Source organism: Nonomuraea fastidiosa (assembly GCF_042751225.1).
GTDB lineage: Bacteria > Actinomycetota > Actinomycetes > Streptosporangiales > Streptosporangiaceae > Nonomuraea > Nonomuraea fastidiosa.
This window is the reverse complement of sequence record NZ_CP170570.1, coordinates 2,571,915-2,628,548: the sequence shown is the minus strand read 5'-3', so window position 1 is coordinate 2,628,548 and position 56,634 is coordinate 2,571,915. Positions and strand designations below refer to the sequence as shown.

Below are 56,634 nucleotides of genomic sequence, written 5' to 3'. Positions count from 1 at the left end.
GGATCAGGTTGTTGGAGCCCCAGTCGTAGTCGGGCACGTCGTACGGGATGCCGTACGGGTGCGCCCGCTGGATCGCCAGGTACTTCTCCGCGCCTTCGACCACCGACTGGCGCACCCGCTCGCGGTCCGGCAGCGCGTTCGGCACGGTCGCCAGCTCCAGGCGGCCGAGCTGGGCGGTGTTGCCCCAGTCGAAGCCCCGGTCGCGCCAGATGTCGCCCGTGTGGTGCGGCGACGCCAGCACGAAGTCCCTGAACTCCTTCTCACCGGTCGTGATGAACAGCTCCGCCGCCGCCCAGTAGAACTCGTCGGTCACATCGGAGTCGTTGTACGCGCCACCGCCGACGCCGTCGTTCGGGTCGGCGTACTTGTCCGGGTTCGTCTTGGCCGCCGCCCACGCCTTGCGCGCCGCCGCCAGGCTCTTCCCGGCGAACTCCGCGTCGTACGGCGCGAAGAGCCGGGCCGCCTGCGCCGCCGTCGCGGCCAGGTTCAGCGTGGCCGCGGTGGACGGCGGGTGCAGCTCGCGCGGCTGCGGGTCGAGGTGCGGCAGCAGCGGCAGGCCCGTCCACTCCCGGTCGTGGATCTTGTGGTGCGCCATGCCCTCGAACGGCTTGCCGTCCGGCACCTGCATGCTCAGCAGGAACTCAAGCTCCCAGCGGGCCTCGTCGAGGATGTCCGGGCGGCCGTTGCCGCTCTCCGGGATCTCGAGCTGGCCGTCGCCGAAGGCGGCCTTGTTCCGCTCGTACGCGGACATGAGCTGGTGCACCGAGATGCCGCCGTTGACGACGTACTTGCCGTGGTCGCCGGCGTCGTACCAGCCGCCCTTGACGTTCAGCGTGTAGTCGCAGACGCCGGGCTGGCACGGCACCTCCACGTCACCCTGGTTCGGGGCGACGCCCACGTGACCGGCCGGGCGGCCGTAGCCGGGCCTGAGGCTGTCGAGGATCTCGATGCCGCTGCGCTGCGGATAGTAGAACTTCAGCGCGTCCATCGGCAGCTCGTCGTACAGGTCCTCCTTGATGTCGAACGGGCGGCTGGTCTCGCCGTCCGCGCTCAACGTGTAGCCGGTGCCCTCCTTGCGGTAGGCGCCGAAGTCGAGGGTGTGCACGTTCTGGCCCGAGCTTGCGTCCACACCCCTGGGGACGGTCCTGCCGCGGGCCACGGTCTTGCCGTCGTCGTTCTTCAGCTCCCACTCCAGGGGCTGCGTCTCGGACGTCACCAGCGTCGCCTTCTTCGGGCCGCCGGGCAGGTAGCCGACCATGTTGACGCGGACCCGGGGGCCGGTGTCCGGCACGTACTCCTCGGGCTCCGCGCCGCCGCGCAGCGACACGTCGTCCATGCAGAACCTCCAGGGGTCGGCGCTGCCGCCCAGCTGGAAGACGACCTGGGCGTCCGGCAGCGACACGGGGGCGGTGAACGTGTAGGAGTATTCATTGCCCGAGACGCTCAGCTCGGGGTTGGCCGCGAAATACTGCGTCCACGGGTCCACCGGGAGCTGGATGAGCGCCTTGCCGACCTTGGCGGGGGTGCCGGAGCCGAAGAAGCGGAAGGCGTACGTCTCGCCGGCCACGAGCGGGATGTCGTTCTGGCCGATGATGACGTCCCAGGGGTTCGCGGTGCCGCCGGGGATGTCGGCGCACAGCCGGCCGTCGTCCACGGCGAGCGTGACGTTCTCGGTGCCCCACCAGGGAGCGGTGCCGTCGTCGAAGGTGCCGTTCACGATCTGCTCGGGTCCCTCGTCGGCCGCGTGGGCGGTGGTGGGGACGGCGGATAACGCGAGAGTGGTGAGGAGGGCCAGTAAGGCTGCTCGGCATCGGGTCATGGAGGTCCTTCTGCTCGTTTTGGGAGCGCTCCCAACGGAACGCCCCGATCCTCCTCAACCCCTGATGCGCCGTCAACGGCCCCGTGCCCGGCCGGGCGGCGCGCCACGGCCGGGCCCACGGTGCGCCCGTGGCAAGACGCTGAAACTTTCATCGCACGCGTCCCGGCTCATCGGCTCCCGCGTCGCTATCGCGCCGGTCCGTGTCGCCGGATCCGGCGTCGCTATCGCGCCGGTCCGTGTCGCCGGATCCCGCGCCGGTCCTGGCGCCGGTCTGCGTCGCCGGCCCCGCCCCTGACGGTGACGGGACCGGCGGCGGGCGGTCACAGGTCGGAGCTGACGGCGCCGGTGACGATGGTGGCGAAGTTCTGCATGCCGCGCGCGTTCGGGTGGAAGGGCGCGGCGGGGGAGGCGGGCACGTACGGCTCGATCCACCGCTGGCTCGACGAGGCGCACGGGGAGTGGTCGGCGCTCGGGGTCTGCAGGTCGATGAAGCCGGCACCGGCCGCGGCGGCCTGCTCGGCGAGCATCCGGTTGAAGTACATCAGCGTGGCCCTGATGTAGTTGGCGTCGGCGCGGATGATCGGGACGCGCGGGTAGCAGCCGTCCGGCGGCGCGTACGTGGCGTACCCGACCACGAAGATCCGCGCCTGCGGAGCGCGGGCGCGGATGTCGGAGATGACGCTGAGCAGCCGCGGGCGTAACGCGTCGGTCTCCACACGCCACTTGTCCTGGCCGTTCACCACGTAGTCGTCGTTGCAGGCGTCGCCGACGGGCGGGGGCAGCAGGTTGAGGCAGTCCTCGATGAAGTCGGTCAGGCCGAGGTCGTTGGCGCCGATCTGCAGCGTGACCAGCGTCGTGTCCTGGCCGAGCGCGTCGAACTGGGGCGGCACGTCGCCGAGGTCGGTGTTCTGGGACTCGTACAGGTCGTCGGTCTTGGCGCCCGAGCAGGTGGCGTCGCGCAGCTCGCGCGCGCCGATGGCCTGGGCGGTCAGGTGGGCGTAGTTGCGGTCGGAGCGCCAGCAGCCGTAGTGAGGGCCGATCTGGTTCGGGATGAGCGGGCCTGCGGCGGCCGAGTCGCCGAGCGCGACGTACACCTCTCCCTGGGCGGCCTGGGCGGGCGGCGCGAGGCTGAGCACGAGTAAGGCCGCGCCTAACGCGACGAGCATCCGTCGGACCATGAGGACTCCCTCCGGCAGGTGTTGGGGGGCGGCCACGACCGGCCGGGGGTGCTGGCCGGTGGCGTGGGCGATCACCCACACGATGAGCCATGGCCGCCGGTCTGTGAACCGCGCGGAGAGAGCGATGCTGAGGTGGTATGGATCAGTGCGTGCCGGGCCACCGGCCAGTGCGCGCCTGAGCCGATCATGGGCACCTCGCCCTGCTCGATGCCCTGCTCGACGCTGGTCAGGAAGCCGCCGGTCAGCACCCGGTGCCGCTGCCCGCGTTCGGGCACCAGGTAGGTCACGGAGCGCAGCCCGGCGGACGCGGTGGCGATGAGCTCGGCGGCCTTGGCCGCGTCGGCGGCGGTGGCGGTGCGGATGGCGGGCCGGAGGTTGAACAGCCGGCCGCCCGGCCTGCTTCCTGCACGTCCGCGGCTTCACCGCCCGTGACCGGCCCGGTCTCAGCCGTTAGGGCTTCGGCCGCTAAGAGCTGACGTGCCCCTTACGCGGTTGGGAGATCCACTTGTTCTGGCCTGGGGTATCGGTGCCCGAGATCACGATCAGGAGGCAGCGAGATGGCGGACTTCCCCATTGTTGTCGGGATAAATCGCACCCAGGATGGTTCCATCGCCGTCGCCCTCGGCGAGTCGGGCATGTACAGCCTGCAAAAGGAACGGATCAGCCGCAGGAAGCACCACTGGGGCCGGCTCGGCGACCTGTCCGACCGCTACCTGCCCGCCATGCCCCTGCTCAAGGAGCCGGTGGACCTCGTGGTCGAGGGCTACTCGTCGGACACCGAGATCGAGCACGCGGTCGCGTACCAGCAGGAGGTGCGCGAGACGCTCGGGCTCAAGGACGGCGCGCAGGTCGTGCTGGTCTCGCACCACCTCTCGCACATCTACAGCGCGTTCCACCCGTCGCCGTTCGAGGAGGCGGCCGGGCTGGTGATCGGTACGCGGGGCAGCCACGTGAGGGACTTCACCGAGCAGGTCGAGCTGCCGCCCGGCACCGGCGGCGACCTGATGGAGGTCGCCTCCTTCTACCGGTGCACGCGCGGACGCGTGGAGTGCCTGGCCAAGCAGCTCTGGGACGGCGACTGGGAGCGGCCGGCCGGGCTCGGGAGCTTCTACGCGCTGCTGACCGCGATGATCTGGCCGGAGAGCCAGGGCGATGAGAGCGACGAGGGCAAGGTGGCGGCGCTGGCCGCGTTCGGCGACCCCGACGCGCTCGGCCTGCCCGACCTCGACGTACGCGGCCACGAGGTGCACATCCCGCCCGCCTGGTGCGAGCTCTTCGCCCGCCGCGACGACTACGTCTACGAGCCGGGCGGCGAGGAGTTCCGCCGCGCCGCGAACCTGGCCGCCGCCGGTCAGCGCGCCTTCGAACGGGCGCTGATCCGCCTCGCCGCCTGGCTGCACGACAGGACCGGTCTGGACGCCCTGGCCTACGCGGGCGGCGCGGCGCTCAACTGCGCGGCCAACGCCAGGATCGTCCGCGAATCGCCGTTCCGCGAGGTGTTCATCCCGCCGAGCCCGCACACCGGCGGCACCGCGGTCGGCTGCGCCCTGTACGGACTGATCGAGCACCTGGAGGTCGAGAGCGGGTTCCGCTGGGGCGACGACTTCCTCGGCCCCGACCAGGACGACAACGCGATCGAGGCGGCCGTACGTGGCCTGCCCGCCGGCCTGTACGCCGAGCGCCCCGCCGACCTGGCCGCCGAGGTGGCCGGGCTGCTCGCGAGCGGCCGGGTGGTGGGCCTGCACCAGGGACGCAGTGAGTCCGGCCCGAGAGCGCTCGGCAACCGCAGCGTTCTCGCCGACCCGCGCAACCCGGTCATGCAGGACTACATCAACTTCGAGGTCAAGGGCCGCGAGTGGTTCCGCCCGCTGGCCTCGCTGGTGCCGGCCGAGCACGCCGGGCGCGTCTTCGAGGTGGACCGCCCGTCGCCGTTCGGCCAGTTCGTCGTCCCCGTACGTCCCGGCTACCGCGACCGGCTGCCCGGCATCACCCACGTGGACGGCACCGCGCGCCCGCAGACGGTGGAACGGTCGAGCACGCCCTTCCTGCACGCGCTGCTGACTGAGTGGAACGCGCTCACCGGCGTACCGGTGCTCATCAACACCTCGCTGCACGGCCCGGGAGAGCCGCTGGCCGAGACGCCGGAGCACTCGATCGAGGTGCTGCGGACGACCGGCCTGCACGCGCTCGCGCTGCCGCCGTACGTCATCCGCAAGCACGACGAGCCCTCGCTGCCGGGCGGTGAGCGATGAACAGCCCGGGTACGGCCCTCGGCATGCGTACCCGTACGGCCCTGCTGATCACGCTGATCACGCTGGTGGCGCCGGTCGGCCTGGTCGCCGGATGCGGGGGTGACGAGGCGGCGCCCGCCGTACGCGAGACCCCCGTCGCCGGTTCGCCCACCGCGACCGGAACACCCGGCTCGGGCCCGCTGGCGGGCAAGGTCGTGGTGATCGACCCCGGCCACAACGGCGGCAACGCCTCGCACCCTGAGGAGATCAACCGGCCGGTCGACATCATCACCGGACGCAAGCCGTGCAACACCACCGGCACCCAGACCGCCGCCGGCTACCAGGAGCACGCCTTCACCTGGGACGTGGCCACCCGGCTCCGGCCCATCCTGGAGAGCAAGGGCGCCAAGGTCGTGCTCACCCGGCCCAACGACAAGGGCGTCGGCCCCTGCATCACCGAGCGGGCCGCCATCGGCAACAAGGCCGAGGCCGACGCGGTGCTGTCCATCCACGGCGACGGCGCCGCGCCGAGCGGCCACGGCTTCCACGTGATCATGCCGGGGCTGATCAAGGGGCACAACGAGGCCGTCATCAAGCCGTCCCGTCGGCTCGGCCGCGACGTCCGCGACGCCTACCGCGAGGGCACCGGCATGCCGTACGCGAACTACACCGCGCGCAACGGCCTGCAGACCCGCACCGACCTCGGCGGGCTCAACCTGTCGACGCGGCCCGCGGTGTTCATCGAGTGCGGCAACATGCGCAACAAGGGCGACGCGGCCAAGATGTCCGACCCCGCGTTCCGCCAGCGCATGGCCGCCGCGATGGCGGACGGGATCGAACGCTTCCTGAAGGGCTGACCGGGCCGGGCGGCGTCACCTGCGGGTGGTCGGTCGTCCGCGGTCCGGTGCCGCCATCCGCGGGGTGGTCGGCCGTCCCCAGCCCGATGGTAACCCGTGGGGTGATCAGCCGTCGCGGCACAGCGGGTCGCCGCCCAGCACGCAGGCGATGTCGTCGAGCCGGCAGCTCAGCAAGGTGCCGTCCATGGCGAGCACGAGCACGAGGTCGCGCTGGGACGGATGCGCCAGCACCACCCTGCCGACGACGCCGTTGTCCAAGATCACGGTCGGGCGGCCTGTCGCGTTGTCCATGCCCTCGCGACTCCTCTCAGGTCCGGAACGAGCCCTCGCGCCGGACCCGTCCCCACCAGGATGCACAGGCTCATGCCCTCAGCGCATCGGTCATGAGGCGGTAATTCCGTACGCCGAGGACAGTACCTTCATGCCTGAGGCAGGCACACGCCGGGTATGGAAGCCGACCGCCGAGTAATATGACGGCCAAGCTGCCCGTGGCGAAGGAGACGGCCCTGTGACCGAGCTTGAGCGGGTACCACCCGGCGTCGACCCCAACGTCCCCAGCTCCGCGCGGGTCTACGACTACCTGCTCGGTGGCAAGGACAACCTGGCGGTGGACCGCCAGATGGCCGAACGCCTCCTCAAGGTCGCGCCCGACAGCCGCCTGGTCGCCAGGGCCAACAGGCAGTTCCAGGTCGAAGTGGTCAGGCATCTCGCCGAGCAGGGCATCCGCCAGTACATCGACCTCGGCACCGGCATCCCGACCTCGCCCAGCATCCACGAGACCGTACGCTCGGTGCACCCGGCCTGCCGGGTGATCTACGTCGACTACGACCCCGTCGTACGCCTGCACGCGCAGGTGCTGCTCGCCGACTCGCCCGGCGTCGCCGGCATCCAGGCCGACCTGCGCCGTCCCGGCGACATCCTCGCCGACCCCCACGTCACCGGCCTCATCGACTTCGACCAGCCGGTGTGCGTGCTCATGGTCGGCGTGCTGCACTTCATCATGGACGAGGAGGATCCGGCCGGCATCGTGGCCGCGTTCAAGAAGCGCATGGCGCCGGGCAGCCACCTGGTGATCTCCCACGCCATGGCCGAGAGCGACCCCGAGGCCATCGCCCAGCTCCAGGCCGGTGCGGCGGGCTCGCCCGTGCAGTCCAGGTTCCGCACCCGCGAGGAGGTGCTGGCGCTGTTCGAGGGATTCGAGCTCATCGGGCCTGGGCTCGTGCCCGTGCAGGACTGGCACATCGGCCCCGACGACACCCGCATCCCGCTGCTCGACGCGCCACCCCGGCTCCGCATCGACGGCGCGGTGGGCCGCGTCCCCGCCTGACGCCCCTGCGCCCGCCTCACGGGGCTCTTCCCCCGAGGGCCCCGCACCGGCCTTCTGGCGTTACCGCCCGAGGGCTCGCCCTCACCCGCCTTCGCGCTTTCTCTCCCGAAGGGTCCTCACGCGGCGGTCGGCGGGTACGTCTTGAGCTTGATGTCGGTGGCGAACTTGTCGGTCACCTTCAGCATCAGGCCGAGCAGGAAGCCGTACTTGAACGTCCAGTTGCGCATGAGCATCTTGGCCCGGCTGCCGGGTGCGAGGAACGGCCCGGCGTTGCCGCTCTTCGCGATCTTGGCGTAGGGGCGGAACCGGCGCTCGTACTCCGCGAAGGCCACCCGGTGATCGCCGCCCGCCGCAGCCAGCTCGCCCGCCAGCACGTACGCGCCCACCACGGCCAGCCCGGTGCCGAAGCCGCCCAGGGTGTTGCCGTAGGCCGCGTCGCCCAGCAGCACCACCCGGCCCTGGCTGTACCGGTCGATCCTGACCTGGCTGATCGAGTCGAAGTAGACCTCGCGCGCGCCGCGTACCGCTTCCATGATCTCGGGGACGCGCCAGCCCATCCCGGCGTACGCACGATCCAGCAGCTTCTTCTGCTGCTCCACGTCGTAGCGGTCGTACTGCAGCGGCTCCGACGCGAACACGAAGAACGCCGGCGCCTTCGTCCCGCCCACCGCCACCATGCGGCCAGGCTCGTTGTACATCTTGCCCGGCTCGCCGAAGTCCAGGCCGGTCTCCACTAGCGCGTAGTAATGGCCGAGGAAGCGGACGAACCGCTCCTCCGGCCCGAACACCAGCCTGCGCACGTTCGAGTGGATGCCGTCCGCGCCCACCACCAGGTCGAAGGTGCGGGGCGCCGAGCGTTCGAAGGTGACGTGCACGCCGTCCTTGGTCTCGGTGAGCGAGGTGATCGAGTCGCCGAAGACGTACTCGCAGGCGGGGGCGGTGCGCTCGTACAGCAGGCGGGACAGGTCACCACGGGTGATCTCGATGTCGCCGCCGCTGAACTCGCCGGGGATGACCGCCAGCGTGCGGCCCGCCGCGTCCACGATCTCCTGGTCGCTGCCGCCGGTCTGGTGGCGGCGCACGTCGTCCAGGATGCCCATGCGGCTCAGCACCGTACGGTGGGTCTCGCCCTTGAAGTCGACGGCCTGGCCGCCCAGGCGGAGCGACGGGGCGCGTTCGACGACGGTGACGGCGAAGCCGTACCGGATGAGCCAGTGTGCGAGTGCGGGTCCGGCGATGCTCGCGCCGGAGATGAGGACGGTGGTGTTCTTCATGCCCGCCAGCTTCGTAAGCCTCGCTGACAGCCGGGCGACGATCGGCTGACAGCCGCTCCCTGGGCTGTCAGCGCCCGCGCTTGAGCGCGGACAGGGCGTCGTCCGTGGTCATGGCGGCGCCTCTGGCGTCGCCCTTGGTCATGGCGGCGCCTCTGGCGTCGCCCTTGGTCATGGCGGCGCCTCTGGCGTACGCGGCGGCGAATTCCTCGGGGCCTAGGATCGTGGTGGCTCTCGCTGCGGTACGCGCCACGTCCCGATCACCGGCCACCGCCATCCCCCGCAACGCCACCGCCACCCCGAGCAACCACGCCGCCCTCTCCGCCGGGCCGCGATCCGGCGAACCGGCGGCCGTGACGCCGGCCAGGCCCTCGGTGGCGTCGGCGAGGTCGGCGGCCATGGGGGAGGTGAGTGCGGTGGCCAGGGCCTGGGCGTGCAGGCCGGCCGCTCGTTCGGTGTCGCCGCGCGCTTCGGCCAGCCGGCCCAGCGCCGTGAGCGCGTGCGAGCGCGTACCCGCCGAGGTGAACGCCCCGCTCTCCGACCCGGCCAGCGCCGCCGACAGCAGCCGCTCCGCCTCGTCAAGGTCACCTGCGTGCCGGGCGATCTCCCCGAGCTGGAGCCGCAGCGCGGCGGTCAGCTCGGGCCGTCCGAGCCGATGCTCCAGCTCGGCGACCCGCGCGCAGTCGGCGCGGGCGGCGGCGACGTCACCGGCCCGCCACAGGGCGGCGGCCCGCCGGATCAGCACGTCGGCCAGCTCGTCGAGGGCGCCCAGCTCCTCCAGCAGCCCGAGCGCCTCCCGCCACAGCCGCCGGGCCCGCGCCCAGTCGCCGCGCCAGCCCGCGATCACGGCGAGCCAGTCGAGCGCCTGCGCCGTGCCCCAGCGCTCGCCCAGCCGGGCGAAGGCGGCGCGGACGTGTTCCAGCTCGGGCTCCGCCTCGGCGGGCGCGCCATCGAGCACCTTCAGCAGGGCGGTGCCGAGGTCGCCGAGCGCCCGGCTCCACGGGTCCTGGCTGAGCGTCTCGCGTCGTACGCGCTCATCCTCGGCCTCGCCGGGCGGCCCCGCGATCATGCTCCACAGCGCCACACCGAACCGGTGGCGCATCGGCCGTCCCAGCGACGCGACGATCTCCCCGGCCCGCCGCCAGTGCGGCGAACCGGACTCGGGTACGGCGTGCAGCACGGTCATCACGTACTCCTCCGCCAGCCCGGCAGGCGGCTCGGTGCCGACGCGGTCGAGCAGGCGGGCGGCGTGCGGTGCGGCCTGGCCCCGCCGCCCGCTCAGCCACCAGTACATGGCCAGCGCCGCCGTCAGCCGCAGCCCCGTCGCCGGGTCGTGCTCGGCGCTCCACCGCAGGGCCGCCCGCAGGTTGGCGTCGTCGGCCGACAGCCGGGCCAGCCAGTCGAGCTGCTCTTCCCGGTAGAGGTGGTCGTCCGCTTGCCCGGCGAACTCCAGGAACCAGGCCGCGTGCGCCCGCCGTGCCGTCTCCTCCTCTCCGGCCGCCGCCAGGCGTTCGAGGCAGAACAGGCGGATGGTGTCGAGCATCTGGTACCGCTCGCCGTCGGTCTCCACCAGCGACTTGTCCACCAGCCCGGCCAGCACCTCCGCCCCTTCCTCCGGCCGGTCAGGCGTGCAGACGCGCTCGATGGCCTCCAGCGTCGCGCCGCCGGTGAAGACGGCCAGGCGGCGGGCCAGGGCCTGCTCGCCGGGGTCGAGCAGGCTCCAGCTCCACTCCACGACCGCGCGCAACGTCCGGTGCCGGGCCGCCGCCGTACGGTCGCCGCGCGACAGCAGGCTGAACCGGCCGTGCTCGGCCAGCCTCTCCGCGATCTCCGCCACCCCGAACGTTCGCACCCGCGCCGCCGCCAGCTCGATCGCCAGCGGCAACCCGTCGAGGTCGGCGCAGATCCGCGAGATGGCGGCGAGGGTGCGGCCTTTCGCGGTACGGGCGAAGCCGGGCCGTACTGCCGCCGCTCGCTCGGCGAACAGGCGGACGGCCGGGTAGGCCAGCGGGTCCTGCGGCGGTTCTTCGCCGGGTGGCGGCACGGGGAGCGGGGTGAGCGGGACGAGGTGCTCGCCGGTGAGCCCGAGGGGTTCCCGGCTGGTGGCGAGGATCCGCAGGCCGGGGCAGGCGGACAGCAGGCGGCGTACGAGGGCGGCGGCCTCGTCGATGACGTGTTCGCAGTTGTCCAGGATGAGCAGGAGTTCCTGCTCGGCCAGCGCGGAGACGAGCCGCCGCACGGGGTCGGGCCCGCCGGGGCCCGACGGGCGCAGCGCCGGTTCTCGCAGCCCGAGCGCCTGCCACACCACCCGTGCCACCGCCCCGTCCCCACCGGCCTCGGTGGCACGGTGGGCTTCGGCGGGCGGGGCGGGGTCCACGAGGGTCAGGTCGGTGAAGGCGGCCGGAGCGGCGGTGGCGGTGCGGAGGGTGTGTTCGATGGCCAGGCGGGTTTTGCCGGTGCCGCCGGGGCCGACGATGGTGATCAGGCGGGCGTCGTGGAGTGAGGCCAGGTGGGCCAGCTCGTCCTCGCGTCCGACGAAGCTGGTGAGCTGGGCCGGTGGGCGGGCCAAGGAGGTGCGTTCCTGAGGGCCGCGCAGGATCTCCAGGTGGAGGGCGGCAAGCTCGGGAGACGGGTCGGCGCCCAGCTCGTCGGCCAGCTGGCGGCGGCCCTCGTCGTACACGGTCAGCGCCTCCGCCTGGCGGCCGGCCGCGTGCAGGGCGCGCATGAGGAGGCCGCGCGTGCGCTCGCGGAACGGGTGGGCGGACAGCAGGTCGCGCAGCCCGGCCACGGGCGGGGCGGAGCCGGGGAGCGACAGTTCGGCCTCGTACAGGTCCTCGGTTGCGGCCAGGCGCAGCTCGTCGAGCCGGAGCGCCTGCGGGGCGGCGAATGGCGCGTCGGCGACGTCGGCGAACGCCGGGCCGCGCCACAGGTCGAGCGCCTCGCGGAGCACGGTCGCGGCGGCGGCGTGCCGTCCGGCGGTGAGCAGGGCGCGGCCGTCGCGGGCGAGGCGCTCGAAGCGGTGGACGTCCACGTCGTCCCGGTCGACGGCGAGGCGGTAACCGGACCCGTGGGACTCGATCAGCCCGCTCGGCAGGCGCCGTCGCAGCCGGGACACCTGCGCCTGTACGGCGTTGGCCGCGCCGGACGGGGGCCGCTCGCCGTACTGGCCGTCGATGAGACGTTCGAGGCTGACCAGTCGTCCGGCGTCGAGCAGCAGCAGGGCGAGCAGCGCGCGCGGGCGCGGACCGCCGACGGAGACGGGCTCGCCGGCATCGGTCCGCACGTCCAGCGGACCAAGGACGCGGAACTGCACCCTTCCGATTGTTCCTCAGCTTTTGCCGCCGAGGGCCCGCTCTTCGCTCCCGGGGCCTCGGATCTTGGAGGTCGCGGGGGCGGGGTCGTGCGTCCCGCACCCCTCGGTCTGGGTCCGCGCCGGAGGGGGCGGTGTGCGTTCCAAGATCCTTTTGGGGCAGAATGATCTTGTGCGAGCCCTGTCCGCAGCCGGGGCTCGCACGCCCCCCGGTAGGCTGACCACACTATGGACGCCACGCCCGGGCTGCGCGAACGCAAGAAGGCCGAGACTCGCCAGGCCGTGCACGAGGCGGCGCTGCGGCTGGTGGTCGAGCACGGCCTCGACGCGGTCACCGTCGAGTCCATCGCCGACGCCGCCAACATCTCGCGGCGCACGTTCTCCAACTACTTCTCCAGCAAGGAGGACGCGCTGCTCTACGGCGAGGAGCAGCGGATAAGAGCGCTGGTCGAGCGGGTGCGCGCGCAGCCGCCCGAGCTGAGCGCCTGGGAGGCGCTGCGCGTCTCGGTCGACGAGCTGCAGGACGAGCTGGGCGAGCCGCATCGCGAGTGGGCGGTGCGCACCCGGCTCGCCAAGAGGCATCCGTCGCTGCTGGCCCGGCAGCTCGCCAACCACGCGGGGCTCGAGCGGGATCTCGTCGAGGCCGTCGCCGACAGGAAGGCCGACGTGCCGCCGCGGGTGCTGGCGGCGGCGTTCCTGGTGGCGTTGCGGCTGGCGTCCCATCAGTGGACCGAAGAGGACGAGGCCCGTACGTTGCGCGAGGTCGTCAGCGAGACCCTCGACCAGATGGCCCGCCCCTTCAGGTGACCCCAGACCGAACGGGCCCCGCCCACAGGACAGGGCCCGGCGAGGTCACGGGGTCATGACCACTTCTGCGGGTACAGGCCGTCGCGCTCCCTGAGCTGCACCTTGGTGTGGTCGGCGGTGCCCTGCGCGCCGGCGTCCAGGCACTTGCCGCCGGGCCCGGTGATCTGGCGGGCCGGGCTGGGGAGCGTGCTGATGCCGTAGCGTACGGCGCACTGGTTGCCGGTGAGGTGGACGGCGGTCAGGTAGCGGAAGCCGGTCTGATCGTCCGCGAGAGCACGGCGGGCGAGCAGCCCGCCTGAGCGCGTGAGCGCGCACTGCGACGCCGACGGACCTGCGCCCGCTGGGCGCCTCGCCTACGACGGACAGCGCCTTCCGTGCGCTCTTGAGGGAACCGGTTAATCTCGCTATGCCAGCCGTTGACGGCCCTATGGCTCCCACGTAGAGTCGCGGGGGCTTACTCGGTTTAGTGAGAGCGGTATGGGAGAAACACGTGTTCCGTGCGCTGCACGACGGCTGGACCCTCCGCGCAGGCGGCGACGACAGGCGTGACCTGGCGGGCGTTCCGGCCGCTGTGCCGGGCAGCGTCCACACCGACCTGCTCGCCGCCGGCCTCATCGACGACCCCTACCGCGACGACAACGAGCGGCGGCTGACCTGGATCGGGCGTACGGACTGGATCTACGAGACCGCCTTCGACTGGCACGACGACGGCTCGGAGCGGACCGACCTCGTCTGCGAAGGGCTCGACACCGTGGCCACCGTGCTGCTCAACGGCCACGAGCTGGGCCGCACCGCCAACATGCACCGCACCTACCGCTTCGCCGCCCGCGACCTGCTTCAGGAGGGCCGCAACACGCTCGAAGTGCGCTTCCGCGCCCCCTACGCCTACGCCGAGGAGCAGCGGGAAAGGCTCGGTGACCGGCCGGCCGCCTACGACGAGCCGTACGCGTTCATCAGGAAGATGGCCTGCAACTTCGGCTGGGACTGGGGCCCCACGCTGGTGACCAGTGGCATCTGGCGGCCCATCGGGCTGCACTCCTGGTCGGGCGCCCGGCTGGCCGAGGTGCGGCCGCTGGTGCGCGGCGACGGCGTGGACGTCCACGTACGCGTCGAGCGTACCGGCGAGGCCCCCGTCACCGTCACCGCCGAGGTGGCCGGCGTGAGCGTGGAGGCCAAGCTGGGGCAGGGCCGCAGCGAGGCCGTGCTGCGCCTGGACGTGCCGCACGCCGAGCGGTGGTGGCCGCATGGCCACGGCGCGCAGCCGCTCTACCCGCTGACCGTGCGCGCCGGCTCCGACCAGTGGCGGCGCGAGATCGGCTTTCGCACGGTCGAGCTGGACACCGACGCGTTCCGGCTGATCGTGAACGGCCGGCCGGTGTTCGTCCGCGGCTTCAACTGGATCCCCGACGACTGCTTCCCCGCCCGCGTCACCCCGGAGCGGCTGGCCGAGCGCTTCGCGCAGGCGGTCGCCGCCGGTGCCAACACGCTGCGGGTGTGGGGCGGTGGCGTCTACGAGTCCGACGCCTTCTACGGCCTGGCCGACCGGCTCGGCCTGCTGGTGTGGCAGGACTTCCCGTTCGCCTGCTCGGCCTATCCGGAGGAGGAGCCGTTCCGCTCCGAGGTCGAGGCCGAGGCGCGCGAGAACGTCGCCAGGCTGTCCGCGCATCCGAGCCTGGTGCTGTGGTGCGGCAACAACGAGAACATCGAGGGACATCAGCACTGGGACTGGCGCGGCCGGCTCGGCGACAAGAGCTGGGGCGCCGGGTTCTACTACGACGTGCTGCCGTCGGTGGTGTCGGAGCTGGACCCGACCAGGCCGTACTGGCCGGGCAGCCCGTATTCGGGCAGTCCCGACCGGGACGTACGCGACCCCTCCACCGGCACCGTGCACATCTGGACGGTCTGGGGCGGCGGCCAGGACTACGTCCATTACGCCGACTACACGCCGCGCTTCGTCGCCGAGTTCGGCTACCAGGGGCCGCCGACGTACGCCACGCTGCGCGCCGCCTCATCCGACGAGCCGCTGACCCCCGGCTCCTCGCACCAGAAGGCCCCGGGCGGGCAGGAGAAGCTGATCGCCGGGCTGGGCGAGCACCTGCCGCGCCCCGAGACGTTCGACGACTGGCACTACTACACGCAGCTCAACCAGGCCCGCGCGATGGCGTTCGGCGTCGAGCGGTTCCGCGCGCTGATGCCGTACTGCATGGGCACGATCGTCTGGCAGCTCAACGACTGCTGGCCGGTGACCTCCTGGGCGGCCGTGGACGGCGCGGGCCGCAGGAAACCCCTGTGGTACGCGCTGCGCCGCGCCTTCGCCGACCGCCTGATCACCCGGCTCGGCGACGAGGTGGTGCTGGTCAACGACACCGACGCCGCCTGGGAGGGCACGCTCACCCTGGCCCTGCGCGACCTTTCGGGCCGGGCGCTGGCCGCGCAGAGCGAGCAGGTCACGGTGCCGGCCCGCGCCACCCTGCGCGTCGCCCCGCCGCAGGACCAGGCGGCCGCGCTGCTGACCGCCGAGCTGGACGGGCACCGGGCGCTGTTCCCCGCGGCCGAGGACCCGGCCATGGGCTACCCGCCGGCCGAGTTCACCGCCACCGTGGACCGCGAGCCCGGCGGATACGCGGTCACCGTCACGGCCGCCACGGTCGTGCGCGAGCTGGCGCTCTTCCCCGACCGGCTCGACCCGGCGGCGAGCGTGGACGAGCAGCTCGTCACGCTGCTGCCGGGCGAGAGCGTCACCTTCCACGTGGCCACGGAGGCCGAGCTGGACGCGGCGGCGCTCACGTCGTACCCGGTGCTGCGCTGCGTCAACGAGCTCAGGGGACCAGGGCGCGTTTGAGTATCTTGCCGGTGGGGCTCATCGGCAGCTCGTCCACGAACGTCAGGCGGCGCGGATACTTGTAGGCCGCCACCCGCTCGCGGACGAAGTCGCGCAGCTCGTGGTCGCTCACCGGGGCGCGCAGCGCCACCACGGCCGCGATCTCCTCGCCGAGCTCCGGGTGCGGCACCCCGACCACGGCGGCCTGGCGCACGGCCGGGTGCTCGTAGAGCACCTCCTCGATCTCGCGCGGGTAGACCGTGTAGCCGCCGCGGATGATCACGTCGCGGCGGCGGTCCACCAGGAAGAAGTAGCCGTCGTCGTCCACCCTGCCGAGGTCGCCGGTGTGGAACCAGCCGTCGCGGATGGCCTCGGCGGTGGCGGCGGGGTCGTTCCAGTAGCCCTTCATCACGTTGGGGCCGCGTACGACGATCTCGCCGATCTCGCCGCGCGGCACCTCGCGGCCCTCCTCGTCGACGACCTTCATCTCGACGTCCCTGATGGGCCAGCCGATCGAGCCGGGCCTGCGGTGCCGGCCGCCGCGGTTGGTCGCGGCGACGGGGGAGGTCTCGCTGAGCCCGTACCCCTCGATGATCTCGCAGCCGAAGCGGGTCTCGTACGCGCGCAGCACGTCGAGCGGCAGCGCAGCGCCGCCGGACGCGCAGACCCGCAGCATGGACATGTCGGAGGCGCCGGGATGGTCGAGCAGCGCGATGAACATGGTGGGCACGCCCTGGAACACCGTCACCCCGTCGCGCCTGATCACCTCAAGGGCCCGGCCAGGGTCGAAGCGGGGGAGCAGCGTCAGCCGGGCGCCGGCGTGCACGGTGGCGTTGAGCGAGCAGGTCTGGCCGAAGGTGTGGTAGAGCGGCAGCGCGCCGAGCACCACGTCGTCCACGCCGAGCGCGTGCATGCGGGCCACGGTGGCGGCGTTGCCGCCCAGGTTGCCGTGGGTCAGCTCGATGCCCTTGGGCCGGCCGGTCGTGCCCGAGGTGTAGTGGATGACGGCCGTGTCGTGCGCACCCGTGGGGGTGATCTCGCGCTCGGGGGTGACGCGGCGCAGCAGCCTGCGGAACTCGCCGGGCACCACGAAGAAGCAGTCGGCCTTCGTGCCCGCAGAGCCCGCCTCTGCCGTCTCGGCGAAGGCGTGCCAGGCGATGAGCAGCCGGGCCCCGCAGTCCCCCAGGTACGCGGCGATCTCCCGCCGCTTCAGCAGCGGATCGAGCGGCACCACCACCGCGCCGGTCCGCAGCACCCCGTAGTAGACGACGCCGAACTCCGGCACGTTCGGCAGCATGATCGCGACCCGGTCGCCGGGGCCGATACCGCGGCACCGCAGCAGGCCCGCGAGGCGGGCGCTCAGCTCCTCCAGCGCCCCGTACGTCAGCTCCGCCTCGTCCAGCGTGAGAACCGCCCGCCCGCCGAGCCGGTCGGCGGCGGTGTGGAGCCGGTCAGCGAGGTTCATGGATCGACCGTACGTCCGCTCTCCCACGCCCCTCATTGGTCACGGTGCCCAGTCTTTCCCGCCCGGCATTGGTGGGCAGCGCATCGTGCAGCGCGATCGCGACCAGCAGCTCCAAAAGATCGTTGATCGAGCGCAGGCTCCGCCCGGTGCGCTCCTGGATGCGGCGCAGCCGGTACTGGGCGGTGTTGGGGTGGATCTGCAGCCGTTCGGCGGCGGCCCGCAGGTTGAGGTCGGCCCCGGCGAACGCCCTGATCGTGGCCGTGAGCACGCCGCCGCGCGCCCGGTCCTCCGCAAGCAGCGCGGTGATGCGGCGGTCCACGAGGTGGCGCGCGGTGTCGTCGGCCTTCAGCGCGAGGTACTGGAACGCGGTGATCCTGGGCAGCGCCGCCACCCCTCCCTCCTCACCCACGAAGTCCAGCACCGCCCGAGCCTCCTGGTACGCCTGCGGGATCCGTTCGGTGCCGGTGACGACCGTGCTGATGCCCATGGCCAGCCTGATGCCCTCGGCGGCCAGGCTGTCGCGCACGCTCTGCAGGCGGTCGCACAGCTCCTCGGCGTCCGCTCCGGGGCCGAGCACGGGGATCGCGACGATCTCCGACTGGCGCACCACCGACAGCGTGCGGGTGCCGTTGCCGCCGGTACGCGCGATCGCCGCGCAGGCGGCGTGCCGGGCGTCGGCCCCCTGGTCGGGCCCGCTCGTCACGGAGGGGGGACCGGCCAGCACCGCGATCACCACGAGCAGCGGCGTGCGCGCGTCGGGGGCCAGGCCGTGCGCCTGCGCGGCGGCCAGCTCCCTGCCGCGCGTCGGCACCGAGCCGGCGAGCAGCGTCTCCAGCAGGTCGCGGCTCTCGCGCACCGCCTCGGCCGCCGCGTACTGCTGGAACTCCATGTACGCGTTGGCCGCGTGCGTGCTCGCGAAGTCGCAGTAGCGCATCAAGGGGCCCGCCAGCGTCAGCGCCGCCTCCCGCCCGGCGAACGCGGTGCCCGCCCGCTCGACCACGGCTTCCCAGAAGACCTGCTGGCCCACCCTGAACGCGTTGATGTAGTCGGCCAGCGCCACTCCCGCCCTGGCCCGGCGCATCGCCGCCCGCCTGGTGAAGGAGATGTCGTCCAGCGTGACCGTGCGGTCCTCCAGCAGCACGCCCAGCTTGGCGCGATAGTGCCTGACCACCTGGTCGCGAACGTCGGCGTGAAAGTCCGGGCCCTGGGCGTCGTAGGCGGGGATCTCCGCGCGCATCGTCGCCACGGCGATGTCGGCGAGGTGGGGCAGGTCGTCGAGCAGCTCGGAGAGTATGCGTGTGCGTTCCGCGCGTACGGCGGCTTCCACGGTGTGCGAACCGGTGGACATGCCGGGATGATCCATGGCCTGCGGCGGGCGGTCAACGGGTCGTAACCGTGATGAGACCCTCGCTGTGCTCAGAAGACAACTCGCCCGAAACATCTTGGGTCACCGTGCCCAATGCGGCTCGCGACGAGCGGCTCCTACGCTGAGGCCAACTTCAGAACATTGTTCTCCAGGAGGCCGGATGCTGGAGGTACACGATCTTACCGTTCGCTTCGGCGGCATCACCGCGCTGGACGGGGTGGGGTTCGGCGTCGCGGGCGGGGAGATGGTGGGGCTCATCGGGCCGAACGGCGCCGGCAAGACCACCCTGTTCAACTGCCTGACCCGGCGGTACGACCCCGACGCGGGCAGCGTCACGTACGAGGGCACCGACCTGACCACGCTGCCCCCGCACGCCATCGCCGGGCTCGGCATCGCGCGCACGTTTCAGAACCTCGGCCTGTTCCCGCGCCTGTCGGTCCGCGACAACGTGCTGGTCGGCGCGCACCACCGGGCCCGCGCCGGCTTCCTGTCCGCCGGGCTCCGGCTGCCCGGCGTGCGCCGCGAGGAGCGGGAGCTGCGCGCCGACGCCGACGCGGTGCTGGAGCGGCTGGACCTCGCCGGCGTGGCCGGGCACCCGGCGACCGGGCTGCCGTTCGGCACGCTGAAGCGGGTCGAGCTGGCCCGCGCGCTCATCGGCAGGCCCCGGCTGCTGCTGCTCGACGAGCCGGTCAACGGCCTCAACGCGGCCGAGGTGGAGGAGTTCGCCGGCACGCTCGGCGCGATCCGCGACGAGTACGACCTGACGGTGATCGTGGTCGAGCACCACATGGGCTTCGTCATGGGCACCTGTGACCGCATCGTCTGCCTCGACTTCGGCCGCAAGATCGCCGAAGGGCCGCCGGAGCAGGTGCAGCGCGATCCCGCCGTCATCGAGGCCTACCTGGGGACCGCCGGCGAGGAGGCGGGCGCATGAGCGATCTCGTGGTGGACGGCCTGGTCGCCGGTTACGGCGACGCACAGGTGCTGCACGGCGTGCGCTTCACCGTACGGCAGGGCGAGGTCTGCGCGATTCTCGGGCCCAACGGCGCCGGCAAGACCACCCTGCTCAGAGCCCTGTCGGGAATGGTCAAGGCCCGTGGCACGATCACGCTCGGCGGCACCGACCTGACCGGGCGGCCGCCCGACGCCGTGGCCAGGCTCGGCGTCGCCCACGTGCCCGAGGGACGCGGCACGTTCATGCCGCTGACCGTCGAGGAGAACCTGCGGCTCGGCGCGTTCGTCCGCCGCGACCGCGCCGCCGTGGCGCGCGACCTCGACCGCATCTACACCTACTTCCCGGTGCTGAAGACCCGGCTCAAGCAGGCCGCGGGCAGCCTGAGCGGGGGCGAGCAGCAGATGCTGGCCATCGGCAGGGCGCTCATGCTGCGCCCCAAGGTGCTGCTGCTGGACGAGCCGTCGCTCGGCCTGGCCCCGCTGGTCACCCGGGAGCTGTTCCGCATCGTGCAGGCCATCAACGCAGAGGAGCAGACCACCGTGGTCGTCGTCGAGCAGAACGCCCACCTCGCTCTCGGCATAGCCCAGCAGGCCCACGTCCTGGAGACCGGGCGGATCGTGCTGTCCGGCACGGCCGCGGAGATCCGGGCCGACGAGCAGGTCGCACAGTCCTACCTCGGATACCGGGTGTAGGCGATGGCCGGATTCCTGCAGCAGATCGTCGAGGGGCTCGGCGCGGGCGCCATCTACGCCAGCCTGGCGCTGGCCCTGGTGCTGATCTACCAGTTCACCGGCATCGTGAACTTCGCCCAGGGCGAGCTGGCCATGTTCTCCACCTACATCGCCTGGCAGTGCATGGCGGCCGGGCTGCCGTTCTGGGTCGCGCTGCCGCTGACGCTGGTGGTGTCGTTCGCGGGCGGCATGCTCATCGAGCGGATCATCATCAGGCCGGTCGAGGGCGCGCCCGAGCTGACCATCGTCATCGTCACCGTCGGGCTGTTCATCTTCGTCAACGCGGCGGCCGGGTGGATCTGGACGTTCCTCATCAAGGACTTCCCCAACCCGTTCCCCGGCGGCGCACTGGAGGCGGCCGGGATCAGCGTCTCCTTCTCCACCCTGGGCGTGCTCGGCGTGGTGGCGCTGGTCATGGGCCTGCTCTACCTGCTCTTCCGGCACACAAAGATCGGGCTCGGCATGCGCGCGGTGGCGGCCAACCCGGCATCGGCGCGGCTCGTCGGCATAAGGGTCGGCTGGACGCTCGCGCTCGGCTGGGGCCTGGCCGCCACCGTAGGCGCGGTGTCCGGGGTGCTGGTCGCGCCGCTGCTGTTCCTGGAGCCGAACATGATGGGCGGCGTCCTCATCTACGCGTTCGCCGCGGCCACGCTCGGCGGGTTCGACAGCCCGCTCGGCGCGGTGGCCGGGGGGCTGATCGTGGGCGTCGCGGAGACGCTCGCCGGCGCGTACATCGGCGTCATCGGATCCGACCTCAAGGTGGGGGTGCCGCTGGTGATCATCCTCGGCGTCCTGCTGCTGCGGCCCCAGGGCCTGTTCGGGCGAGCGGTGGTGGAACGCGCATGATCCACGTGAAACATGCGGAAAAGGCCACGCGGGCGCCCGTGCAGGCGCGGCGCGCATCCGACCCGCGCTGGCGGTGGGCCACCCTGGCGCTGCTGCTGGCCGCCGCCGTCTACGCGCCCTTCCAGCTCGCGCCTTTCCACGTCTTCCAGCTCACGATGGTGCTGATCTACAGCGTGGCGCTGCTCGGGCTCAACCTGCTCGTCGGGCACGCCGGGCAGATCTCGCTCGGGCACGGCGCGTTCTTCGCGGTCGGCGCGTACACGGGGGCCATCCTGCTCGACCGGTACGACCTGCCGTACCCGCTGACCCTGCCCGCCGCCGCGGCCGTGGCGTTCGTGCTCGGCCTCGCGCTCGGCGTGCCGGCGATGCGGCTGCGCGGCCTGTACCTCGCGCTCGTCACGCTCGCCATCGCGATCTTCCTGGTCCCGCTGCTCAAGCGCTTCGAGGAGCTGACCGGCGGCTCCATGGGCCTGACGCTGGCCAAGCCGGCGCCGCCCGCCTGGAGCGGTCTGGCCGAGGACCAGTGGCTGTACTTCATCACGCTCGCCTTCGCCGCCGTCGCCTTCCTGGTGGCCGCGGGGCTGCTGCGCTCGCGGGTCGGCCGGGCGCTGCACGCCATCCGCGACAACGAGACGGCGGCCGAGGTGATGGGGGTGCGGCTGTCGTCGTACAAGACGCTCGCCTTCGCCTGGAGCGCCATGTACGCCGGGGCCGCCGGATGCGTCTACACCTGGGTGATCGGCTTCGTCTCGCCCGACTCGTTCACCGTGAACCTGTCGATCACCCTGCTGGCCGGCCTGGTCGTCGGGGGACTCGGCTCGCTGCCAGGACCCGTGCTCGGCGGGCTGTTCGTGATGTTCGTGCCGAGCATCTCGCAGGACGTCAACGACGCCGCGCCCGGCGTCATCTTCGGCCTGCTGATCATCGCCGTCATGTACGTGGCCCCGACGGGGCTCGCGGGTCTGGCCGGGCGGCTGCTTCAGAAGATTCCCGGAAGGAGTAAGAGGGATGCGACGAGTATCTGCGATCGGCGGTGCGGCGCTGCTCCTGCTCGCCGTCGCCGCCTGCGGGGGGCGTGACAGCGGCGGCGGCACCACCGGCACGGCGGCCACCGGCCAGTGCCAGGGGCAGCAGACCACCGGCATCACCGACACCAGCATCAAGCTGGGCGGCATCTACCCGCTGTCCGGCCCCGCCTCCGCCTACGGCGACATCCCCAAGGGCATCAAGGCGTACTTCGACTACATCAACGCCGAGAAGAACGGCATCAACGGGCGCAAGGTCGAGTTCATCGTCCGCGACGACGGCTACCAGCCGCCCAAGGCCGTGGAGGAGGCCCGCAGGCTGGTCGAGCAGGAGCAGGTGTTCGCCCTGTTCCAGACCCTCGGCACCCCCTCGACCGCGGCCACCTGGGACTACGCCAACCAGCGCAAGGTCCCGCAGATCTTCGTCGCCACCGGCGCCTCCCAGTGGGGCACCGACACCGCCCACCCGTGGACGATCGGCTGGCAGCCCAACTACATCTCCGAGGCCCGCGTCTACGCCGCGTACCTGAAGAGGGAGAAGCCGCAGGCCAAGGTCGCCGTGCTCTACCAGAACGACGACTTCGGCAAGGACCTGCTCGGCGGGTTCAAGCGGGCCATCGAGGGCACGCAGGTGCAGGTCGTCGCCGAGCAGAGCTACGAGGTGACCGACCCCAGCGTGGACCCGCAGATGCGCAACCTGGCCGAGTCGAAGGCCGATGTGTTCCTCAACGTCACCACGCCCAAGTTCGGCTCGCAGGCGCTGGCCGCCGACGCCAAGAACACCAAGTGGAACCCGCTGCACATCGTCAACAACGTCGCCGCCTCGATCACCGTGCTCAAGCCGGTCGGCTTCGACAACGTGCAGGGCGTCGTGTCGTCCGCCTACTACAAGGACCCCAACGACCCCACCTGGGCCGACGACCCCGAGATGCGGCTCTACAAGGAGAAGATGAAGCAGTACGCGCCCGAAGCCGACGTGAACGTGCCGTACCACACGTTCGGCTGGGCCGTGGCGGCCAGCTTCCACAAGGCGATGGAGGCCGCCGCCTGCCCCACCCGCGAGGGGCTGCGCGACTCCGTGCGCAACCTCAAGGGCGTCAAGGTCGACATGCTGCTGCCCGGCGTCACGATGGACACCGGGCCCGACGACGGGTTCCCCATCGAGTCGATGCAGCTCATGCGGTTCAAGGGCGAGCGGTGGGAGCTGTTCGGCGACGTGATCGACACCCGCGCCGAGTTCGGCCCGCTGACCGGCTGAGCGTCACTTACGGCTTGATCGTCGTTACGGCTTGATCGTCCCCGCGCGCACCAGCCAATCGACCGCCTCGGCGATCGCCTCCAGCGAGGTGTAGCGGGGACGGTGGCCGAGCAGCCGCTCGGCCTTGGCCATGCTGCAGTGGGGGCTGTGGGCGATGTGGTCGTACGTCAGCGTGGCGTCCTCCTCCGAGACCGTCTTGCGCCACTGCTCCCACGGCAGGAACGACAGCCGCGCCTCCTTGCCGAACCAGCCCGCCACCGCCTCGGCGTAGCCGCGCAGCGTCAGGGCGGTGGTGGACACCGAATGGAAGCTCTCGCCGATCGCCGCCGCCCGGTTGTTGATGGCGTCCACGAACAGCCTGGCCACGTCGTCGGCGTGCACGTGCTGGACGGTCTCCAGGCCCAGATTCGGCAGCGCCAGCTCCGAGCCCTCGGCCAGCTTCTGGAACACCTCCGGGTTGACGTTGCCCGCCGGGTTGACCGGCACCCATCCCGGCCCGGTGATGTGGCCGGGATGGATGATCGTGGCCGGGAAGCCGTCGCGCTGCGCCCGCTCCAGCAGCATCGCCTCGATGGCCGCCTTGCGCACGCCGTACTCGCCGAAGGGCGTGCGCTTGGCGTCCTCCGTCGTCGGCACTTGGGCGCTCGGCCCGTGCACCCAGATCGTGCCGCAGTGCAGGAAGTGCCGCACCTTGCCGGCCAGCGCGTCGGCCAGCAGCGCCGCGCTGCTCTCGGTGAAGCAGATCAGGTCGATGACGACGTCGGGCTCCAGCTTCGCGATGCGCCGCCCGAACGTGTGATCGGCCTCGTCCACCTTCCTGTCGGCGGTGACCGTGGTCACCTTCCGCCACGCGCCGTGCGGGGTGTAGGGCTCGCGCGTGCCCCTGCTCACGTTGATCACCTCGTGCCCGGCACTCACCAGACGCGGGATGAGGTACGTACCGATGTGCCCAGAACCGCCGATCACCACAACGCGCATGCGAACAGCGTAGACCCGCCCGCTACCAGGCCACCTCCAGGGAGGCGAGGCCGTAGACGATGCTGAACGTGCGGAACTGCGGCTCGTTGTCCGTCAGGCGCAGCCCCGGGAAGCGGTCGAGCAGGGCGGGGAAGGCGATGCGCAGCTCCATGCGGGCCAGCGGGGCGCCCAGGCAGTGGTGCACGCCGTGCCCGAACGCGAGGTGGCCGGGAGCGCCGCGGCGCAGGTCGAAGGTGTCGGCGTCGGGTAGGAACGACGGGTCCCTGTTGGCGGTGGGCAGTGAGCACAGCACCAGGTCGCCCTCCGCGATCCGCTGCCCGCCCACCTCGGTGTCCCTGGTGGCGACCTTCGTGGTGCCGGAGTTGACGATGCTGAGGTAGCGCAGCAGCTCCTCCACCGTCGCGTCGATGCGCTCGGGCTCGCGGCGCAGCAGCTCGAGCTGCTCGGGGTGGCGCAGCAGCGCGAGCGTGCCGAGCGAGAGCATGTTGGAGGTGGTCTCGTGCCCGGCGAACAGCAGCAGCCCGCCGATGCCGATCAGCTCGTCGGTGGTCAGGTCGTCGCCGTGCTCGCGCACGAGCATGCCGAGCAGCTCCTCGCCCGGGTCGGCCTGGATGCGCGCGACCAGGCTCTCCATGTAGGCGCGCTGCTCGAACTGGAGCCTCATGCGCTCCTCGCCCGGCACGGTCATGTCGAGCATCCGGTTCGTCCGCTGCTGGAACTCGTCGCGGTCCGCGTACGGGACGCCGAGCAGCTCGCAGATCACCAGCGACGGGATCGGTAACGCGAACGACGGCACGAGGTCGGCGGGCGAGCCGGCGGCCTCGATCGCGTCGAGGTGCTCGTCGACGATGCGCTTGATCCGGGGTTCGAGCCGCTGCATGCGGCGGATGGTGAACTCGGGCGTCAGCATCCTGCGCAGCCGCGTGTGCTCGGGCGGGTCCACGCCGAGCAGGTTGCCCGCGCGGACCTTGGCGAGCTGCTCCTCGGTCATCGGCGGCGCTCCGGGCAGGCGGGCGATCGTCTGCGGCGCCACCTTGAACGTCTCCGCGTCGCCCAGCACTTCGCGGACGTCCGCGTGCCTGGTCACGAGCCACGCCTCAGAACCGAACGCGGTCGTGATCTTCTTGATACCTTCCTTGTCCCTGAGCGCCGCCAGCTCCGGCGCGGGATCGAACGCCACCCGCCGCATGTGCAGCGGCATCGCCGAGGTTTCGCTCATGCAATCCCCTGAGATGGTTCCGTTACTTGCACAGCACCGTACTGATCCCGGTGATCGCTTCACTAGAAGCGATCATCAATCGTTGCGGGGTCGTACCAAAACCTCGGCCGCATCGCGGCTGCAGGGCGGCCGGCGGGTTGACGCGCGCTCGGCGGCGCAGGAAACATGCCCCCGCTCATCATGATGAAGAGGACGGCCCATGGATTTGGTACGGCAAGTTCCCGGCTCTGTGCCCGTGCTGGTGGCCGGAGGCGGGCCCGTCGGCCTGTCGACCGCGGTCGAGCTGGCCTATCACGGCATCGAATGCCTGGTGGTCGAGCCGCGCGAGACGGTGTCCTGGCTGCGCCCGCGGGCGAAGACCACCTCGGCCCGCTCGATGGAGATCCTGCGCAGATGGGGTCTGGCCGACACCTTACGCGCGCGTGCGCCGCTCGCGGTGTCCTGGTCGGACGAGGCGGTGTTCGTGAGCAGCCTGCTCGGCCGGGAGATCGCGCGAATCGACCGCTGTTTCGGCCTCGACCTCGTCGGCTCCGACCTGGCCGCCGAGCCCGGCCAGCAGGTGCCGCAGCCGCTGGTCGAGGAGGTGCTACGCGAGGCCGTCGGCGACGCGCTGCTCACCGGCTGGAAGGTGACCGGCCTCGAAGAGGACGCGGACGGCGTGACCGTGCGCATCGCGAACGCCGAGGGCGCCGAGCGTGAGATCCGCGCCCAGTACGTGGTGGGCTGCGACGGCTCCCGCAGCGTCACCAGGGACGCCATCGGCGCCCGCTACGAGGGCCGCCAGGACGCCCGCCCCAACTTCAACATCACCTTCCGCGCCCCCGACCTCGCCGACCGGGTGCCGCACGGTCCCGCCGTCCACTACTGGGTGCTCAACCCGGCACAGCCCGGCATCGTCGGCCGCCTCGACCTCAAGGACACCTGGTGGTGCATCGCCCAGGGGGTGCGCGCCGAGGACGCCGACCCCGTACGGCTGGTGCGCAACCTCGCCGGCGCCGACATCGACGTGGAGATCCTCGCCACCGACCCGTGGACGGCGCGGATGCTGCTGGCCGACAGGTACGCGGGCGAGCGCGTCTTCCTGGCCGGCGACGCCGCGCACCAGAACCCGCCCTACGGCGGCCACGGCTTCAACACCGGGGTCGGCGACGCGGTCAACATCGGCTGGAAGCTGGCCGCCGTACTGCGCGGGTGGGCGCCGCCGGCGTTGCTGCAGACGTACGAGAGCGAGCGCAGGCCCATCGCGGCCGACACCATCGAGGCCGCCGCGGCGAACATGGCGACGCTCGCCCCCGAGCTCGCCGACCCGGCGCTGATGGGCAGCGATGAGGAGTTCGCGCGGGTGCGCCCGGCCGTCGCCGAGGCGATCTTCCGTACCAAGGACAGCGAGTTCCACAGCCTCGACCTGGTGCTCGGCTACACCTACACCGGCTCGCCGATCGTCGCGCCCGGCACCGGCGAGCGCCTGCCGCACCGCTGGCTCGCGCCCGGCGAGTCGCTGTACGACCGGCTCGGCCGCGGCTTCAGCCTGGTCGGCGACCTCGGCTCGCCGCAGGCCGCCTCGCTGATCGACCAGGCGCGCGAGATGGGCGTGCCCCTGGAGGAGGTGCACCTGCCCGGGGAGCCGCTGGCGCTGGTGCGCCCCGACCAGCACGTGGCCTGGCGCGACGGCGACCCGGCGGGCGCGCTCCGCATGGCTTTGGGGCACCTGAGGTAGCCGGTCGCCGGTTGTCCCCATGGACGCCGATCCGTGGGGACAACGGGGTGAGCGCCCGGGGTTGCGGCGAGTTTACCGGGATCAAGACCGTCATAGAGTAATCAAAACGCTACTCCTGGTTACGATGGCGCAGTTCGCACCTATCACTCCAGGGGGCTGGATATGACTGACGAGACCCGGGCCGGCAAGGCGACGATCGACGCGGAAGACGGCGTGCTCGGCGGCGAGGCCGCCCTGCTGCACGCCCAGGACGACCCCGCGGCCTCCGCCGCCGTGGACGCGGCCGTCGAGGCCGAGCTGCTGGAGGACGCGCCGGCCCGCGAGGCGGTCGAGGCCAGGCGCGAGAGCGAACGCCAGATCGCCGACCTCGCCGCCCAGGACCAGCAGCGCATGCGCGACATCCAGCGCGAGCTGCGCACGATGGGCGCCGACGTCTGGCCGATCTCCCGCTGGTGGGGCTTCGAGATCCACCTCAACGAGTCGGCCGCGCTGCTCGCCGCCGACATCCCGCAGCTCATCGGGCAGGCCGCGGCGACCGTCGTGGGCTCCTGGCTGGCTCCGCTCATCGAGCGCGCCGTACGGAGCAAGGCCGGCTGGATCGCCTCCATCGCCAGGCCGTACGGGGTCAAGCTGGTCTCGCCGTGGACCGCGCCCGGCATGCTCGTCCCCGCCAGGCAGGACGGCAGGCCCGCGGGCGGCGCCGGCCTGTACTGGGCGGTCCACGAGCCCGACGAGGGGTGGAGCGCGGACCAGCGGTTCATCGACCACTTCAGCGTGACCGGCCCGGCGCTCGGCCAGTTCCAGGACCGGCTGTTCCTGGCGCACCGGGGCCGCGACGGCGACCAGAGCCTGTGGTGGGCGGTCTACGACGCCGAGGAGGGCTGGAGCGACGACCAGCGCTTCCCGCAGCACCTCAGCCAGGCCGCGCCCGCGCTGGCGGCGTGGGACGGGCGGCTTTACTGCGTGCACCGGGGTGCGGGGGACGACGCGGCGCTGTGGTGGACGCGCTGGGACGGCTCGCAGTGGACTCCCGACGAGCGGCTGCCCCGGCACTTCAGCGAGACCGCCCCGGCGCTGGCGGCGTACGACGGGCGGCTTTACTGCGTGCACCGGGGTGCGGGGGACGACGCGGCGCTGTGGTGGACCCGCTGGGACGGCTCGCAGTGGAGCCCCGACGAGCGGCTGCCCGCCCACGCCACCGGCGCGAACCCGGCGCTGGCCGTCTACCGCGGCCACCTCTACTGCGTGCACCGCGGCGCGGGCGACGACACCGCGCTGTGGTGGACGCGCTGGGACGGCTCTACCTGGAGCCCCGACCAGCGGCTGCCCGGTCACCACGCGGCCGAGGGGCCCACGCTGACCGTCTATAAGGACCGCCTCTTCTGCGTGCACCGCGGCACCGCCGACCAGAGCCTGTGGTGGAGCAGCTTCAACGGCGCCTCATGGAGCGCCGACGAGCGGCTGCCCGGCCACTTCAGCGGCGAGGGCCCCGCCGTCATCGCCTACCGCGACAGGAACGCCACCCGCGACCAGCTCCTGTGCGTGCACAGGGGAGTCCGCTGAGTCAAGGTCCGTGAGACGGGCGCCGGTCTTCGCGGCCGGCGCTCGTTCTCTTGGTCGGCGCGCTCTTGACAGGCGGGCTCTTGGTCGGCGGGCCTCAGTAGGCGGGCTCTTGACAGGCGGGCTCTTGGTAGGCGGGCTCTGGTAAGCGGGCTTTTGGTAGACGGGGCGGCCACGGGGCAGGGGGCGCGGAGGAGCGTTCTTCGCAACGTGACCGATCGCGCGAGGTGAGGCACGATGCCCGAACGACGTGAGGATGACGAGTTCTTCGCCCCCGTGCTGAGAGAGCCGCCGCCCGGCGAGGACGCCAGCGACACCGGCGTGCCGCACGTGCACGGGGCCGGACACGGGAACTGGGCGCGCAGGCCCGCGCCGTCCAACGCGGTCAGCCTGTGCCTGCTCGCGGCCGCCCTGCTGGTGCTCGGCGGCGTGGTGCTGGCCGTGCTCGCCGTGCTCGCGGGCAACGCGCCGCTGGCCGTGCCGCCCGCGCTGGTGGCCCTGGCCGCCGCCGTCTACCTGGTGCTGTTCGGGGTGCGCAGAGCCCGCCAGAACGGCGGCCCGCCCACCTTCGGCTGACCCCGCGCCGGGTTTCACCGCTTCTCACCGGGTAAACGGCCTGCTGGGAGGGCCTGATCGGAGGAGTGGTGCGATGTCCGCGACGTCACTGATCGACAGGGAATGCGTGCGCCGGCTGCTGGACTCCCGGCACCCGGACGCCACGCTGGTGTTCATCCGCGGGGGCTGCGAGGTCCTGCCCGCCTCGGAGATCGACGACGCGCACAAGGGCCTGGTGATCGCCAGCCGCGACGAGCTCATGGCCAGGTTCGCCGGCGGCACACCGTCGGACCGGGAGCTCGACGAGCTGGCGCACCGCCTCGACAACATCGTCCGCGACCTGGGCTCATAGCGCCCTCGCGCGTCACGCGCGCCGGTGGCCGCTCTCCAGATACTGCAGGACGGCGGCCACCCGCCGGTCGGTCCTGTCGGTGGGCGCGAGGTCGAGCTTGGCGAAGATGTTGCGGATGTGCTTGTGCACCGCGCCGTCGGTGACGACCAGCCGCTCGGCGATCGCCGCGTTCCCGAGCCCCTCCGCCATCAGCGCCAGCACGTCGCGCTCGCGCGGGCTGAGCCGGTCGAGCCGGTTGTCCGGCCTGGTGCGGGTGAGGAGCTGCGCGACCACCTCGGGGTCGATGGCGGTGCCGCCCTCGGCCACCCGGTGCAGCGCCGTCAGGAACTCCTGCACCCGGCCCACCCGCTCCTTCAGCAGGTAGCCCAGCCTGGCGCTGCCGTGCGACAGCAGCTCGGTGGCGAACGCCTGCTCCACGTACGCCGACAGCACCAGCACCGCAAGACCGGGCAGCCGGTGCCTGGCCTCGACCGCGGCCCTGATGCCCTCGTCGGTGTGGGTGGGCGGCATGCGCACGTCCACGATGGCCACGTCCGGCTCGTACTCGTCGATCGCCTTCAGGAAGCCGTCCGGCTCCGAAGCGGTGGCGACCACGTCGAGCCCTTCGGCGCGCAGCAGCAGCGCGAGACCCTCGCGCAGCAACGGGTCGTCCTCGGCGATCACAATCCGCATGGAAGGCTCACAATCATGGTGGTCGGTCCGCCGACGGGGCTGGTCAGCTCGAACGTGCCGTCGTGCGCCTCGGTCCTGCGGCGGATGCCGCTCAGCCCGGACCCTCCGGACTCGGCCGCGCCGCCGCGCCCGTCGTCGGTGATCTCGATGCGCAGCCAGGAGTCGGTACGCCGGACCGTGACCCGGGCCCGCGTCGCCTGGCTGTGCTTGGCGATGTTGGTCAGTGCCTCGGCCACCACGAAGTAGGCGGTGGCCTCGACGGAGGCGGGACACCGTCCCGGCACGTCGGCGTCGATCTGGCACGGCACGGGGCTGCCCGCGGCCAGGCCGGTCAGCGCGTCCGGCAGGCTGCGGTCGGCCAGCACCGGCGGCAGGATGCTCCGTACGACGCCGCGCAGCTCCGCCAGCGCCTGCTCGGCCGCGTTCTGCGCGCTTTCGAGCACGGCGTCCGCGGTGGCCGGATCGCGTTCCAGCGCCCGCCGGGCCGCGCCCAGCAGCATGGTGACGGCCACGATGCGGTTCTGCGTGCCGTCGTGCAGCGAACGCTCGATCCTGCGCAGCTCGGCGGCGTGCGCGTCGAGCGCGGCCGCCCGCGTGGCGGTGAGCTGGGCGACGCGCAGCGCCAGGTCGGTGGTGGGGTCGGCGGACAGTAGCTTCCGCCCCGGCCACGCCTGAAGCCTCGCCATCGGCGGCACCAGGATCAAGGTCAGCGCCAGCCAGAACAGGCTGAGCGCGCTCACCGCGAACGCGCTGCCGACGGTGTCGCCGTCCCAGATGAACAGCCCTGCCCCGACCGTCTCGCCCGGCGGCAGCAGCCGCCAGTAGAGCGGGTAGAGCAGGTCGCGTACCGCGCTGAACGGCAGCGTCAGCCCCACGAAGCCGATGAGCAGGCCGATCGTCGCGTGCGGCACCACCCAGGCCAGCTCTCTGCGGCTCGCGGGCCGCGCGATGGCCTCCCGCCACCCGTCGGGCACCGGATCCGGGCTGATCAGCTCGTCCGGGCCCCAGCGGGACAGCCGCGCCCGCTCCCTGTCGGCCACCGCGCGCAACGCGCGCAGCGCCGTCGGCAGCAGCGGCAGGCCCACGCCCACCAGGCAGGCGACCCCCACGAGGATGAGGCCGACCAGCGCCAGCAGCGCCAGCGCGCCGGTCCCGATGCCGCCGACGAGGTGCTCGATCCCGTCGAGCGTCGTCCTGGCGCGGGCGGACAGGCCCCGCGCACGGGCACGCCTTCGCCCGTCCGCCATGTCGTGACCTGTCATCCGCACCTCCTCGCCACCTGAATGTAGGTCACGAGCAGGCACCGACGTCAGGGGCGGGCCGGAAGAGTACAGCAGGCTGTACCACTCGTCCGATCGTCGGATTGTGAGCGTGCCGGCGTGGTCACGGGGCGCGTGAGTGACCGGGGGCGTGCGCCTCGCCGGTTCGCGGGTGTGCGTCGTGCGGGGACCGGTGGCAGAGCGGCAGGGCGCCTGTTTCACCAGCTCACGGGCTGTGTGGTGCCCTCAGGGGGTGGCCGGCGAGTACAGCAGCCTGTACGCGGGTTGTCGCGTTGACGGGATCGATGGGGCACCGGGGTGATTCGTAGCGTTTTCGGTGTCAGCGAGTCGAGCACCGCAACGGCAAAGGAGTTACGCCATGACCCAGCACACCACCGAGATCCGTCCCGTCGCCCGCCACCGTGTCAGCCGCCCCCTGCTGTGGGCGCTGCTCGCGGTCTTCGCGGTCGCCAACGTGGTCACGTCGGTGTCGACCCTGCCGGTGTACGTGGGCGTCGGCTTCGGCCTGGCCGCCCTCGCCTGCGCCGCCACCCTGATCCACCAGCACTACGCCACCCGCCGCCACTGACCCCCGCCGCCCGCCCGCCTTGCGCCCCCGCCGCGGTCCGGCGGGGGAGGGGTTCGGACGTCCGGCCGAGGGGGTTCGCGTCCGGCAGGGAGGGGGTTCCGCCTCGGCCCCTGGGGAGGGGTTGCGCGTCCGGCCGGGGTCCCGCGTCCTGCCCTCGCGTCCGGCTCTGGGGAGGGGTTGCGCGTCTGGCTGGTGGTCCCGCGTCCTGCCCTCGCGTCCGGCTCTGCGGAAGAGGTTGCGCGTCCGGTCGGCACGTTCGTGTGTGGCGGCGTTGCCGTACGGGGGCGGTGGGTGGGAATCTCTCCCTCAGCGAGCCACGCCGCTTGTCAGCCGGCGGTGGGTAGGATTTCCCCTTCCAAGGATGAAAGGGGATATTTGTGGAAAAAGCCTCGGAAAATCGTCCTGATCAGGAAGCGTACGTACGCAAGGAGCTGCAGCGGCTCCGCGACAGCATCGACAACCTCGACGCCGCCCTCGTCCACCTGCTGGCCGAGCGGTTCAAGTGTACGCAGGAGGTCGGCCGCCTCAAGGCGGAGTACGAGCTTCCCCGGCGGACCCCGAGCGGGAGGCCGCGCAGATCCGCCGCCTGCGCGCCCTGGCCGAGCAGTCGAAGCTCGATCCCGTTTTCGCCGAGCGTTTTCTGAATTTCATCATCGCCGAGGTCGTCAGGCACCACGAGCTCATCGCCAGCAACCGGGCGGCCGCCCGCGCTACCTGATTTCGCCGAGGAAATCGAGCACCCGCTCGGTGAGCAGCCCGGCGGCGGCCCGATCGTAAGAAGGCAGACCCGGGTCGGCGAAGTTGTGCCGGTCGCCGGGATAGAGGAACAGCTCCGCGTGTGCGGCCGACCCCACAAGGGCCCGCGCCGCGTCGAGGTCGCCCTCACCGGCGAAGATCTCGTCGGCCTCCATCCCGTGCACCTGCACCGGCACCCCCTGCGGCCACGCGTCGCCGAACTCCGTGACGGGCACGCACGCGTCGATCAGCACCGCGCCCTTCGCGCCCGCGCGCGTCTGCGCGAGGCTCTGGGCCGGCAGCACCCCCAGCGAGAACCCCACGTAGACCAGCTCGGCAGGCAGGTCGAGCGCGGCGGTCCTGCCACGCTCGACGATCGTGCCGAAGCCCGCCTTCTGCGCGTACGCCACGCCGTCCTGCAGCGCGTCGAAGACCTGCCCTTCGTACAGGTCGGGCGTGTGGACGGTGTGACCCGCCGCCCGCAGTGTGGCGGCGAACTCGCGTACGCCCTCCGTCAGTCCGTGCGCGTGATGGAACAGCAGCACCTCGGCCACGCCGGCCCTCCAATCCTCGATCAGGTTTTCGAGTATCGCAGGCTGTGTGCGGCGGCGCCACCGGATCAGACCAGAGCCACCTTGACCTGGCGGGGGTCGTCGACGCCCAGCGGGATGGCGAAGACGGCCGTGCGGTCGCGGGCCCCGTACACCACGAAGCGGATGCCGTCCTCGTCCCACGTCTCCTGGACGTCCGAGGTGAGCTGGGCGGACGCCGAGCAGAACGCGGGGCTGCGGCGCAGCAGGTGCAGGGACGCCTCAAGCGGCACCCCGTCCGGGGGCGGCGCGGCCACCAGGCGGACCAGGCGGCGGCGCAGCGGCGTGAGCCAGTAGCCGTCGAGCTCCGACGACAGCGCGAGGAGCGCCAGCACCTCCACGACGACGACCACGGCGACGACGGCTGCGGGAAGCGTGCCCTCGGGCGCGAGCGCCGCGAGCACGGCGGCGAGCAGCAGCAGCGCGGCGCGGGCGAAGGAGCGCACGTCCACGGGGCGCGAGTGCGTACCGAGGCAGCCGCAGGACGCGGTCGGCGCGGCGACGTGCGCGTACCCGAGGTAGGCGAGGAACCCGGCCGAGAGCAGCGCCGCCGCCCCCGCGTTCCACGGGTGGGCGGACGGCACCAGCAGCCCGGCCGCCACCGCCAGCTCGACCAGACCGACCAGCCGCAGCGCGGGGACCGCGCGCGCCGGGCCGGTGAGCCGGGCCAGGGCCGTGCGCCCGGCCTGTGCCCGCATCCGCCGGCTGAGCAGCTTCAGCAGACCTGCCCAGAGGAGGAAGGTAGCGATCACATACGGCTGCGACGCGGCGATCCCGTTCACGAACTGCCTCCTAGTGCGGGGAGAAGACCGTGGCGATGTCCACTTCGTTGGTATCCGGACGCCATGCGCCCAGGATCTGCACGTGCTGGCTGACGCGCAGCAGCGACAGGTCCGTGGTCGGCGGCCCGTCGGAGCGGATGGCGACGGACGTGCCGGCCACGACGTGGCAGAGCACTTCCTGCCCGTTGTGATCGAGGTGGAGCGTCTGGTCCTTGATGTTCGTGATGTGGCCCTTGATGTTGACGATGTTCAGCCACACCGACTCGGCGGCCAGTACGCCGTCCGGCATGCGGACGCCTCTGGCGTACAGGCCGTCGCCCGGCTTGGCCGCGTCGAACCCGACCGGGCCGAGCTTCCACAGGCTGGTGCCGTTCACCACCCTGATCGTGTGCAGGACCATGTTCGAGCCCAGGACGAGCATGGTGTCGTCCTTGATCGAACGGATCCTGCCCTCGGCGAAGTCGGGGTCGGGCGCGCCCGGCTCGACCTTCTGCTTGGTGGGGGCGGTGGCGGCGAAGGCCGCCTCGGGGCCGAGCGAGCCCATCGCGGTCGCGGCGACGACGCTCGCGCCGCCACCGAGCACGGCCGACTTGAGCAGGTCTCTTCTGCTGCGCATGAGTACCCCGCCCTTCAGGCCGTCGAGATCTCGACCGGCCGCAGGCCGGAGGAGAGGCTGGCGATCTGGCTGTAGGCGGCGGGCGTGAGGTCGATGAGCCGGTTGCTGGCGCAGGTCGAGCCGCAGCAGCTCCGCTCGCCGCAGAACAGGTCGGTCTGCGGGCCGCAGTCGGCGATCGCGGTGACGACGCTGCCGCCGCCGCACAGCGAGGTGATGCGGTGGCGGAAGCCGCACGTCCGGCGCGACAGGCTGACGCCGCAGCGGTCGGGACGGGTGATGGACCAGCACGCGTCGGAGGCGTTCGGCCAGGCGTGCTGCAGGTTTCCTGAGTTGCAGGTGCCGCAGGCCCCCTTGCCGGTGCTGCTGCACGGGCCCCAGGCGGTGCCGCAGCAGAACCAGGAGACCTCTCCTTGGACGGGGCCGAGTAAGTCGGCGGGCGGGTCGGTGGCCTTGCTTCGCGCCATGCGCGTCCTCCTTGGGTGCGCTCGTTGACGATCTCTGCGGGGGGTTGAAGGTTTCCGACTCGATCTATGAGTACCATGTAAGGATTTTTCGTCAATGCCCTGTTTTTCGGATATTTTTGAGGCTTGTGGGATTTAAGTGACTGGTGTGACTACGTGACGATCCTGGGTGTGACATGACGCGACGGTGACGCCCGCCCCGAGCGCGCGCGTCACCGTCACCGCCCCAGGAGCACGACCACCGTCCCAGGAGCACGACCACCGTCCCAGGAACAGGACCGCCGTCCCAGGCCGCCGTCCTTGTCCGCTTTCGGTCAGGGCCGCCGGTCAGACCGCGTCGGCGCTCTCGGCGGCCCGGTAGACGGCCATCGCCTCGTCTCCGAAGAAGGGTCCGAACATGAAGCCCGGCGCGAAGTTATAGGTGAAGCTGTTCACCGAGTTGAGCGAGCCGAGCCCGGTGGCGGGGTCGAAGTTCAGGAACCAGGGCCCGCCGCTCGACCCGCCGGTCATGTTGCAGCGCAGCCCCTGATCCTGCGTCATGACCGTGTCGTTGAACACGCGCCCGCTGCAGTAGATCAACCGTGCCCCGTCGAACGGCTCCGCCGCCGGGTACCCGAAGGAGAACATCTGCTGCCTCCTGGCCTGGTTGAACGCCACGCCCTGCCCGCCGACGACGTCGGTCAGCGTCTGCCCGTTGAGCGGCGCCACCACGACGGCGGCCACGTCGAAGTTGATGTCCTCGCGGGCGTTCCACTGCTGGGTGGTGAACATCCTGGTGCCCACCCACGTGCCGAACGGCCGCCGGCCGTTCTCGAAGGCGGGCACGAAGACCCAGTTGCGGTGGGCGGCGCCGTTCAGCTTGACGCAGTGGCCCGCGGTGATGACGACGCTCTCGTTCGCGCTGGTCACGGCCGTGCCGGAGCAGGAGGAGTTGCGTCCGTCCGCGGTGGTGAAGAAGACCCGGCCGGTGGTGCGGACGACGGCGCCGCCGTCGGTCCACCGCAGGCCGGGGCTGTTGTTGACGGCGCTGCGCTGCTGGTTGCCGTTCCCCTGACCGCCCGTGCCCTGGCCACCGTTGCCCTGATTGCCCTGGCCGCCGCTGCCTTGACCGCCGTTGCCCTGGTTGCCCTGGCCTCCCGTGCCCGGGTTGCCGGTGCCGCGGTTGCCCGTGCCCTGGCCGCCGTTGCCGTAGTGGCCCGTCCCCTGTTGGGCCGACCAGGTCGTACGGCTCCCGGCCGAGCCCCGCGTGGGCCGCGCGGACCAGGGGTTGCCCCGCGACGGCCCGCGCCACTGGTTGCGCCGGGGGGCGGGGGCGTTGAGCGGCTTGGCCGCGAGCATGCGGTTGGCGGTCCAGTACTGCGAGACGGTCCTGCGCTCCGACCAGGAATCCGTGGCGGTCCACGTGGCGGGCCGCCGGAAGTCCGGCCCGCCGGCGGCGTTCGCGGTGCCCATGGGGGCCAGGGCGCCCGCGAGGGCGAGCGCGGCGGCGGAGAGCAGGGCGACTCTGCGGTGCATTACGTACCTCCCGAAACCCGGTAACTGCCGTAGGGAGGTACGTACGGTGCGAACGATGTTCCTCAACGCCTGCCCAAATGGATATACCGACATCACGGGACGAAGGCGACACATCGCGCAGGGTGTCATATGGCACGCATAGGCCGAGGCGCTAATTTTTCTTTACTGAAAGCCATTCGCAGTTGGTGCTTTTCACCGATTCTTTCCGGGTGCGGGATATTCGGCTGCGGCGTGGCGTTGTCATTCGGCTCGCGGCAACTGTAAGCATCGTACCGGTCTGGCGACCATGGGTCGTATTCCGAAAGGAACGGTAAATGCTCACCCCAATGAGAAAAATGGCGAGGCCGGCGGTGCACGGGCTGCTCGCGGTGGCGCTTGCGGTCACCATGGCACCTGCGGCGAGCGCGGATAACCGCGACGACCACCATCTGCGCAAGTTCAAGGGCATCCACAGCGACAGGGGCTTCCACACCGGCAGGAAGGACGAGGACGGCGGCCGTAACTGCAGGCCGCACACGTTCTGGCGGATCCACAAGCTCTCGCCGCGCAACTTCTTCGTGCCCCGCACCCGCTTCATCGACGGCCCTGGCGGCTCGATGACGGTGTCGGTCACGCGCGAGCACGAGGTCCTCGCCTTCCTCGAAGCCGAGAACGAGAAGACCAAGACGCTGGAGAAGACCTTTACGCATGACGACGAGGACGGCACCCCCGACACCAAGTCGGTGGTGGAGAGCCTGCGCCGGCTCGGCCTGCCGCACCTCGAAGAGCGGCACATGGTCTTCACCGGGCACGAATACACCCGGGAAATCAGCCCGGGCAAGTACGGCAACATGTGGTACCGCGTTTTCGGTTACCGCATCGGCTGGTCGGCCTGGAACGTGCTCGGCACCTGCGAGCGCCACAGGGTCGCCACCGGCATCGCGAACGTGCCTTCCCGCGTGGAGGGCTGGCGTTACTGGGAGACCAAGCACCCGACGTTCAAGGGCCGCAAGCTCTCCAACAAGTAACCGGATTTCGCAGGTCAGGGTACTGGCCGAGCGTGGCGGGTATGGGGGCTTCAGTCCGGCACCGCCGGACGCGCAGCCGTCCGGTGTGCCGAACCCCACGGCTTCCACGAGGGGGAACGATGGCCATACAGCGTTATCTCGGACTCAGAGCCTTCCGCCTGCCGTTCGCGCCCGAGCCCACGCCGGGCAACGGGGGCGACACCTACGGACGGGCCCGACGGCGCCGACGGCGCCGCCGCTGATACGCCGAGGGACCGTCAGGAGATGTGAGGGTGTCGAGAACCCTCACATCTCATCTCTTTTTCCGGGCGGATTCTTCCGGGCCCGCGGCTTGCCACCAGCGGTGATAAGGCCGGTATCAGGGGGTGCGAACGCGCGCGATCCCCTGCTTAGCCGGTGTTTACGGATCAGCGCGCACGCTTGTGTCATCGGGACCTGAGGAGATGACATGAGCGCGAACGAGCCGAGCGAGCCTCGCACCGACGGCTGGAGCCAGTTCGGTGCGACCCCACCGTCCGCCGGAGGGTTCACCCGGCCGATCCCTTCGATGCCGCCGCCGCCACCGCCCGCGCGCAAGCACGCGTTCACGTTGACCCGCAAGGCGATCGCCGGGCTGGCGCTGGCCGCCGTCGCGGCGCTGGGAGCCGCCGCGGTGGGCGGCGGGGCCGTGGGGGCGGCCCTGGCCGGAGGCGGCACCCCGGTGCCGGCGGCGACCGCCACGCCGAACACGCCGAGCCCGGTCTTCCGCACCGCCTCGGACCAGTACACGGTGGCCGAGGTGGCGGCGAAGGTGCAGCCGTCGGTGGTCATGATCCAGGGCCGTACGAGCGAGGGCTCCGGCGTGATCCTGTCGGCCGACGGGCTGATCCTCACCAACAACCACGTGGTGTCCGGGCAGGACAGCGGACTGACGGTGAAGTTCAACGACGGCAAAATGGCCAAAGCCACGGTCGTCGGCACCGACCCGGCCACCGACCTCGCCGTGATCAGGGCGCAGGACGTCTCGGGCCTCGCCGCGGTGGCATTGGGCGACAGCGACCAGCTCAAGGTGGGCGACGACGTGCTGGCCATCGGCAGCCCGCTGGGCCTGGACGGCACGGTGACCGCGGGCATCGTCAGCGCGCTCGACCGTACGGTGACGGCCGGCAGCGGCCCGCGCGACCAGCAGCTCCCGCCGGGCTGGGGCGGGCGAGGGCAGGCCGAGGAGGTCACCACGCTCGGCGGCATGATCCAGACCGACGCCGCCATCAACCCGGGCAACTCCGGCGGCGCGCTGGTCAACGCGGCAGGCGAGCTGGTCGGCATCAACAGCGCGATCGCTCCTGAAGGCGTCAACCTGGGCTTCGCGATCCCGGTGAACACCGCCAAGCACGTCTCGGAGCAGCTCGTCAAGAACGGCAAGGTGACCCACGTCTACCTGGGCGTGAGCGTGACCGACGCGACCGGCGACGTGCCCGGCGCGCTCATCCGCGACGTGACCAAGGGCAGCCCGGCCGACAAGGCGGGGCTGAAGGAGGGCGACCTCATCACCAAGATCGGCGAAACGCCGGTGCAGGGCGGTGACACGGTGGTCGGCCAGGTGCGCGGGTTCAAGGTCGGCCAGCAGGTGCAGATCACGTACCAGCGCGACGGCAAGGAGTCCACGGTGACCGTCACCATGGAGGAGCAGAAGAACTGACGTTATAGACGATCCCGATCGCCCCTTGCTCCGGCAGGGGCGATCGCGTTGTCGTACGCCTTTCTCACTTAGTGCGATCGGGGGCGGGAGATACGCGGGCGGGCGTGAATTAGGCCCTCCTCGATCGGCGTAACTCGGGTTACATTCACGTTAATTTGCCCTCTCTTATCCACCCGAGTAGACCGAAGGAGAGAGGCGTGAGAGCGAGAACCATGATCGCGGTGCTGTCCGCCGCGGCGATGATCGTGCCGTTCGGCGCGCAGTCCGCGGCGCACGCCGAGACGGCGGCCCCACCGCCGGACGACCAGTTCCAGAAGGTGACGCTCAACGACCATCCGGGCGAGCCCATGGACCTCGCGGTCTTACCCGACAACCGGGTGCTGCACACGACCAGGCGCGGCGAGGTCTGGTTACACGACCCGAAGACCGGGCTCAACACCCTCGCCGCCAAGCTCGACGTGTACCAGCACGACGAGGAGGGGTTGCAGAGCATCGCGCTCAGCCCGGGCTTCGGGAAAGGCTCCAAGAAGGACGACTGGGTCTACCTCTACTACTCGCCTCCGCTCGACACCCCCGTCGACGATCCCGCCACCCCTGACGTCAACGAGGGCGACGCACCCGTCACCGGCACCCCCGCCGACTTCGCCCCGTTCAAGGGCCTGATCAGGCTGTCACGCTTCCGCTTCACCGGATCCACCATCGACCTGCGCTCCGAGCAGCGCATCCTGGACGTGCCGGTGGACCGCGGCATCTGCTGCCACGTCGGCGGCGACATCGTCTTCGACGCCGCGGGCAACCTTTACCTGTCCACCGGCGACGACACCAACCCGTTCTCCTCCGACGGCTTCACGCCGATCGACGAGCGGCCGGACCGCAACCCCGCGTTCGACGCCCAGCGCAGCTCGGGCAACACCAACGACCTGCGCGGCAAGATCCTGCGCATCAAGCCCAAGGAGAACGGCGGCGGCTACACCATCCCCAAGGGCAACCTGTTCCGGCCCGGCACGAAGGGCACCAGGCCCGAGATCTACGCGATGGGGCTGCGTAACCCGTTCAGAATCGAGCTGAACAAGAGGACCGGCGAGCTGTATGTCGGCGACTACTCGCCCGACCAGCAGCAGGCGGACCCGAAGCGCGGCCCGGCGGGCACCGGCAAGTGGACGATCGTCCGCAAGCCCGGCAACTACGGCTGGCCGTACTGCGCGACGGCTGAGCTGCCGTACGTGGACTACGACTTCGCCACCGGCGAGTCGGGTGAGACGTTCGACTGCAAGGCGCCGATCAACGAGTCGCCGCACAACACCGGCCTGCGCGAGCTGCCGCCGGTCACCCAGCCCGACGTGTGGTACTCGTACGGGCTGTCGCCGGAGTTCCCCGAGCTGGGCACCGGCGGTATCGGGCCGATGGGCGGGCCGGCGTACGACATCCGCACGGCCGACACCAAGGGCCGCGACTCGGTGGCCTGGCCGAGCTACTACGACGGCGTGCCGCTGCTGTACGAGTGGACCCGCGACTACGTCAAGGCGATGCACCCGGACGGCCGCATCGAGAGCGTGCTGCCGTCGATCGTCTTCGACAACCCGATGGACATGGAGTTCGGCCCGGACGGCGCGCTGTACGTGCTGGAATACGGCGACGGCTACTTCAGCGAGAACCCGGAGGCGCAGCTCTCCCGCATCGACTACATCGGCCGCACCGGCAACCACTCGCCGATCCCGGTGGCCGCCGCGTCGGTGACGGACGGGCTCGCGCCGCTCACCGTCGACTTCACCAGCACGGGCACCAGCGACCCCGACGGCGACCGGCTCAGCTACGCCTGGGACTTCAACGCCGACGGCAAGGTGGACTCGCGCAGCCCGTCGGCGTCGTACACGTTCAAGGAGAACGGCCTGTACAACGCCACGCTCAAGGTCACCGACCCGAAGGGGCGGTCGGCCTCGACGTCCGTGCGGATCGTGGTGGGCAACGCGGCCCCGGTGGTCGAGCTGGTCAAGCCGGTGGACGGCGACCGGTTCAGCTTCGGCGACGTGGTCGAGTTCGAGGTCCGCGTCACCGACGACCAGCCCGTCGACTGCGCCAACGTGACCGTGGACTACATCCTCGGCCACGACGACCACGGCCACCCGCAGACCACGGCCCGCGGCTGCACGGGGTCGATCCAGACCACCGAGCCGAGCGGGCACGACCCGGAGAACGACAACCTCACCGGTGTCTTCGTGGCCACCTACACCGACCCGGGTACCGGCGGCCTGCCGCCGTTGACCGGCAGCGCCCAGGTCGTGCTCCAGCCCACAGCGCCGGCCACGAATTAGGCGGACTCAGGAGGACCACTATGTGTTACGGCTACGGCCCCAGCAGGCGTTCCCTGCTCGCCGCCGGGTTAGGGCTGGGTGCGGCGGCGGTGGCCGCCGCGTCGCCCGCCGCCGCGGCGGCGGTGCACCCGCCCCGCCATCACGGCGAGCGGGTGCCGCCCGGCAAGATCAGCATCCAGCTCTACACGCTCCGCGACGACCTGAGCAAGGACTACGACGCCACGCTCCGCTACGTGGCCAGGGCCGGATACCCGAAGGTCGAGCTGGCGCTCGGCTACTTCGGCCGCACCGCGCGCGAGCTGCGCCGCTTCCTCGACGGGCTCGGCCTGCGCGCCAGCTCCAGCCACGAGGACATCAGCTCCGACGCCGCCGGGCTCGAAACGAAGATCGAGAACGCGCTGACGCTGGGCCAGAAGTACATGGTCGTGCCCTATCTGGCATCCGACAGCCTGGACCAGTGGAAGGCGTGGGCCGAGCGGATGAACGTCGAGGCCGAGGCCGCCCGCAAGGCCGGGCTGCGCTACGGCTACCACAACCACGCCCACGAGTTCACCACCGACCTCGGCAACGGGGTCACCCCGTGGGACGTGCTCACCTCCGAGCTGGACCCGCGCCTGGTCCACCTGGAGATCGACATCTACTGGGCGGTCACCGGCGGCGTGGGCCGCGGGGAACGCGACCCGGTGAAGTTCGCGATCGACGTGATCCGCAGGGCGCCGCAGCGCGTGCTGCAGTACCACGTCAAGGACCGGCACCTCGACGGCGACATGGCCGACCTGGGGACGGGGACGATCGACTTCCGCCGGGTGTTCCGCGCGCACCGAGTGGAGGAGTACATCGTGGAGAACGACACCCCGGACGTGACGCCGCAGCGTACGGCGGAGGTCGGCTACCGGTACCTGCGCGAGCTGCGCTACTGACCGCGTGACCGCGTGACCGCGTGACCGCGACGGGCGCTCCGGCGTGCGGGCGCCCGTCGTGGTCGTGCAACCTGCGGCCTGCGGGCGCCCGTCGCGGTCGTGCAACCTGCGGCCTGCGGGCGCCTGTCATGGTCTTGCGGCCGGCGTCCTGCGGGTGCCTGTCGCGGTCTTGTAGCCGTCGCCTGCGGGCGCTTGTCGCGGTCGTGCGGCCGGCGGTCGGCCGGAAGGCGCGCGGTCAAAAGTTCGTACGGATCTTTGCGACACGCGCGGAGGAAACGGTCATTCCCCCCTTAGTGGGAATCTCTCTGGCACAGCAATACCGGGGGGAGTGACCATGTATCGCTTTCTCGGCGTTCTCGCCGTTTCAACCGTGGCGGGCCTTGGCGTCGTGCCGGGCCCCGCCGCCGTCGCCGCGCCCGTCGTGCCGCCCCACGTGGACACCATCGCCCACCGGGGCGGCATGGCGAAGGCACCGGAGAACACGATCGCGGCCTGCGCCCTGGCCAGGAGGCAGGGTGCGGACGTGTGCGAGTTCGACGTCCAGCAGACCAAGGACGGCAAACTCGTGCTGATGCACGACGAGACGCTCGACCGGACCACGAACGTCGAGAAGCTCTTCCCGGAGCGGGCGCCGTGGCGGGTCTCGGACTTCACGCTGGAGGAGATCCAGCGGCTCGACGCCGGCTCCTGGTTCTCCCCCGCTTCCGGGGTGAGGGCGTGCCGACGCTCGCGCAGGCCCTGCGCTCGGTACGCGGCACCGGCACCCGGCTGCTGCTGGAGATCAAGCACCCGCCGGACCGGCCGGACATCGACCGCAGGGTGGCCGCCGAGCTGCTGGAGACGCGTGACCTGTGGGGCGACGGGCGGCTCGCCGTGCAGGCGTTCGGCTGGCAGTCGATGCGGGTGCTGCGCGCCATGGTGCCGGGACTGCCGATCGCGCTGCTCGGCCGGCCGCACGAGGCCCGCCTGAGCGAGCTGGCCCGCTACGCCGACGGGCTCACGCTGGCGCACAAGCAGCTCACCCCTCGGTACGTCGAGAAGGTGCACAGGCGCGGCATGCGGGTCTACACCTGGACGGCGGAGAAGCCCGCCGTGCTGCGCAAGCTGATCTCGTACGGGGTGGACGGCATCATGACCAACCACCCCAGGCGGCTCACGACCGTCAAGCGCGCGCTGCGCTGAGCCCCGCCGTCGTCCGCCGGCCGGTCGCCGGCGAGCCCGCCAGCACGCTACAGCGCCTTCACGCCTGGCAGGACGCGCGGCACTCGGTGGGGCTGGCGCCGTAGAAGCGCTTGAACGCCGTGCTGAACCCGAACGCGTCGGCGTACCCCACCCGGGGGCGACCGCGGCGACGGTCGAGGCGGGCTCGCCCAGCAGGTCGGCGGCCAGCGCCATCCGCCACTCCTTCAGATACGTCAGCGGCGGCATCGCCGAGGTCGCCGCGGTGGCGCTCACCGAGGACGGCCACCACGAGCAGGTCTACACGCTGTCCGGGCCGCGCGGGCTGACGTTCGGCGAGGCGGTGGCGGCCATCGCCAAGGCGTCGGGGCGGTCCATCACGTACGAGACGGTGACCCCTGAGCAGTACCGCGAGGAGCTGCTGGCGGAGGGCGCGTCGCAAGAGGCGGCGGAGGAGCTGAACGCGTTGTACGCGAAGATGCGCGGGCCTGTTCGTCGAGCCGCGCGACGGGGTGCGGCGGGCGCTCGGCCGCGATCCGATCGACTTCGGCGACTACGTCGCCCGTACGGTGTCCGCCTGGCGCTGACGGGCGCGTTTTCAGGCGGAGGGTCAGGTGGCCGGTGGACCCGGACGTCGTTGGCCGGGTCGGCCGGAAAGAAGAAGGCCGGTTGGATCAGGCCCGTCAGATCAGGCCCATCAGATCAGGCCCGTCAGATCAGGCCGAGGGCGAGCATGGCGTCCGCGACGCGGCGGAAGCCGTCGATGTTCGCGCCGGCCACGTAGTTGCCCGGCATGCCGTACTCGTCGGCGGTGGCCAGGCAGCGGTCGTGGATGTCGCGCATGATCTCCTGCAGCCGCTGCTCGGAGAACTCGAACGTCCAGGAGTCGCGGCTGGCGTTCTGCTGCATCTCCAGGGCGCTGGTCGCGACGCCGCCCGCGTTGGCCGCCTTGCCGGGCCCGTACGCGATGCCCGCCTCCTGGAACACCTTGATGCCCTCGGGCGTGGTCGGCATGTTGGCGCCCTCGCCGACCGCGATCAGGCCGTTGGCGACCATGGTGGCGGCGTCGTGGCCGGTGATCTCGTTCTGAGTGGCCGACGGCATCGCCACCTCGCCGGGCACCTCCCAGACGCTGCGCCCCGGCACGAACGTGGCGTGGGGGCGGCGCTGGGCGTACACGTCGAGCCTGGCTCGCTCCACCTGCTTGATCTGCTTGAGCAGGTCGAGGTCGATGCCCTTCTCGTCGAGCACGTAGCCGGAGGAGTCGGAGCAGGCCACGACGACGCCGCCGAGCTGCTCGACCTTCTCGATGGTGTAGATGGCGACGTTGCCCGAGCCGGACACCACGACCCGCTTGCCGTCGAACGACGTGCCGCGCGCCTTCAGCATCTCCTGCACGAAGAAGCTGCAACCGTAGCCGGTGGCCTCGGTGCGCACCTGGGCGCCGCCGTAGACCAGGCCCTTGCCGGTGATGACGCCGGACTCGTAGCGGTTGGTGATGCGCTTGTACTGGCCGAACAGGTAGCCGATCTCGCGGCCGCCGACACCGGTGTCACCGGCGGGCACGTCGGTGTACTCGCCGATGTGCCGGTAGAGCTCGGTCATGAAGCTCTGGCAGAACCGCATGACCTCGCCGTCGGAGCGGCCCTTGGGGTCGAAGTCGGAGCCGCCCTTGCCGCCCCCGATGGGCAGTCCGGTCAGGCTGTTCTTGAAGATCTGCTCGAAGCCCAGGAACTTGACGATCCCGAGGTAGACCGACGGGTGGAAGCGCAGGCCGCCCTTGTAGGGGCCGAGCGCGCTGTTGAACTCCACCCGGAAGCCCCGGTTGATGTGCACCTCGCCCTTGTCGTCCGTCCATGGGACGCGGAAGATGATCTGCCGCTCGGGCTCGCAGATCCGCTCGATGATCTTCGATTCGGCGTACTCGGGGTGCTTGCCGAGCACTGGGCCGATGCTTTCGAGGACTTCGCGCACCGCCTGGTGGAACTCGATCTCGCCAGGGTTGCGGCGCAGGACGTTGTCATAGATCGCCGACAACTTCTCGTGCAACACGTACTCCAAGCTCACAGGGGTTGTGGCGGACACCTCACTGTACGGGGAAGTGAGTTGTGAGGAGCACGCGGGGCCGTCGAGTTCAGGCCGCGGCGATCGACGGCCCCGCACAGCACCCGGGCGGCCTCACAGGCTGACCTGGTAGCGGTACATCCAGGCCAGCGACTCCTGGCCGGCGCTCTTCTTGAGGAAGAACGGCATCATCAGGTCGCGGATGACCCGCACGATCGGCCCCGCGGCCTTGCTGTTGCTGATCGTCCTGGAGTACGCCACCACGCGCTCCGCCCGCGGCCGCCGTTCGGACTCGAAGCGCTTGAACGCCTCCTCGTGGTCGCCGCTCTCGCGCAGGCAGCGGGCCAGCACGATCGCGTCCTCGATCGCCAGCGAGGCGCCCTGGCCGGAGCTGGGCGAGGTGGCGTGCGCGGAGTCGCCGGTGAGTAGCACCCGGCCCCGGTGCCAGGTCGGCAGCTCGGGCAGGTCGTAGATGGGCAGCCCAGGGCCGACGTCGCTGCGCCTGATGAGGTCGGCGGAGGCGTTCGCGTCCCGCTTGAAGGCGTCGACCAGCACCGGCTTCCAGTCGGCCGGCACGTCGCCGAGCTTGCGCGGCAGGTTCGCGAACCACCAGGTTTCGCCGGACGCCGCCACCGTGTAGCCGAAGAAGGCGCGCTTGCCGAACACCATGTGGTACGTGCCGGGCTCCCCGGCGAGGCCGGACTCGGCGACGATGCCGCCGAAGCCGTACAGGCCGCTGTAGCGCGGGGACGGGGCCTGCGGGTCGAGCACCGTGCGGGTGCGCGAGTGCACGCCGTCGCAGGCGATGAGCAGGTCACCGGTGGCGCGGCTGCCGTCCTTGAACACCGCCGTCACCGCGTCCGGCTTCTCGTCGTAGAAGGTGAGGCGCTTGCCGTACGTGATGGGGATGCCGCGCCGCTCGGCCTCGTCGCGCACGATCCGGTAGAGGTCGGAGCGCAAGATCGTGTGGCTGACCGTGCCGTCGTCCAGCTCCAGCCCGTTGGCCACCTCGCCCAGCCGCTTGCCGGTGCCGCTCCACATCACCATGCGCGGCGTGGGGATGCCGGCTTTGAGCACTTCGTGGTGGGCGTCGAGCACGCGCAGCGCGGCCAGGCCGTTGGAGGCCACGTTGAGGAAGGATCCGACGTCGTCGGCGCCGCGCGCGTACGCCTCGTAGATCTCGGCGTCGATGCCCACCTCGCGCAGCGCCATCGCGGTCACGGGTCCTGCGATGCCACAACCTATGATCAGAGCCTTCATGGTGATAACCTTTCGTTCGGACGAACGAAATAATAGGCAAGGGTGGCGAACGGTGTCGAGAGATATTTCGGAGCGACGAAAGAGTCTGCTGGAGGCGCTCACCACGGCCGGGCGCGAGCAGAGCAACGCGGCGGTGATGTACCACAGCGCGCTCGGCGAGCGGCTCGGGCTCGGCATGACCGAGGAGAAGACGCTCGACCTGCTGCAGCGCCTCGGGCCGCTCACCGCGGGGGAGATCGGCCAGCACACCGGCCTCGCGCCCGCCACGGTCAGCGGGCTCATCGACCGGCTGGAGGCCAAGCAGCTCGCCCGGCGCGTACGCGACACCAAGGACCGCCGCCGGGTCATCGTGGAGATCGACCACGCCCGGCTGGCCGGCTTCGCCGAGCTGTTCGAGCCGTTCGTGACCAGGCTCGCCGAGCTTTACGACCGGTACACCGACGACGAGCTGGAGCTCATCCTCGACTGGGTCACCCGCGCCACCGCCGCCCAGCGCGCCGCCATCCAGGAACTGACGGAGGAGTGATGCGCGCCGGGGGTGCGTTGTCCGCGCCCCTGCGGCAACTCGCGTATTCGCCATACCCCCTGCGCGCCGGCTCGCCCCCTGCCCCGTGAGCGCCGGCCGCGACCCCGCCGCCGGGTCTCGGGCTCAGGAGGTGGGGAGGGCGGAGGCCAGGCCGGCGGCGCCGCTCGGCCGCCAGCGCCGCGTACGTGTCCTTCGCCTCCTGATCCCCGCCGGGCGTGGCCGTCAGGCGGGCCGCGTCGTCCTCGGCGGGCTCCGTAGCGGTCAGCAGGTCACCGCCCGAGTAGCCGGCGAGCCGGTGCGGCGCCCGCACGTCGAACCAGTACGCCCCATTGCGCACCCACCCGATCCCGGGCCGGCCGACGTTGACGACGTCCATGCGCACCGCCGTGTCGGGCACGCCGGACGGTGGCGGGTAGGCGACGGGCCCGGTCGTGGGCGTCTGTCGTCCCCAGGGCAGCGGCGGCAGGGCCGGGGGCTGTGTGCCGGTGACCGGCTGCGCCGCTTCTGCGCCCGCGTACAGCGCGTGGCCCCGTACACACGGAACGAGGCGCGTGCCCGCCGCAAGCCCCTGAGAGCGGCGGGGCACGCGCCCCGGTCTGGCAGCGCGCCCGATCTGGTGGCGCGCCCGGTCTGTGGTCCGGCCGCTACGGGCCGATCGGATGTGGCCGGTTCGGACCGGCTGGTCAGGGATGGCCGTCAGGACAGGCAGGTCGGGGACGGCCGTCCAGGACCGGCTGGTGAGGGACGGCCGGTCAGGATCGGCCGGTCGGGGATGGCCGGTCAGGATCGGCCGGTCGGGGCAAATTCGGGTGGAGCAGACCCGGCTGGTCAGGACTGGCCTCCGGCGGCCTGCCCGGCGACCCGCTCGATGGACTCGACGGCGAGCTCGGGCTGGTCGACGTAGATGTAGTGCTCGCTCTTGTCGGCCACGATCAGCTTGCTGTTGCTGGACAGGCCGAGCCACTTGCGCTGGCCGGCGGTCCAGGCCTGCTCCAGCTTCTGCCCGTACTGGGGGATCGCCGCGAGGTACTCCTTGCCGTGCTTGAGCACCTCGACCGGGATGTCACCGGCGGAGCCGACCGGGCCGTCGGGCATGCTCAGCAGCTCCGGGTTCTGCCCCTTGAAGACCGCGAGGTTCTGGGCGCGGAGCTGGCCGGCCGGGCCCTTGGCGTTCGCGGGGATCGACTTCTCCATGTCGCTGAGCATGGTGGGCGGGGTGGCGTCCATGAGGACGACGCCCTTGACCCTGTCGGTGTGCTCGGGGGCGTACCGGCCGGCGAGCAGGCCGCCGAGCGAGTGGCCGGCCAGCACCACCGGGTGGTCGCCCGCGGCCTTGTCGAGCACCGCGGTCAGCACCTCGCCCGCGCTGTCGAAGGTCTGCGGGCCCTTGGGCTTGTCGCTGGCGCCCTCGCCGGGGCGGTCGTAGGAGCAGACCCGGTGCTTGGCGCTCAGCGTCTTCTGCAGGGAGGCCAGCTTGTCCAGGCCGTCACCCGCACCGGCCATCAGCATGATCACCGGCTTGTCCTTCTCGGCCTCGCCGGTGCAGGACACGTTCACCTTCACGCCCGCCACGTCGATCTTCTGGGTCCCGGTGAACAGCTTCTCTGCGGGCTCCGAGGACGTGGTCACCAGGGAGTCGAGCTTGTCCAGCTTGTCCAACTCGTCAAGCTTGTCGAGCTCATCGGGGTTGCAACCGGCGGCCGCCATGCCGAGCAGGGCGACGGCGACGGCGGTCAGGGCGGTCTTCTTGAAGGTGCGGAACATGGTGTCCTCCAGGGGCTTAAAGGAACGTCCTCGGCGTTACGTCCGTTACGCTACGGAATCGAGCACCCCTGAAGCGTCACCACACAGTGGACAATCGCCAGTAGCTCGCAAGGGGGACAAGCCGCCACGACTTCGCTCCGAATTGGGCATACCACCCCGCGCAACCGCTAGGCTCGCCGGGTGATGGATCTTCGACGCATCGGGGAGGTCTGGCGGCGGAGCGACGTCACAGTACGGGACCTCCCCCTGGCGCTCCTGCTGGTCGTCCTCTCGCTGGTGCCCGAGTTCCACGGCAGCGGCACCTCGCTCGGCCTGCTGCCCAACCGCCCCTTCGACGTCTTCGCGCTCGTGGTGATCGCGCTGGAGGCCCTGCCGCTCATTGTGCGGCGGCGGCGCCCGGGCCTGTGCGTCACGCTGGTGGTCATCGGCTTCTCGCTCGACCAGGTCATGGCCTACCACGCGGTGAGCAGCATGGCGCTGCCGCTCGCGCTCATCAACACCGGCGCCCACCTCGAACGCCGCAGGAAGCTCACCGCCGTCCTGCTCACGCTGGCGTACCTGGTGCTGATCTCCTGGCTCGAGATGCTGGGCTCGAAGGAGACGCCGTCGGACCTGGTGGTGTTCTACGTGGCGCTCGTGGTCCTGTGGGGAGTCGGCTCCTGGGTGCGCTCCACCCGCGCCGCCGAGGCCGAACGCCGCCGACGCATCGCCGAGGCCACCCGCACCGCCGAGCGCACCCGCATCGCCCGCGAGCTGCACGACGTCGTGACCCACCACGTCACCGCCATGGTCGTGCAGGCCGAGGCGGCGCGCTACCTCACCGCGGCCCCCGAGCGCCTCGACAGCGCGCTCGCCTCCGTCACCGAGACGGGCCGGCGGGCCATCTCCGACCTGCGCCACCTGCTCGACGTGCTCAACCCCGAGCACGAGGCGGACTTCACCGTGCCGTCGGCGAGCGACATCGGCGACCTGATCGAGCAGACCCGGCAGGCCGGACAGCCGGTCGAGTTCGACGAAGAGGGCAAACCATCCGAATCGGCGGGCAGTGCCGAGTTCGTCACCTATAGAGTCGTCCAGGAAGCTCTGACGAACGCCCTCAAGTACGCGCACGGCAGCCACACCGTTGTCCAGGTGCGCTATGGCGAGGAGGAGATCAGCGTGGCGGTCACCACCGACGGCTCCGGCTCCCGTGCCGCGGCCGTGGGAGGCAGCGGGCGCGGCCTGACCGGGCTCCGCGAACGCGTCGAAGCCCTCGGCGGTGAGTTCACCGCCGAACCGCAGGCCGGCGGCGGCTTCGCCGTACGCGCCGTCATCCCCACGGGGAGCGGGTCGTGACCGCGCCGATCCGGGTGCTGGTCTGCGACGACCAGGCGCTCATCCGCACCGGGTTCGCCACCATCATCGACGCGCAACCCGACATGGAGGTCATCGGCGAGTGCGGTGACGGCCGCACCGCGGTCGAGATGGCCCGCAAGCTCGGCCCCGACCTCGTCGTGATGGACATCCGCATGCCCGTGCTCGACGGCATCGAGGCCACTCGCCGGCTCGCCGGGGCCGGCGTCGAGGATCCCATCAAGGTGCTCGTCGTCACCACCTTCAACCTCGACGAGTACGTCTACGAGGCGCTCCGCGCGGGTGCCAGCGGCTTCCTGCTCAAGGACGCCCCGCCTGCCCAGCTCCTGCACGGCATCCGTACGGTCGCCACCGGCGCCGCGCTGATCGACCCGGAGGTGACCAGGCAGCTCGTCGGCAAGTTCGCCGCCCGCATCCGCCCCGCCGACGTCCAGGCCACCGAGCCCGCCCTGACGCCGCGCGAGCTGGAGGTGCTGCGCCTCATCGCCGACGGCCAGTCCAACAGCGAGATCGCCGCCACCCTGGTGATCAGCCAGGAGACCGTCAAGACGTACGTCTCCCGCATCCTCACCAAGCTCGACCTGCGCGACCGCGTCCAGGCCGTCGTCTACGCCTACCGCCACGGCCTCGCCTCCTGACGCCCGCCCGCCCGCCGGTGACCGAGCCGGGTGATGAGCTGGGAAAGCGCGTGTCTATAGTGCTTCCTGCCCTTTTCGCGACTCCTGCTGGGAGCGGCACTGAGAGGTCACCGCCGCATGCTCGTCTACCGCAACGCCGCCATCCGCACCGGTGTCGCCGGCGCTCCCGCCGCTTCGGCCATGGCCGTGGACGGCGAGCGGATCGTGGCCGTGGGCACCGAGGACGAGGTGCGCGCGGCGGCGGGCCCGGCGGCGGAGCCGGTGGACCTCGACGGAGCCGCCGTCCTGCCCGGCTTCTACGACGCCCACATCCACACCGCCCAGTACGCCAACAGCCTCACCGGCGTCGACCTGCGCGACGCGCGTTCCCTGGACGAGGCGCTGGCCAGGATCGCCGCGCACGCGGCCAGGCTGCGTCCCGGCGGGTGGCTGTTCGGCGGCCGGTGGGACAGCAACACCTGGGACCCGCCCGTCCAGCCCGACCGCCGCGCGCTCGACTCGGTCTGCCCCGACCTGCCCGTGGCGCTGCCGAACGCCGACACCCACACCGTCTGGGCCAACACCGCCGCACTGCGGCTGGCCGGCATCGACGCGAGCACCCCCGACCCGGTGGGCGGCGAGATCGTCAGGGACGCGGACGGCGAGCCCACCGGCATCCTGCGGGAAGCGGCGGCGGCCCCGCTGCGCGCCCTGATGGTCTCCGGCGACCTGCGCGACCGCCTGCGCGCCGGCCAGGAGGAGCTGCTCGCGCTGGGCGTGACCAGCGTGCACGACATCGACGGCGAGGACTGCCGCGCCGCCTACCTGGAGCTGCGCGAGGCGGGCGAGCTGAAGATCCGGGTGCACAAGGCGATCCCGCTCGACCACCTGGAGGCGGCCATCGCCGAAGGGCGCAGGACCGGGGACGGCGACGACTGGATCCGGACGGGGCCGGTCAAGGTGTTCAGCGACGGCGCGCTCGGCTCGCACACCTGCCACATGCACCGGCCGTTCGCCGGCGAGGACGGCAACACCGGCATCGCGGTCACCCCGTACGAGGACCTCGTCCGCATCTTCCGCACCGCGGCGGCGGCCGGGATCGCGGTGGCCACGCACGCCATCGGCGACCGGGCCAACCGGCTGGTGCTGGACGCGTACGAGGAGATCGGACCGACCCCGGGCCTGCGGCACCGCATCGAGCACGCCCAGCACCTGAGGCCGCAGGACCTGGCGCGGATGGCCAGGCTGGGGGTCGTCGCCTCGATGCAGCCGGTGCACTGCACCAGCGACATCTCCCTGGTGGACGCGCTGCTCGGCGGGCACGACCTCGCCTCGTACGCCTGGCGCGGCATGCTGGACGCCGGCGTCGCGCTCGCGTTCGGCTCCGACGCGCCCGTGGAGAGCCCCGACCCGTTCGCCGCCCTGTACGCCGCGGTCACCCGCACCAGGCAGGACGGCACCCCCGAGGGCGGCTGGCAGCCCGAGCAGCGGCTCACCATGGCCGAGGCGATCACCGCCCACACGCTGGGCGCCGCGTACGCGGCCGGCGAGCAGGACCGCAAGGGCGTGCTCGCGCCCGGCATGCTGGCCGACTTCATCGCGGTGGACACCGACCCCTACCTGGAGGCGCCGGCGGCGGTGCTGCGCACCCGGGTGCTCACCACCGTCGTCGGCGGCGAGATCCGCTGGCGGCGATCCTGACAAGGAGTGCTTTCGACCGTTGTCGCGTATCCCCCAAGGCGGAGCCTGGCTGCTCGCCTACTTCCTCCTCAGCAGCGTCGCCGAGGCGCTGCAAGCGGTCGCCATCCTCTGGGCGTCGTACGAGCTGACCCACAACGCCACCGTCACCGGCGTGGTCAACGCCGCCGCGTACGTGCCGGGCATCGTGCTCGGGCTCGTGCTGCGCAAGCGGGTGGACGGCGGGCACGCCTCGCGGCAGCTCGCCCTCACCAACTGGGCACTGGCCGGCGGCTCGGCCGCCCTCGCCCTGGTGTACGCCGCCGGGTCGTCTCATGACGTGGTGCTGGGCGCGTTCATCGTCGCCCAGTGCGTGCTGAGCGTGGTCAAGGCGCTGAACAAGGCGTACGTCGGCCGCGTGATCAGGCAGCGGTTCCCGTCGCCCGCGGGCATCAGGCTGCGCGAGCAGGTGACCTCGCTCGGGCTGGTCGGCGGGCTGGTCGGCGGTGGCGCGGCGGGCCTGGTGCTGGAGACAGGTGCCGCCGGGTGGTGTTTCGGCGGTGCGGCCCTGCTGTACGTGCTGAGCCTGGCCTCGGCCTGGCGGGTCGGTTCCCGGCCGGACGCCGATACCCGCCCGGCCGCCGCGAACGGCCCCGGCGACGAGGGCTCGTCCGGCGAGGAAAACCCCGCCGGCGAGCGATCCGCCGCCGAGGCCCCCGCCGGGGCCGAGGTGGAGGCCGATCCCGTGCCGGAGCCGGAGCAGCCGCGCGGATCCGGTCCCGCGACGGGGCCGGGGCGCGGGACCGGCTCCGCGCCGGACGCGGGCGCGGCGGGGCGGCTTCGGCTGATCCTGTTGTACTCGGTGCCGAGCAGCGGCTCGCTGCCGTTCATCTCGACGCTCACCGTCCCGCTGGCGCAGGCCGTCGCGCCCGGTTCGAGCACCCTGTACTCGATCCTCACCGTGGCGAGCACCTGCGGCGGCTTCCTGGCCGGGGCCGCGCTGTCCAGCGGCCGCATGTCCTCGCGCACGTTCCTGAACGCCGCGCTCGTCGCGGGCGGCGTGCTGTCGGCGGCGGTGGCCGCGACGCTGTGGCCGCCCGCCGTCGTGCTGGTCATGCTGGTGCTGAACATGGTGATGACCGGCCACGTCATGGCGATGCAGGTGCTGACCAACCAGGCGCCGCCCGAGGATCAGGTGGGCAGGTTCGCGGTGGTGCGCAACGCGGTCGCGGGCACGGCCAAGGCGGGCTTCTCGCTGCTCGCGGGCTGGCTGGTCGAGGCGGCGGGACTCACCGTGGCCTGGCTCTTCCTGGCGGTGGTGCTCGGCGTGTTCGGCGCGGCCTGGTGGACCGTGCGGCAGCGTACGGCGATCCTCCGCCTGGTCACCGTCACCTAGCCGGCCCAACCAGCGGGCTCGGTAGCATGCCCGCATGGGGGGAGGCATCTCGCCGGGGCGCGTCACGCTGGACGACGAGTCGGCCGAGTGGGTGCGCGCGCTGCGCGGCTCCGCGCCGGAGCGTCAGCAGGCCGTCGACCGGCTGCACGCGCTGCTGCTGCGCATCGCCAGGAAAGAGGTGGCCAGGCGCGCTGCGCGGCTCGGCGTGACCGGGCCCGAGCTCGACGACCTCGCCCAGCAGGCCACCTCCGACGCGCTGCTCGCCATCACCCGCAAGATCGGCGATTTCCGTGGTGAGAGCCGGTTCACGACCTGGGCGTACAAGTTCGTCGTGCTGGAGGTGGCGGGGAAGGTCGCGCGGCACTTCTGGCGCGACCCCGGCGTGCCGATGGAGGGCGAGCAGTGGGAGCGGCTGCCCGACCGGTTCGGGCTCGACCCGGCCAGGGAGTCGGAGTGGCGCGACCTGCTCGCCGCGCTGCGCCAGGCCGTACAGGACACGCTGACCGAGCATCAGCGCCGCGTCTTCGTCGCGCTGGTGCTCACCGGCGTGCCGCTGGACGTCCTGGCCGCCGAGCTGTGCACCAACCGCAACGCCATCTACAAGACGATGTTCGACGCCAGGCGTAAGCTCAGGGCCGCGCTCGCCGCTAAGGGTTACGTGGACGACACGATGGTGAGGCGCCCATGAACGACTGGGCCGAGCTCGACCGCTTCCTGCGGACCGACCCGCGCGACGTGGGCTGCGAGGAGGCGATGGCCATGCTGCACGTGTACGTGGAGCTGGCGGCCGAGGACCCCGCCGAGGCGGAGCGGCGTCATCCGGGCATCGCCGCGCACCTGCGCGCCTGCGGCCCGTGCGACGACGACTTCGAGGGCCTGCTCGCCGCCATCACCGAGTGACCTGCGTCACATCGCGGTAAGGGTTCGCCCCCGGTCGTCGCGAACGGGGCATGACCGATTCGTTCACAGGCAGGGCCGCCCTGGTCACCGGAGCAAGCCGGGGGATCGGCCGGGCCATCGCCGCCGGTCTGGCCGCGGGCGGCGCGAGGGTCGCGCTGCTCGTGCGGTCGGAGGACGAGCTGGCCGGTACGGCCGGCATCATCAAGGCGGCGGGCGGCACCGCGTACGTGGTGCCCGCCGACCTGGGCGACGAGGGCGAGCTGTCCCGCGCGATCGAGCGGGTGCGCGGCGAGCTGGGCCCGGTCGACATCCTCGTCAACAACGCGGGCGTGGTGTGGCCGCTGCGGCCCACGCCCACCCTGGACGTCGCCGACTACGCGGCGGCCACGCGCATCAACCTGCTCGCGCCGGTGACGCTCGCGGTGGCGTTCACACCCGGCATGGTCGAGCGGGGCTGGGGCCGCGTCGTCAACGTCTCGACCGGCGCCGTCACCCGCCCGGCCAGCATGATCGGCGGCAACGCGTACGTCACCACCAAGGCCGCGCTCGAGATGCACACCATCAACCTCGCGCTCGAGCTGGACGGCACCGGCGTCACCGTCAACGTCTACCGCCCCGGGGTGGTCGACACGGCCATGCCCGCCTACATCCGTGCCCAGGACCCCGCGAGGATCGGGGCCGCGCTGCACGAGCGGTTCGTCCGCACGCACGCCGAAGGGCGCCTGATCACGCCGGAGCAGTCGGCGAAGAAGCTGCTCGACCACCTGGCGAACGACGACGGCACCGCCCAGGTCTGGGACGCCGACGCCGCCTGACCAGCCATCACCCCGAGAGAGGAAACGACGAGATGAGCCTGCTCGACACCGGAGACACCTTCCCCGGCCTCACCCTGACCCTGCCCGGCGGGCAGACCCTCGACCTGCCGGGCGCGCTCGCCGGCCACTACGGCGTGGTGCTCTTCTACCGGGGCGCGTGGTGCCCGTACTGCAACGCCCAGCTCCGCGCGTTCCAGCGCTCGCTGGACAAGCTGGCCGACCTGGACGTCAAGGTGGTGGCGGCCTCCGTGGACGACGAGGCCACCACCAAGGAGACGATCCACAAGCACGGCCTGGAG

49 protein-coding genes and 2 pseudogenes (2 of these 51 running past the window's edge) are annotated in these 56,634 nt (G+C 71.6%); 31 read left to right on the top strand and 20 right to left on the bottom strand.

Annotation, left to right across the window (positions count from 1 at the left end; translation table 11 throughout):
* The 3 genes from ACFMQL_RS11880 to ACFMQL_RS11870 all read right to left on the bottom strand — a co-directional run.
* A protein-coding gene (locus tag ACFMQL_RS11880; RefSeq protein WP_378785667.1) for a glycoside hydrolase family 9 protein crosses the window boundary here: on the bottom strand, positions 1-1,819 show its 5' portion. 713 nt of this gene lie to the left of the window's left edge; only the first 1,819 of its 2,532 coding nucleotides appear in the window; the start codon lies at positions 1,817-1,819; its stop codon lies beyond the left edge, outside the window.
* Between the two features lie 320 nt (positions 1,820-2,139).
* Complete coding sequence (locus tag ACFMQL_RS11875; protein ID WP_364063742.1) at positions 2,140-2,985, bottom strand: SGNH/GDSL hydrolase family protein; 846 nt, start codon at positions 2,983-2,985, stop codon at positions 2,140-2,142.
* A gap of 83 nt (positions 2,986-3,068) precedes the next feature.
* The gene (locus ACFMQL_RS11870) at positions 3,069-3,284 is read right to left on the bottom strand and encodes a hypothetical protein (RefSeq protein ID WP_364063739.1); all 216 of its coding nucleotides are present in this window, start codon (positions 3,282-3,284) and stop codon (positions 3,069-3,071) included.
* Between the two features lie 270 nt (positions 3,285-3,554).
* On the opposite strand from ACFMQL_RS11870, the gene ACFMQL_RS11865 reads away from it, so the two are divergent.
* Positions 3,555-5,249: a carbamoyltransferase C-terminal domain-containing protein gene (locus ACFMQL_RS11865; RefSeq protein WP_364063737.1), complete on the top strand. Its 1,695-nt coding sequence runs from the start codon at positions 3,555-3,557 to the stop codon at positions 5,247-5,249.
* A gap of 23 nt (positions 5,250-5,272) precedes the next feature.
* On the top strand, positions 5,273-6,085 hold the full coding sequence (locus tag ACFMQL_RS11860; protein ID WP_364063734.1) for an N-acetylmuramoyl-L-alanine amidase: 813 nt from the start codon (positions 5,273-5,275) through the stop codon (positions 6,083-6,085).
* 105 nt (positions 6,086-6,190) lie between these two features.
* On the opposite strand, the gene ACFMQL_RS11855 is transcribed toward ACFMQL_RS11860, so the two are convergent.
* Complete coding sequence (locus ACFMQL_RS11855) at positions 6,191-6,376, bottom strand: hypothetical protein (protein WP_364063731.1); 186 nt, start codon at positions 6,374-6,376, stop codon at positions 6,191-6,193.
* Positions 6,377-6,593: 217 nt separating this feature from the next.
* Here ACFMQL_RS11855 and ACFMQL_RS11850 point away from each other — a divergent pair, with 217 nt between their 5' ends.
* Positions 6,594-7,412: an SAM-dependent methyltransferase gene (locus ACFMQL_RS11850; protein WP_364063728.1), complete on the top strand. Its 819-nt coding sequence runs from the start codon at positions 6,594-6,596 to the stop codon at positions 7,410-7,412.
* 116 nt (positions 7,413-7,528) lie between these two features.
* Here the strand turns inward: ACFMQL_RS11850 and ACFMQL_RS11845 are convergent, their stop codons facing one another.
* Both ACFMQL_RS11845 and ACFMQL_RS11840 read right to left on the bottom strand, forming a co-directional pair.
* On the bottom strand, positions 7,529-8,686 hold the full coding sequence (locus ACFMQL_RS11845; RefSeq protein WP_364063725.1) for an FAD-dependent monooxygenase: 1,158 nt from the start codon (positions 8,684-8,686) through the stop codon (positions 7,529-7,531).
* A gap of 67 nt (positions 8,687-8,753) precedes the next feature.
* Positions 8,754-11,996: a BTAD domain-containing putative transcriptional regulator gene (locus ACFMQL_RS11840; RefSeq protein WP_378785665.1), complete on the bottom strand. Its 3,243-nt coding sequence runs from the start codon at positions 11,994-11,996 to the stop codon at positions 8,754-8,756.
* A gap of 225 nt (positions 11,997-12,221) precedes the next feature.
* On the opposite strand from ACFMQL_RS11840, the gene ACFMQL_RS11835 reads away from it, so the two are divergent.
* Together ACFMQL_RS11835 and ACFMQL_RS11830 are read left to right on the top strand one after the other, a co-directional pair.
* Positions 12,222-12,800, top strand: coding sequence for a TetR/AcrR family transcriptional regulator (locus tag ACFMQL_RS11835; protein WP_378785664.1), 579 nt, complete (start codon positions 12,222-12,224; stop codon positions 12,798-12,800).
* 490 nt (positions 12,801-13,290) lie between these two features.
* On the top strand, positions 13,291-15,642 hold the full coding sequence (locus ACFMQL_RS11830) for a glycoside hydrolase family 2 protein (RefSeq protein WP_378785663.1): 2,352 nt from the start codon (positions 13,291-13,293) through the stop codon (positions 15,640-15,642).
* On the opposite strand, the gene ACFMQL_RS11825 is transcribed toward ACFMQL_RS11830, so the two are convergent.
* Positions 15,620-17,086, bottom strand: a complete 1,467-nt coding sequence (locus ACFMQL_RS11825; protein ID WP_364063713.1) for a long-chain fatty acid--CoA ligase — start codon at positions 17,084-17,086, stop codon at positions 15,620-15,622. The genes ACFMQL_RS11830 and ACFMQL_RS11825 overlap by 23 nt on opposite strands.
* Positions 17,073-18,434 (bottom strand): PucR family transcriptional regulator, encoded by a 1,362-nt coding sequence (locus tag ACFMQL_RS11820; RefSeq protein WP_378785661.1) that lies wholly within the window; start codon positions 18,432-18,434, stop codon positions 17,073-17,075. The genes ACFMQL_RS11825 and ACFMQL_RS11820 overlap by 14 nt, the downstream gene beginning before the upstream one ends.
* A 178-nt stretch (positions 18,435-18,612) precedes the next feature.
* On the opposite strand from ACFMQL_RS11820, the gene ACFMQL_RS11815 reads away from it, so the two are divergent.
* Genes ACFMQL_RS11815 through ACFMQL_RS11795 form a run of 5 tightly spaced genes read left to right on the top strand, consistent with a single transcriptional unit; the run spans position 18,613 to position 23,267 of the window.
* Positions 18,613-19,386, top strand: coding sequence for an ABC transporter ATP-binding protein (locus ACFMQL_RS11815; protein ID WP_364063708.1), 774 nt, complete (start codon positions 18,613-18,615; stop codon positions 19,384-19,386).
* Entirely contained in the window at positions 19,383-20,099 is a 717-nt protein-coding gene (locus ACFMQL_RS11810; RefSeq protein WP_364063705.1) for an ABC transporter ATP-binding protein, read from the top strand. The genes ACFMQL_RS11815 and ACFMQL_RS11810 overlap by 4 nt, the downstream gene beginning before the upstream one ends.
* Before the next feature lie 3 nt (positions 20,100-20,102).
* The gene (locus ACFMQL_RS11805; RefSeq protein WP_364063702.1) at positions 20,103-20,984 is read left to right on the top strand and encodes a branched-chain amino acid ABC transporter permease; all 882 of its coding nucleotides are present in this window, start codon (positions 20,103-20,105) and stop codon (positions 20,982-20,984) included.
* Positions 20,981-22,063 carry a branched-chain amino acid ABC transporter permease gene (locus ACFMQL_RS11800; RefSeq protein ID WP_378785659.1) on the top strand — a complete coding sequence of 361 codons (1,083 nt, stop codon included), beginning with the start codon at positions 20,981-20,983 and terminating at the stop codon, positions 22,061-22,063. Before ACFMQL_RS11805 ends, ACFMQL_RS11800 begins: the two co-directional genes overlap by 4 nt.
* Positions 21,993-23,267, top strand: coding sequence for an ABC transporter substrate-binding protein (locus ACFMQL_RS11795; RefSeq protein WP_364063697.1), 1,275 nt, complete (start codon positions 21,993-21,995; stop codon positions 23,265-23,267). The genes ACFMQL_RS11800 and ACFMQL_RS11795 overlap by 71 nt, the downstream gene beginning before the upstream one ends.
* 24 nt (positions 23,268-23,291) lie before the next feature.
* On the opposite strand, the gene ACFMQL_RS11790 is transcribed toward ACFMQL_RS11795, so the two are convergent.
* Together ACFMQL_RS11790 and ACFMQL_RS11785 are read right to left on the bottom strand one after the other, a co-directional pair.
* Complete coding sequence (locus ACFMQL_RS11790) at positions 23,292-24,245, bottom strand: NAD(P)-dependent oxidoreductase (protein WP_364063694.1); 954 nt, start codon at positions 24,243-24,245, stop codon at positions 23,292-23,294.
* A 22-nt stretch (positions 24,246-24,267) separates the two neighbouring features.
* Complete coding sequence (locus ACFMQL_RS11785) at positions 24,268-25,464, bottom strand: cytochrome P450 (RefSeq protein ID WP_364063691.1); 1,197 nt, start codon at positions 25,462-25,464, stop codon at positions 24,268-24,270.
* A gap of 199 nt (positions 25,465-25,663) precedes the next feature.
* On the opposite strand from ACFMQL_RS11785, the gene ACFMQL_RS11780 reads away from it, so the two are divergent.
* The 4 genes from ACFMQL_RS11780 (at position 25,664) to ACFMQL_RS11765 (ending at position 29,648) form a co-directional block, all read left to right on the top strand.
* Positions 25,664-27,181 (top strand): FAD-dependent monooxygenase, encoded by a 1,518-nt coding sequence (locus ACFMQL_RS11780; RefSeq protein ID WP_378785656.1) that lies wholly within the window; start codon positions 25,664-25,666, stop codon positions 27,179-27,181.
* Between the two features lie 162 nt (positions 27,182-27,343).
* Positions 27,344-28,744, top strand: a complete 1,401-nt coding sequence (locus ACFMQL_RS11775; protein WP_378785654.1) for a hypothetical protein — start codon at positions 27,344-27,346, stop codon at positions 28,742-28,744.
* A gap of 234 nt (positions 28,745-28,978) precedes the next feature.
* Positions 28,979-29,317 carry a hypothetical protein gene (locus tag ACFMQL_RS11770; protein WP_364063683.1) on the top strand — a complete coding sequence of 113 codons (339 nt, stop codon included), beginning with the start codon at positions 28,979-28,981 and terminating at the stop codon, positions 29,315-29,317.
* A gap of 73 nt (positions 29,318-29,390) precedes the next feature.
* Positions 29,391-29,648: a hypothetical protein gene (locus tag ACFMQL_RS11765; RefSeq protein ID WP_364063680.1), complete on the top strand. Its 258-nt coding sequence runs from the start codon at positions 29,391-29,393 to the stop codon at positions 29,646-29,648.
* Positions 29,649-29,660: 12 nt separating this feature from the next.
* On the opposite strand, the gene ACFMQL_RS11760 is transcribed toward ACFMQL_RS11765, so the two are convergent.
* Entirely contained in the window at positions 29,661-30,320 is a 660-nt protein-coding gene (locus ACFMQL_RS11760) for a response regulator (RefSeq protein ID WP_378785653.1), read from the bottom strand.
* Positions 30,308-31,582 (bottom strand): sensor domain-containing protein, encoded by a 1,275-nt coding sequence (locus tag ACFMQL_RS11755; RefSeq protein ID WP_364063675.1) that lies wholly within the window; start codon positions 31,580-31,582, stop codon positions 30,308-30,310. Before ACFMQL_RS11755 ends, ACFMQL_RS11760 begins: the two co-directional genes overlap by 13 nt.
* Before the next feature lie 376 nt (positions 31,583-31,958).
* Between ACFMQL_RS11755 and ACFMQL_RS11750 the strand changes: the two genes are divergently transcribed.
* Positions 31,959-32,168: a hypothetical protein gene (locus ACFMQL_RS11750; RefSeq protein WP_378785651.1), complete on the top strand. Its 210-nt coding sequence runs from the start codon at positions 31,959-31,961 to the stop codon at positions 32,166-32,168.
* 377 nt (positions 32,169-32,545) lie between these two features.
* Positions 32,546-32,886 (top strand): annotated as a pseudogene (locus ACFMQL_RS11745) (chorismate mutase).
* Here the strand turns inward: ACFMQL_RS11745 and ACFMQL_RS11740 are convergent.
* From ACFMQL_RS11740 to ACFMQL_RS11720, 5 genes are all read right to left on the bottom strand, one after another.
* Entirely contained in the window at positions 32,879-33,457 is a 579-nt protein-coding gene (locus ACFMQL_RS11740; RefSeq protein WP_364063667.1) for a dienelactone hydrolase family protein, read from the bottom strand. The pseudogene ACFMQL_RS11745 and the gene ACFMQL_RS11740 overlap by 8 nt on opposite strands.
* A 65-nt stretch (positions 33,458-33,522) precedes the next feature.
* The gene (locus tag ACFMQL_RS11735) at positions 33,523-34,275 is read right to left on the bottom strand and encodes a MauE/DoxX family redox-associated membrane protein (RefSeq protein WP_364063664.1); all 753 of its coding nucleotides are present in this window, start codon (positions 34,273-34,275) and stop codon (positions 33,523-33,525) included.
* 10 nt (positions 34,276-34,285) lie between these two features.
* The gene (locus ACFMQL_RS11730; protein WP_364063661.1) at positions 34,286-34,891 is read right to left on the bottom strand and encodes a cell wall protein; all 606 of its coding nucleotides are present in this window, start codon (positions 34,889-34,891) and stop codon (positions 34,286-34,288) included.
* A gap of 14 nt (positions 34,892-34,905) precedes the next feature.
* The gene (locus tag ACFMQL_RS11725) at positions 34,906-35,355 is read right to left on the bottom strand and encodes a hypothetical protein (protein WP_364063658.1); all 450 of its coding nucleotides are present in this window, start codon (positions 35,353-35,355) and stop codon (positions 34,906-34,908) included.
* A 324-nt stretch (positions 35,356-35,679) separates the two neighbouring features.
* A complete protein-coding gene (locus ACFMQL_RS11720) occupies positions 35,680-36,867 on the bottom strand; it encodes a trypsin-like peptidase domain-containing protein (RefSeq protein ID WP_364063656.1) in 1,188 nt (395 codons plus the stop codon).
* A 335-nt stretch (positions 36,868-37,202) separates the two neighbouring features.
* Between ACFMQL_RS11720 and ACFMQL_RS11715 the strand changes: the two genes are divergently transcribed.
* From ACFMQL_RS11715 to ACFMQL_RS11690, 6 genes and pseudogenes are all read left to right on the top strand, one after another.
* Positions 37,203-37,874 (top strand): hypothetical protein, encoded by a 672-nt coding sequence (locus ACFMQL_RS11715; RefSeq protein WP_364063653.1) that lies wholly within the window; start codon positions 37,203-37,205, stop codon positions 37,872-37,874.
* Positions 37,875-38,322: 448 nt separating this feature from the next.
* Positions 38,323-39,552, top strand: coding sequence for a trypsin-like peptidase domain-containing protein (locus ACFMQL_RS11710; protein ID WP_364063650.1), 1,230 nt, complete (start codon positions 38,323-38,325; stop codon positions 39,550-39,552).
* A gap of 197 nt (positions 39,553-39,749) precedes the next feature.
* Positions 39,750-41,864 (top strand): PQQ-dependent sugar dehydrogenase, encoded by a 2,115-nt coding sequence (locus ACFMQL_RS11705; protein ID WP_364063648.1) that lies wholly within the window; start codon positions 39,750-39,752, stop codon positions 41,862-41,864.
* A 20-nt stretch (positions 41,865-41,884) separates the two neighbouring features.
* Positions 41,885-42,784: a sugar phosphate isomerase/epimerase gene (locus ACFMQL_RS11700; protein WP_364063646.1), complete on the top strand. Its 900-nt coding sequence runs from the start codon at positions 41,885-41,887 to the stop codon at positions 42,782-42,784.
* Positions 42,785-43,118: 334 nt separating this feature from the next.
* Positions 43,119-43,424 (top strand): annotated as a pseudogene (locus ACFMQL_RS11695) (glycerophosphodiester phosphodiesterase); the annotation flags it as partial.
* Positions 43,425-43,501: 77 nt separating this feature from the next.
* The gene (locus ACFMQL_RS11690) at positions 43,502-43,966 is read left to right on the top strand and encodes a glycerophosphodiester phosphodiesterase (protein ID WP_378785647.1); all 465 of its coding nucleotides are present in this window, start codon (positions 43,502-43,504) and stop codon (positions 43,964-43,966) included.
* 708 nt (positions 43,967-44,674) lie between these two features.
* Here ACFMQL_RS11690 and gdhA read toward each other — a convergent pair.
* Together gdhA and ACFMQL_RS11680 are read right to left on the bottom strand one after the other, a co-directional pair.
* A complete protein-coding gene (gene gdhA / locus ACFMQL_RS11685; protein WP_364063637.1) occupies positions 44,675-46,015 on the bottom strand; it encodes an NADP-specific glutamate dehydrogenase in 1,341 nt (446 codons plus the stop codon).
* A 126-nt stretch (positions 46,016-46,141) separates the two neighbouring features.
* The gene (locus ACFMQL_RS11680) at positions 46,142-47,287 is read right to left on the bottom strand and encodes an NAD(P)/FAD-dependent oxidoreductase (protein WP_364063634.1); all 1,146 of its coding nucleotides are present in this window, start codon (positions 47,285-47,287) and stop codon (positions 46,142-46,144) included.
* A gap of 52 nt (positions 47,288-47,339) precedes the next feature.
* On the opposite strand from ACFMQL_RS11680, the gene ACFMQL_RS11675 reads away from it, so the two are divergent.
* Positions 47,340-47,813, top strand: a complete 474-nt coding sequence (locus ACFMQL_RS11675) for a MarR family transcriptional regulator (RefSeq protein ID WP_364063632.1) — start codon at positions 47,340-47,342, stop codon at positions 47,811-47,813.
* An 828-nt stretch (positions 47,814-48,641) separates the two neighbouring features.
* Here the strand turns inward: ACFMQL_RS11675 and ACFMQL_RS11670 are convergent.
* Entirely contained in the window at positions 48,642-49,577 is a 936-nt protein-coding gene (locus ACFMQL_RS11670) for an alpha/beta fold hydrolase (RefSeq protein ID WP_364063629.1), read from the bottom strand.
* Between the two features lie 180 nt (positions 49,578-49,757).
* Between ACFMQL_RS11670 and ACFMQL_RS11665 the strand changes: the two genes are divergently transcribed.
* The 8 genes from ACFMQL_RS11665 to ACFMQL_RS11630 all read left to right on the top strand — a co-directional run.
* Positions 49,758-50,912, top strand: coding sequence for a histidine kinase (locus ACFMQL_RS11665; protein ID WP_364063626.1), 1,155 nt, complete (start codon positions 49,758-49,760; stop codon positions 50,910-50,912).
* Positions 50,909-51,568 (top strand): response regulator transcription factor, encoded by a 660-nt coding sequence (locus ACFMQL_RS11660; protein ID WP_364063623.1) that lies wholly within the window; start codon positions 50,909-50,911, stop codon positions 51,566-51,568. The genes ACFMQL_RS11665 and ACFMQL_RS11660 overlap by 4 nt, the downstream gene beginning before the upstream one ends.
* Positions 51,569-51,685: 117 nt before the next feature.
* Complete coding sequence (locus ACFMQL_RS11655; RefSeq protein WP_364063621.1) at positions 51,686-53,248, top strand: amidohydrolase; 1,563 nt, start codon at positions 51,686-51,688, stop codon at positions 53,246-53,248.
* 19 nt (positions 53,249-53,267) lie between these two features.
* A complete protein-coding gene (locus tag ACFMQL_RS11650; RefSeq protein ID WP_378785643.1) occupies positions 53,268-54,620 on the top strand; it encodes a hypothetical protein in 1,353 nt (450 codons plus the stop codon).
* 34 nt (positions 54,621-54,654) lie between these two features.
* Positions 54,655-55,308 (top strand): sigma-70 family RNA polymerase sigma factor, encoded by a 654-nt coding sequence (locus tag ACFMQL_RS11645; protein WP_378785641.1) that lies wholly within the window; start codon positions 54,655-54,657, stop codon positions 55,306-55,308.
* A complete protein-coding gene (locus tag ACFMQL_RS11640) occupies positions 55,305-55,520 on the top strand; it encodes a hypothetical protein (RefSeq protein ID WP_364063613.1) in 216 nt (71 codons plus the stop codon). Before ACFMQL_RS11645 ends, ACFMQL_RS11640 begins: the two co-directional genes overlap by 4 nt.
* Positions 55,521-55,570: 50 nt before the next feature.
* Positions 55,571-56,335: an SDR family NAD(P)-dependent oxidoreductase gene (locus tag ACFMQL_RS11635; protein WP_378785639.1), complete on the top strand. Its 765-nt coding sequence runs from the start codon at positions 55,571-55,573 to the stop codon at positions 56,333-56,335.
* Between the two features lie 32 nt (positions 56,336-56,367).
* Positions 56,368-56,634, top strand: partial view of a peroxiredoxin family protein gene (locus ACFMQL_RS11630; protein ID WP_364063607.1) — the 5' portion only. The gene runs 210 nt beyond the window's last position; the window shows 267 of its 477 coding nt (coding positions 1-267); its start codon is at positions 56,368-56,370; its stop codon lies beyond the right edge, outside the window.

Excerpts from the sequence above, each read along its gene's own strand:
- ACFMQL_RS11835 (WP_378785664.1), top strand. The coding sequence starts at position 12,222 with ATGGACGCCACGCCCGGGCTGCGCGAACGCAAGAAGGCCGAGACTCGC.
- ACFMQL_RS11820 (WP_378785661.1), bottom strand. The coding sequence starts at position 18,434 with ATGTCCACCGGTTCGCACACCGTGGAAGCCGCCGTACGCGCGGAACGC.
- ACFMQL_RS11730 (WP_364063661.1), bottom strand. The coding sequence starts at position 34,891 with ATGCGCAGCAGAAGAGACCTGCTCAAGTCGGCCGTGCTCGGTGGCGGC.
- ACFMQL_RS11800 (WP_378785659.1), top strand. The coding sequence starts at position 20,981 with ATGATCCACGTGAAACATGCGGAAAAGGCCACGCGGGCGCCCGTGCAG.
- ACFMQL_RS11810 (WP_364063705.1), top strand. The coding sequence starts at position 19,383 with ATGAGCGATCTCGTGGTGGACGGCCTGGTCGCCGGTTACGGCGACGCA.
- ACFMQL_RS11680 (WP_364063634.1), bottom strand. The coding sequence starts at position 47,287 with ATGAAGGCTCTGATCATAGGTTGTGGCATCGCAGGACCCGTGACCGCG.
- ACFMQL_RS11770 (WP_364063683.1), top strand. The coding sequence starts at position 28,979 with ATGCCCGAACGACGTGAGGATGACGAGTTCTTCGCCCCCGTGCTGAGA.
- ACFMQL_RS11720 (WP_364063656.1), bottom strand. The coding sequence starts at position 36,867 with ATGCACCGCAGAGTCGCCCTGCTCTCCGCCGCCGCGCTCGCCCTCGCG.
- ACFMQL_RS11775 (WP_378785654.1), top strand. The coding sequence starts at position 27,344 with ATGACTGACGAGACCCGGGCCGGCAAGGCGACGATCGACGCGGAAGAC.
- ACFMQL_RS11860 (WP_364063734.1), top strand. The coding sequence starts at position 5,273 with ATGCGTACCCGTACGGCCCTGCTGATCACGCTGATCACGCTGGTGGCG.
- ACFMQL_RS11725 (WP_364063658.1), bottom strand. The coding sequence starts at position 35,355 with ATGGCGCGAAGCAAGGCCACCGACCCGCCCGCCGACTTACTCGGCCCC.
- ACFMQL_RS11640 (WP_364063613.1), top strand. The coding sequence starts at position 55,305 with ATGAACGACTGGGCCGAGCTCGACCGCTTCCTGCGGACCGACCCGCGC.
- ACFMQL_RS11825 (WP_364063713.1), bottom strand. The coding sequence starts at position 17,086 with ATGAACCTCGCTGACCGGCTCCACACCGCCGCCGACCGGCTCGGCGGG.
- ACFMQL_RS11855 (WP_364063731.1), bottom strand. The coding sequence starts at position 6,376 with ATGGACAACGCGACAGGCCGCCCGACCGTGATCTTGGACAACGGCGTC.
- ACFMQL_RS11760 (WP_378785653.1), bottom strand. The coding sequence starts at position 30,320 with ATGCGGATTGTGATCGCCGAGGACGACCCGTTGCTGCGCGAGGGTCTC.
- ACFMQL_RS11875 (WP_364063742.1), bottom strand. The coding sequence starts at position 2,985 with ATGCTCGTCGCGTTAGGCGCGGCCTTACTCGTGCTCAGCCTCGCGCCG.
- ACFMQL_RS11710 (WP_364063650.1), top strand. The coding sequence starts at position 38,323 with ATGAGCGCGAACGAGCCGAGCGAGCCTCGCACCGACGGCTGGAGCCAG.
- ACFMQL_RS11845 (WP_364063725.1), bottom strand. The coding sequence starts at position 8,686 with ATGAAGAACACCACCGTCCTCATCTCCGGCGCGAGCATCGCCGGACCC.
- ACFMQL_RS11805 (WP_364063702.1), top strand. The coding sequence starts at position 20,103 with ATGGCCGGATTCCTGCAGCAGATCGTCGAGGGGCTCGGCGCGGGCGCC.
- ACFMQL_RS11655 (WP_364063621.1), top strand. The coding sequence starts at position 51,686 with ATGCTCGTCTACCGCAACGCCGCCATCCGCACCGGTGTCGCCGGCGCT.
- ACFMQL_RS11755 (WP_364063675.1), bottom strand. The coding sequence starts at position 31,582 with ATGACAGGTCACGACATGGCGGACGGGCGAAGGCGTGCCCGTGCGCGG.
- ACFMQL_RS11865 (WP_364063737.1), top strand. The coding sequence starts at position 3,555 with ATGGCGGACTTCCCCATTGTTGTCGGGATAAATCGCACCCAGGATGGT.
- ACFMQL_RS11785 (WP_364063691.1), bottom strand. The coding sequence starts at position 25,464 with ATGAGCGAAACCTCGGCGATGCCGCTGCACATGCGGCGGGTGGCGTTC.
- ACFMQL_RS11635 (WP_378785639.1), top strand. The coding sequence starts at position 55,571 with ATGACCGATTCGTTCACAGGCAGGGCCGCCCTGGTCACCGGAGCAAGC.
- ACFMQL_RS11765 (WP_364063680.1), top strand. The coding sequence starts at position 29,391 with ATGTCCGCGACGTCACTGATCGACAGGGAATGCGTGCGCCGGCTGCTG.
- ACFMQL_RS11750 (WP_378785651.1), top strand. The coding sequence starts at position 31,959 with ATGACCCAGCACACCACCGAGATCCGTCCCGTCGCCCGCCACCGTGTC.
- ACFMQL_RS11715 (WP_364063653.1), top strand. The coding sequence starts at position 37,203 with ATGGCGAGGCCGGCGGTGCACGGGCTGCTCGCGGTGGCGCTTGCGGTC.
- ACFMQL_RS11670 (WP_364063629.1), bottom strand. The coding sequence starts at position 49,577 with ATGTTCCGCACCTTCAAGAAGACCGCCCTGACCGCCGTCGCCGTCGCC.
- ACFMQL_RS11815 (WP_364063708.1), top strand. The coding sequence starts at position 18,613 with ATGCTGGAGGTACACGATCTTACCGTTCGCTTCGGCGGCATCACCGCG.
- ACFMQL_RS11700 (WP_364063646.1), top strand. The coding sequence starts at position 41,885 with ATGTGTTACGGCTACGGCCCCAGCAGGCGTTCCCTGCTCGCCGCCGGG.
- ACFMQL_RS11645 (WP_378785641.1), top strand. The coding sequence starts at position 54,655 with ATGGGGGGAGGCATCTCGCCGGGGCGCGTCACGCTGGACGACGAGTCG.
- ACFMQL_RS11790 (WP_364063694.1), bottom strand. The coding sequence starts at position 24,245 with ATGCGCGTTGTGGTGATCGGCGGTTCTGGGCACATCGGTACGTACCTC.
- ACFMQL_RS11780 (WP_378785656.1), top strand. The coding sequence starts at position 25,664 with ATGGATTTGGTACGGCAAGTTCCCGGCTCTGTGCCCGTGCTGGTGGCC.
- ACFMQL_RS11795 (WP_364063697.1), top strand. The coding sequence starts at position 21,993 with ATGCGACGAGTATCTGCGATCGGCGGTGCGGCGCTGCTCCTGCTCGCC.